Source organism: Gordonia sp. NPDC003422, assembly GCF_053588675.1.
The window spans coordinates 1-57671 of the sequence record NZ_JBSFQL010000013.1 but is presented as its reverse complement, the minus strand read 5'-3'; the positions used below and the strand labels follow the sequence as shown (position 1 = coordinate 57671).

The 57671-nt window shown below is 66.7% G+C and carries 46 protein-coding genes and 2 pseudogenes (1 of these 48 running past the window's edge); 26 read left to right on the top strand and 22 right to left on the bottom strand.

The window, feature by feature from the left end:
• On the top strand, nucleotides 1-303 hold the 3' portion of the coding sequence (locus tag ACWDTF_RS12805) for a VOC family protein (protein ID WP_240854981.1). The gene continues 114 nt to the left of window position 1, outside the view; 303 of the gene's 417 nt are visible here — the last part of the coding sequence; its start codon lies beyond the left edge, outside the window; its stop codon occupies nucleotides 301-303.
• A 37-nt stretch (nucleotides 304-340) separates the two neighbouring features.
• Here ACWDTF_RS12805 and ACWDTF_RS12800 read toward each other — a convergent pair whose 3' ends face one another.
• Nucleotides 341-1387, bottom strand: coding sequence for a sigma-70 family RNA polymerase sigma factor (locus ACWDTF_RS12800; RefSeq protein ID WP_240854977.1), 1047 nt, complete (start codon nucleotides 1385-1387; stop codon nucleotides 341-343).
• Between the two features lie 674 nt (nucleotides 1388-2061).
• On the opposite strand from ACWDTF_RS12800, the gene ACWDTF_RS12795 reads away from it, so the two are divergent.
• Complete coding sequence (locus ACWDTF_RS12795) at nucleotides 2062-3240, top strand: ROK family protein (protein ID WP_433259665.1); 1179 nt, start codon at nucleotides 2062-2064, stop codon at nucleotides 3238-3240.
• A 204-nt stretch (nucleotides 3241-3444) separates the two neighbouring features.
• Here the strand turns inward: ACWDTF_RS12795 and ACWDTF_RS12790 are convergent, their stop codons facing one another.
• Together ACWDTF_RS12790 and ACWDTF_RS12785 are read right to left on the bottom strand one after the other, a co-directional pair.
• On the bottom strand, nucleotides 3445-4290 hold the full coding sequence (locus ACWDTF_RS12790) for an ABC transporter permease (RefSeq protein WP_276614449.1): 846 nt from the start codon (nucleotides 4288-4290) through the stop codon (nucleotides 3445-3447).
• Entirely contained in the window at nucleotides 4287-5318 is a 1032-nt protein-coding gene (locus tag ACWDTF_RS12785) for an ATP-binding cassette domain-containing protein (RefSeq protein WP_449754461.1), read from the bottom strand. Before ACWDTF_RS12785 ends, ACWDTF_RS12790 begins: the two co-directional genes overlap by 4 nt.
• Before the next feature lie 297 nt (nucleotides 5319-5615).
• Here ACWDTF_RS12785 and ACWDTF_RS12780 point away from each other — a divergent pair, with 297 nt between their 5' ends.
• From ACWDTF_RS12780 to ACWDTF_RS12765, 4 genes are read left to right on the top strand one after another with little or no spacing between them, the layout of a single operon-like run.
• Entirely contained in the window at nucleotides 5616-6017 is a 402-nt protein-coding gene (locus ACWDTF_RS12780) for a TOBE domain-containing protein (protein WP_240854974.1), read from the top strand.
• A complete protein-coding gene (gene modA / locus ACWDTF_RS12775; protein WP_240854973.1) occupies nucleotides 6017-6781 on the top strand; it encodes a molybdate ABC transporter substrate-binding protein in 765 nt (254 codons plus the stop codon). The genes ACWDTF_RS12780 and modA overlap by 1 nt, the downstream gene beginning before the upstream one ends.
• 29 nt (nucleotides 6782-6810) lie before the next feature.
• Complete coding sequence (locus ACWDTF_RS12770; protein WP_355277058.1) at nucleotides 6811-7599, top strand: ABC transporter permease; 789 nt, start codon at nucleotides 6811-6813, stop codon at nucleotides 7597-7599.
• Nucleotides 7596-8690 (top strand): sulfate/molybdate ABC transporter ATP-binding protein, encoded by a 1095-nt coding sequence (locus tag ACWDTF_RS12765; RefSeq protein WP_449754460.1) that lies wholly within the window; start codon nucleotides 7596-7598, stop codon nucleotides 8688-8690. The genes ACWDTF_RS12770 and ACWDTF_RS12765 overlap by 4 nt, the downstream gene beginning before the upstream one ends.
• On the opposite strand, the gene ACWDTF_RS12760 is transcribed toward ACWDTF_RS12765, so the two are convergent.
• The 5 genes from ACWDTF_RS12760 to ACWDTF_RS12740 all read right to left on the bottom strand — a co-directional run bounded on the left by ACWDTF_RS12760 (nucleotide 8654) and on the right by ACWDTF_RS12740 (nucleotide 13115).
• Nucleotides 8654-8884: a hypothetical protein gene (locus tag ACWDTF_RS12760; RefSeq protein ID WP_240854960.1), complete on the bottom strand. Its 231-nt coding sequence runs from the start codon at nucleotides 8882-8884 to the stop codon at nucleotides 8654-8656. The genes ACWDTF_RS12765 and ACWDTF_RS12760 overlap by 37 nt on opposite strands.
• 550 nt (nucleotides 8885-9434) lie before the next feature.
• Nucleotides 9435-9896 carry an Hsp20/alpha crystallin family protein gene (locus ACWDTF_RS12755; RefSeq protein ID WP_240854959.1) on the bottom strand — a complete coding sequence of 154 codons (462 nt, stop codon included), beginning with the start codon at nucleotides 9894-9896 and terminating at the stop codon, nucleotides 9435-9437.
• A 184-nt stretch (nucleotides 9897-10080) separates the two neighbouring features.
• Entirely contained in the window at nucleotides 10081-10608 is a 528-nt protein-coding gene (locus ACWDTF_RS12750) for a hypothetical protein (RefSeq protein ID WP_449754459.1), read from the bottom strand.
• 361 nt (nucleotides 10609-10969) lie between these two features.
• Entirely contained in the window at nucleotides 10970-11944 is a 975-nt protein-coding gene (locus ACWDTF_RS12745) for an adenylate/guanylate cyclase domain-containing protein (protein ID WP_240854957.1), read from the bottom strand.
• Complete coding sequence (locus tag ACWDTF_RS12740; protein ID WP_240854955.1) at nucleotides 11937-13115, bottom strand: TetR/AcrR family transcriptional regulator; 1179 nt, start codon at nucleotides 13113-13115, stop codon at nucleotides 11937-11939. Before ACWDTF_RS12740 ends, ACWDTF_RS12745 begins: the two co-directional genes overlap by 8 nt.
• A gap of 130 nt (nucleotides 13116-13245) precedes the next feature.
• Between ACWDTF_RS12740 and ACWDTF_RS12735 the strand changes: the two genes are divergently transcribed.
• Nucleotides 13246-14457 (top strand): acetyl-CoA C-acetyltransferase, encoded by a 1212-nt coding sequence (locus tag ACWDTF_RS12735; protein ID WP_240854953.1) that lies wholly within the window; start codon nucleotides 13246-13248, stop codon nucleotides 14455-14457.
• 38 nt (nucleotides 14458-14495) lie between these two features.
• Entirely contained in the window at nucleotides 14496-16670 is a 2175-nt protein-coding gene (locus tag ACWDTF_RS12730) for a 3-hydroxyacyl-CoA dehydrogenase NAD-binding domain-containing protein (protein ID WP_240854951.1), read from the top strand.
• Between the two features lie 222 nt (nucleotides 16671-16892).
• Here the strand turns inward: ACWDTF_RS12730 and ACWDTF_RS12725 are convergent, their stop codons facing one another.
• Nucleotides 16893-18656: a transposase gene (locus tag ACWDTF_RS12725; protein WP_449754458.1), complete on the bottom strand. Its 1764-nt coding sequence runs from the start codon at nucleotides 18654-18656 to the stop codon at nucleotides 16893-16895.
• Between the two features lie 630 nt (nucleotides 18657-19286).
• On the opposite strand from ACWDTF_RS12725, the gene ACWDTF_RS12720 reads away from it, so the two are divergent.
• Complete coding sequence (locus ACWDTF_RS12720) at nucleotides 19287-19970, top strand: slipin family protein (protein WP_240854949.1); 684 nt, start codon at nucleotides 19287-19289, stop codon at nucleotides 19968-19970.
• Nucleotides 19971-20159: 189 nt separating this feature from the next.
• Here ACWDTF_RS12720 and ACWDTF_RS12715 read toward each other — a convergent pair whose 3' ends face one another.
• The 3 genes from ACWDTF_RS12715 to ACWDTF_RS12705 form a co-directional block, all read right to left on the bottom strand.
• Entirely contained in the window at nucleotides 20160-21017 is an 858-nt protein-coding gene (locus ACWDTF_RS12715; protein ID WP_355277284.1) for an alpha/beta fold hydrolase, read from the bottom strand.
• Between the two features lie 397 nt (nucleotides 21018-21414).
• On the bottom strand, nucleotides 21415-22371 hold the full coding sequence (locus ACWDTF_RS12710) for a R2-like ligand-binding oxidase (protein WP_240854946.1): 957 nt from the start codon (nucleotides 22369-22371) through the stop codon (nucleotides 21415-21417).
• Nucleotides 22372-22500: 129 nt separating this feature from the next.
• Nucleotides 22501-24615, bottom strand: coding sequence for an MMPL family transporter (locus ACWDTF_RS12705; RefSeq protein ID WP_449754457.1), 2115 nt, complete (start codon nucleotides 24613-24615; stop codon nucleotides 22501-22503).
• A 202-nt stretch (nucleotides 24616-24817) separates the two neighbouring features.
• Here ACWDTF_RS12705 and ACWDTF_RS12700 point away from each other — a divergent pair, with 202 nt between their 5' ends.
• Entirely contained in the window at nucleotides 24818-25945 is a 1128-nt protein-coding gene (locus tag ACWDTF_RS12700; protein ID WP_240854942.1) for an NDMA-dependent alcohol dehydrogenase, read from the top strand.
• A gap of 224 nt (nucleotides 25946-26169) precedes the next feature.
• Here ACWDTF_RS12700 and ACWDTF_RS12695 read toward each other — a convergent pair whose 3' ends face one another.
• Nucleotides 26170-26763: a potassium channel family protein gene (locus tag ACWDTF_RS12695; RefSeq protein ID WP_374245699.1), complete on the bottom strand. Its 594-nt coding sequence runs from the start codon at nucleotides 26761-26763 to the stop codon at nucleotides 26170-26172.
• A complete protein-coding gene (locus tag ACWDTF_RS12690; RefSeq protein WP_433259663.1) occupies nucleotides 26760-28766 on the bottom strand; it encodes a M13-type metalloendopeptidase in 2007 nt (668 codons plus the stop codon). The genes ACWDTF_RS12695 and ACWDTF_RS12690 overlap by 4 nt, the downstream gene beginning before the upstream one ends.
• Nucleotides 28767-28827: 61 nt before the next feature.
• Here ACWDTF_RS12690 and ACWDTF_RS12685 point away from each other — a divergent pair, with 61 nt between their 5' ends.
• From ACWDTF_RS12685 to ACWDTF_RS12670, 4 genes and pseudogenes are all read left to right on the top strand, one after another.
• Nucleotides 28828-30303 carry a dihydrolipoyl dehydrogenase family protein gene (locus ACWDTF_RS12685; protein WP_240854938.1) on the top strand — a complete coding sequence of 492 codons (1476 nt, stop codon included), beginning with the start codon at nucleotides 28828-28830 and terminating at the stop codon, nucleotides 30301-30303.
• Nucleotides 30304-30359: 56 nt separating this feature from the next.
• Nucleotides 30360-31088 carry a FadR/GntR family transcriptional regulator gene (locus tag ACWDTF_RS12680; RefSeq protein WP_355277278.1) on the top strand — a complete coding sequence of 243 codons (729 nt, stop codon included), beginning with the start codon at nucleotides 30360-30362 and terminating at the stop codon, nucleotides 31086-31088.
• Nucleotides 31085-31789, top strand: a complete 705-nt coding sequence (locus ACWDTF_RS12675) for a sterol desaturase family protein (protein WP_355277275.1) — start codon at nucleotides 31085-31087, stop codon at nucleotides 31787-31789. The genes ACWDTF_RS12680 and ACWDTF_RS12675 overlap by 4 nt, the downstream gene beginning before the upstream one ends.
• 75 nt (nucleotides 31790-31864) lie before the next feature.
• Nucleotides 31865-33091, top strand: a pseudogene (locus tag ACWDTF_RS12670) (alpha/beta hydrolase family protein).
• Between the two features lie 113 nt (nucleotides 33092-33204).
• On the opposite strand, the gene ACWDTF_RS12665 reads toward ACWDTF_RS12670, so the two are convergent.
• The gene (locus tag ACWDTF_RS12665; RefSeq protein WP_240854934.1) at nucleotides 33205-33942 is read right to left on the bottom strand and encodes a pirin family protein; all 738 of its coding nucleotides are present in this window, start codon (nucleotides 33940-33942) and stop codon (nucleotides 33205-33207) included.
• A 195-nt stretch (nucleotides 33943-34137) separates the two neighbouring features.
• Between ACWDTF_RS12665 and ACWDTF_RS12660 the strand changes: the two genes are divergently transcribed.
• A complete protein-coding gene (locus ACWDTF_RS12660; protein ID WP_240854933.1) occupies nucleotides 34138-35772 on the top strand; it encodes an NTF2-like N-terminal transpeptidase domain-containing protein in 1635 nt (544 codons plus the stop codon).
• A 6-nt stretch (nucleotides 35773-35778) separates the two neighbouring features.
• On the opposite strand, the gene ACWDTF_RS12655 is transcribed toward ACWDTF_RS12660, so the two are convergent.
• Nucleotides 35779-36231: a DUF3054 domain-containing protein gene (locus tag ACWDTF_RS12655; protein ID WP_240854932.1), complete on the bottom strand. Its 453-nt coding sequence runs from the start codon at nucleotides 36229-36231 to the stop codon at nucleotides 35779-35781.
• A gap of 51 nt (nucleotides 36232-36282) precedes the next feature.
• Nucleotides 36283-37455, bottom strand: coding sequence for a lysylphosphatidylglycerol synthase transmembrane domain-containing protein (locus tag ACWDTF_RS12650; RefSeq protein WP_240854931.1), 1173 nt, complete (start codon nucleotides 37453-37455; stop codon nucleotides 36283-36285).
• 167 nt (nucleotides 37456-37622) lie between these two features.
• On the opposite strand from ACWDTF_RS12650, the gene ACWDTF_RS12645 reads away from it, so the two are divergent.
• Nucleotides 37623-38879, top strand: a complete 1257-nt coding sequence (locus ACWDTF_RS12645) for an AI-2E family transporter (protein ID WP_240854929.1) — start codon at nucleotides 37623-37625, stop codon at nucleotides 38877-38879.
• On the opposite strand, the gene ACWDTF_RS12640 is transcribed toward ACWDTF_RS12645, so the two are convergent.
• From ACWDTF_RS12640 to trmB, 3 genes are all read right to left on the bottom strand, one after another.
• On the bottom strand, nucleotides 38876-42127 hold the full coding sequence (locus ACWDTF_RS12640; RefSeq protein WP_355277265.1) for an MMPL family transporter: 3252 nt from the start codon (nucleotides 42125-42127) through the stop codon (nucleotides 38876-38878). The genes ACWDTF_RS12645 and ACWDTF_RS12640 overlap by 4 nt on opposite strands.
• A 129-nt stretch (nucleotides 42128-42256) precedes the next feature.
• Nucleotides 42257-42934 carry an NYN domain-containing protein gene (locus ACWDTF_RS12635; RefSeq protein WP_449754456.1) on the bottom strand — a complete coding sequence of 226 codons (678 nt, stop codon included), beginning with the start codon at nucleotides 42932-42934 and terminating at the stop codon, nucleotides 42257-42259.
• Entirely contained in the window at nucleotides 42931-43710 is a 780-nt protein-coding gene (gene trmB / locus ACWDTF_RS12630) for a tRNA (guanosine(46)-N7)-methyltransferase TrmB (RefSeq protein ID WP_240854923.1), read from the bottom strand. Before trmB ends, ACWDTF_RS12635 begins: the two co-directional genes overlap by 4 nt.
• Before the next feature lie 89 nt (nucleotides 43711-43799).
• On the opposite strand from trmB, the gene ACWDTF_RS12625 reads away from it, so the two are divergent.
• The 8 genes from ACWDTF_RS12625 (at nucleotide 43800) to ACWDTF_RS12590 (ending at nucleotide 54039) form a co-directional block, all read left to right on the top strand.
• The gene (locus ACWDTF_RS12625) at nucleotides 43800-44687 is read left to right on the top strand and encodes a hypothetical protein (protein ID WP_240854921.1); all 888 of its coding nucleotides are present in this window, start codon (nucleotides 43800-43802) and stop codon (nucleotides 44685-44687) included.
• On the top strand, nucleotides 44684-46234 hold the full coding sequence (locus tag ACWDTF_RS12620) for a GTPase domain-containing protein (RefSeq protein ID WP_449754455.1): 1551 nt from the start codon (nucleotides 44684-44686) through the stop codon (nucleotides 46232-46234). Before ACWDTF_RS12625 ends, ACWDTF_RS12620 begins: the two co-directional genes overlap by 4 nt.
• Nucleotides 46215-46592 (top strand): DUF6802 family protein, encoded by a 378-nt coding sequence (locus ACWDTF_RS12615; protein ID WP_449754454.1) that lies wholly within the window; start codon nucleotides 46215-46217, stop codon nucleotides 46590-46592. Before ACWDTF_RS12620 ends, ACWDTF_RS12615 begins: the two co-directional genes overlap by 20 nt.
• A 209-nt stretch (nucleotides 46593-46801) precedes the next feature.
• Entirely contained in the window at nucleotides 46802-48628 is a 1827-nt protein-coding gene (locus ACWDTF_RS12610; RefSeq protein WP_433256790.1) for a phosphoenolpyruvate carboxykinase (GTP), read from the top strand.
• A 56-nt stretch (nucleotides 48629-48684) separates the two neighbouring features.
• Nucleotides 48685-49695, top strand: coding sequence for an esterase-like activity of phytase family protein (locus ACWDTF_RS12605; protein ID WP_355277258.1), 1011 nt, complete (start codon nucleotides 48685-48687; stop codon nucleotides 49693-49695).
• Between the two features lie 76 nt (nucleotides 49696-49771).
• Complete coding sequence (locus ACWDTF_RS12600) at nucleotides 49772-50659, top strand: ABC transporter ATP-binding protein (RefSeq protein ID WP_355277255.1); 888 nt, start codon at nucleotides 49772-49774, stop codon at nucleotides 50657-50659.
• Nucleotides 50660-50676: 17 nt separating this feature from the next.
• Nucleotides 50677-53235, top strand: coding sequence for an ABC transporter permease (locus tag ACWDTF_RS12595; RefSeq protein ID WP_240855537.1), 2559 nt, complete (start codon nucleotides 50677-50679; stop codon nucleotides 53233-53235).
• 39 nt (nucleotides 53236-53274) lie between these two features.
• Entirely contained in the window at nucleotides 53275-54039 is a 765-nt protein-coding gene (locus ACWDTF_RS12590) for a hypothetical protein (RefSeq protein ID WP_433256788.1), read from the top strand.
• A 7-nt stretch (nucleotides 54040-54046) separates the two neighbouring features.
• Here ACWDTF_RS12590 and ACWDTF_RS12585 read toward each other — a convergent pair whose 3' ends face one another.
• Nucleotides 54047-54787: a methyltransferase domain-containing protein gene (locus ACWDTF_RS12585; protein ID WP_433259660.1), complete on the bottom strand. Its 741-nt coding sequence runs from the start codon at nucleotides 54785-54787 to the stop codon at nucleotides 54047-54049.
• Between the two features lie 209 nt (nucleotides 54788-54996).
• Here ACWDTF_RS12585 and ACWDTF_RS12580 point away from each other — a divergent pair, with 209 nt between their 5' ends.
• The gene (locus ACWDTF_RS12580) at nucleotides 54997-56133 is read left to right on the top strand and encodes a glycosyltransferase family 4 protein (protein ID WP_240854907.1); all 1137 of its coding nucleotides are present in this window, start codon (nucleotides 54997-54999) and stop codon (nucleotides 56131-56133) included.
• The gene (locus ACWDTF_RS12575; protein WP_449754453.1) at nucleotides 56130-57149 is read left to right on the top strand and encodes an isopenicillin N synthase family dioxygenase; all 1020 of its coding nucleotides are present in this window, start codon (nucleotides 56130-56132) and stop codon (nucleotides 57147-57149) included. The genes ACWDTF_RS12580 and ACWDTF_RS12575 overlap by 4 nt, the downstream gene beginning before the upstream one ends.
• A gap of 345 nt (nucleotides 57150-57494) precedes the next feature.
• Here ACWDTF_RS12575 and ACWDTF_RS12570 read toward each other — a convergent pair.
• A pseudogene (locus tag ACWDTF_RS12570) lies at nucleotides 57495-57671 on the bottom strand (HNH endonuclease); the annotation flags it as partial.

The window sequence follows — 57671 nt, the reverse complement described above, 5'->3', positions numbered from 1 at the left end:
TGCATGATCGTCAACGACGCGACCATGGTGATGCTGCACGAGCGGGGTCGGTTCGCCGGCTATGCCGCCGGGCGGGTGGCCGATCCGACGACCGGTCGCGAGGCGCTGCTGGCGATCTCCGCCGATTCACGCAGCGAGGTCGACCGGTTCGCCGACGCCGCCCTCGCCGGTGGAGGATCGTTCTTGCGCGACGCCGACGACCTCGGCTTCATGTACTGCCGCAGCTTCTGCGATCCCGACGGTCACGCCTGGGAAATCGTGTTCATGGATCCGGCGTCGATCCCGCAGAACCCGGATTCGTAGCAATAGTGCGTGCCCAGCACACACTATTGCTACGAAATCAGTGCCAGGGGCTGGGCGCGGTCCGGGCCGGTGCGTCGTACGGTGCGGCCGGGAGGCCGAACCGCGCGAAGTCCTCTTCCATCGTGTCGCTGAAGAAGGCCACGACGTAGGAGACCTTCCCCGACTCGTCCAACTCGAGTACATGCAACTGGAAGGGGCGGTGGACGCCGTCCGGTTCGCGCATGTACAGCCCGAATGCGGGTTGGCTGTTGGCGACGGTCGGCAGCAGGATCTGATCGCCGGGCCCCTCGGCGGGACAGTTGCCGCGGATGAGGATGCCGATCGCCTCTGGGCCCTGGTACCAACCGGTGAACGGGGGCATCTCCCAGATCGCCTTGTCGGTGAACAGGTCGACGATGGCGTCGACGTCGTAGCGCTCGAATGCCGACACGTACTTCGCCAGCAGTTCACGCTTGGCGTCGTCGTCGAGCGTCCCGGGCGATTCCTGCACCGGCCGAGCGTTCTTCAGCTGTTCGCGGGCGCGTTGCAGCAGGCTGTTGACGGTCGCGGTGGTGACCCCGATGGTGTCGGCGACCTCGGCCGCCTTCCACTGCAGCACGTCGCGCAGGATCAGCACGGCGCGTTGCCGTTCGGGCAGGTGCTGCAGCGCTGCGATGAACGCCAGCCGCACCGATTCGCGGGCCCCGACCACGTACGCGGGATCGGCGTCGTCTCCGGGTGAGATGTCGTCGACGGTGCCCGCGAACGGCTCCAGCCACGGGACCTCGTGATCCTGGAGGAGGTCGTCGGCGGGGTCGAACGCGTCACCACCGAGACCGGACGGGAGCGGACGACGCTGCTTGCTGCCGAGCGCGGTGAGGCAGGTGTTGGTGGCGATCTTGTGCAGCCACGTACGCACCGACGATCGATGGTCGAACTTCGGATATCCCCGCCAGGCGCGCAGGTAGGTCTCCTGGGTGAGGTCTTCGGCGTCGTGGTGCGACCCCATCATCCGGTAGCAGTGCGCGATGATCTCACGCCGGAAGGGCTCGGTGACCTGCAGGAATTCGGCGTCGGAATCGGTGGTGGACGCGGTTGTGGTCATGCTCACAATCTACTCGCTGGTACCGACAACCTCGACCGCTCGCCGACGATCGTCGTGGCTTCGCCGAGGTCGATGCCGAGGTCGACGCATCACGCAGCCCCCGATTTGGGATCATCATGAACCTAACCGGCGTCACGGGCCCCGGATCGACCTATTCTCGCCGGTGAACGAGTGTGCGCTCTCTCCGAAAACCGGCTCGGACCTGCACCGGGTGCTTGCCAGATGTCTCGGGCCGTTGCTAGCTTGATCGCCATGACGAACGCCCGCAGCAGCCTCTTGGCGGTCACCTATGTGACGACCGCTCTCGGCTGTCGGCTGCCGTTCGCCCGTGTGCTCTGTTGTTGTCGAATGCGCTGATTCCCGACCCCTTCTCCCGGGTCGACTGTCTCGAACTCCTTTCAGCCCCCGCCCGTCCGTCGTGGACGTGGCGCTTTCGACGAGGACACTCAATGACCACCACGCTCGGCCCCCAAACTGCGACCTCCGCCACCCCGACCGTCCGCACCACCCCGCTTCCGACGCGTCGCGGTGCCAGTCCCACCCGCCAGCCCGTACCGTTGGCCTACGGTTCACGTTCGCTGGAACGGCAGCGCCTCGCCGACACGCGTCGTCGTGAACAGGCACAGCGACCGCGGCCCACGCAGCGGCCACGGGCGGCGAAGGGAGATGCGGGAGTGCATGTCGCGACGCCGCATCTGGAGCTGTCCACCAAGCCGGCCGCACTGGTGCTGCGGGCCGCACGCCTGTCGGGCCCGCTCTTCCGCGACGACGCAGCCGAACGGACCGGACTGTCGATCTCGACGGTGAACCGTCAGGTCGGCGCACTGTTGCGGGCCGGGCTCATTCGTGAGCGTGCCGACCTGGCGCCGGCCGGCGCCATCGGGCGTCCGCGCCTGCCGTTCGAGATCAACGTCACCGACTTCCTGACCGTCGGCATCCACATCGGCTACAAGGTCACCTCGATCACCACGCACGATCTGCTGCACCGCGTCGTCGGCGCCATCCAGATCCCCACCCCGGTGGCCGAATCGCCGGAGGCCACGCTAGCCGCCATCGGGGCAAGCGCCCGCCGGTTCTCGGCGCGCTGGACCGGTCGTCGGGTGCTGTGGGCCGGTGTGGCCATCGGTGGTCGCGTGGGGACCGGAGGCGTCGTCGACCATCCGCGGCTCGGTTGGCAGGCCGCACCCGTGGGTCGGGTCATCGCCGAAAGCCTCGGCCTGCCGGTGTCGGTGGCTTCCCATGTCGAGGCCATGGCTGCCGCCGAACTCGTGGTCAATCCCGACGATGCGAAGTCGGCCGAGGAGAAGTCGAGCTTTCTGTACTTCTATGCGCGCGAGATGGTCGGCGTGGCGTTCAGTGTTGGCGGAACGGTGCACACCCCGACCGCGGGCCCGCCGGTCATCGGTCACTTCCCGACCGGCACCACCGAGCACTTGGACCCGGCGCGTACCGGGGAACTCGAAGCGACGGTCAGCGACACCGGCATCGTCGAGGCCGCGCAGGCCGCTGGTCTGCCGGTGACGGAGATCGAGGACGTGCACGTCCTGGCGCGCGACGGTGACGTGATTGCGCGCGAGATCCTCGAAGAACGTGCTCGCGTGCTGGGCCGCACCATCGGCCTGGTCGCCGACATCTTCAACCCCGACCACATCATCCTGGGTGGTCAGGCGTTCACCGATTATCCGGCGACCCTCCCGGTGGTGGCCAAGGCGGTGCGCGAGACCTCGGTATCCCCGAGACGCGATGTGCGCGTGTCACATTCGGGTGCGACCGTGCAGCAGCAGGCTGCCGGCGCGGTGTCGCTCGACGCGATCTACAACGATCCGCTGGAGGCCGTGAACCTCACGGCGTAGACCTTGGTGACGCGAAGAGTCCCTCCCGCTGGCTGAGGTGCGAGCCTGCGAGCCTCGAAGCCCCTGGCGCGATGACATTGTCGTCTCACCTGGCCTTCGAGGCTCGTCGCTAGCGCTCCTCGCTCCTCAGGCAGCGGTAGGAGGCTCGTCGCTTGCGGTCCTCGCACCTCAGGGAGTGGGAGGGCCGGGTGCGCGAGGCTCAGCTCAATCCGAGGTGCGCTTGTAGTAGGCGCGCAGTGCGAACGGGGCGAAGATGACGGTCAGCGCCACCGACCAGATCAGCGTCGCGGCCACCGGGTGCTGCATCGGCCACGCAGCTTCGGGGCCGTAGGCGGGCCCGTTGCCCCACAGCACGCGCATGGCTTGCACGAGCGACGACATCGGGTTCCACTCGGCGATCGTCTGTAGCCAGTCGGGCATCGGGTCGGTGGGGACAAAGGCGTTGGACAGGAACGTGATCGGGAACAGCACCGAGAACATGAAGCCGTTGACCGCCTCCACCGAGCGCAGCCACGAGCCGATCAGGATGCCGAACCAGATCATCGCGAACCCGAACAGGATCAGCAGGGCGAAGGCGAGCACGGCGTCGACGAAGGAGCCGCGGATACGCCAGCCGATGGCGAGTCCGGTGATGGCCATCACCACGATGCCGATGGACGAATGCAACAGGCTCGCGATACTGCGACCGATCAGCACCGACGACCGGTGGATGGGCAACGACCGGAAGCGGTCGATGATGCCCTTCTCCAGGTCGGCGGTGATGCCGGTGGAGACGATGAAAGCGGTGAACACGATGGTCTGCCCCATGATGCCGGGCAGCAGGAATTCCTTGTACGACGCGCTCTCGGTCTGGATCGAGGCGCCGAACACGTAGGCGAACAGCAGCACGAACATGATCGGCTGGATCGTCACGTCGGACAGCATCTCGGGCATCCGCTTGGTGTGGATCATGTTGCGTTTCACCATGATCCAGGCCTGCTGAGCAATGTTGGTCTGATGGGTGGCCGGCATCTCCGTTACCGCCGACCCGGGTGTCACGGTGGTGGTCATCGGTCGTTCTCCTCGTCGGTGGAATCGGAGTTCTCGTCGGCGTCTTCGGCGCGGTGACCGGTGAGCGACAGGAAGACGTCGTCGAGGCTGGGGCGTGCGAGCCCGAGGTCGTCGACGGCGATGCCGCTTTCGTCGAACCAGGCGACCACGCGATTGAGGTCGGCGAGTCCGCTTGCGGCGGTGGTGAGTCGGCGGGCGCCCTCGTCGACGAAGACCTCCGCGCCGGTCTTGGCGAGCAGTGCCTGCGCCTGTGGGAGGTCGTCGGCGTTGGAGACGGTCAGCACCAGACTGGCCGCGCCCGCTTGTTGTTTGAGCTGCATCGGCGTGCCGTGCGCGATGATCTTGCCCTTGTCGATGACGACGATGTCGTCGGCGAGTTGATCGGCCTCTTCGAGATACTGAGTGGTCAGCAGTAGCGTGGTTCCCTGAGAGACCAAGCCGCGCAGCACGTCCCACAGCTCCGAGCGACTCCGTGGATCGAGGCCGGTGGTCGGTTCGTCGAGGAACAGCACCGGTGGTGCTGCGAGGAGGCTGACGGCCAGGTCGAGCCGGCGGCGCATACCGCCCGAATACGACTTGACCTGTTTGTTGGCCGCCTCGGTCAGCGAGAACTGTTCGAGCAGTTGATCGCCCCGACGAGCCAGATCGCGTCGGCCGATCCCGTAGAGCCCGCCGATCATGCGCAGATTCTCGCGGCCGGTGAGGATCTCGTCGACGGTAGCCGCCTGCCCGGTCAGACCCATGCTCCGGCGGACGGCGTCAGGTTCGGCGGCCACGTCGTGTCCGGCGACCCGGGCGGTGCCGCTGGTGGGTGGGGACAGCGTGGTCATCATCCGGACGGTGGTGGTCTTGCCTGCACCGTTGGGTCCGAGCAGGCCGAGCACGGATCCGCGGGGGACGGTGAAGGTCACGCCGTCGACGGCGGTGAAGTCGCCGAATCGCTTCACGAGGTCGATGGCTTCGATGGCGACGTCGGCGTCGGGGGCGGTGCGCGTTGTCATCGGTGCCGGGGCTGTGGGTGAGGTCATGTTTCTCCACGCTATCGAGGTGGTCGGACAATGGCGAAGGGTTTTTCCGCTCGCCTGCGACAGGCGAACACAGGGGCAGACCCACGCCGATCCGGAAACTCATCGGTGTGTGCTGCCACCTGCAAAAACGGACAAATCAGATGCACTGGTGTCGATGGTACGGGCGTGGTCTGACAGACCCGCGTCATTGTTCGGTGGGATGAGTCGCACCGTCGGGGAGCGGGCTTCGCGACCGTGCAATTCGTATGCGCGGACACTTCCAGCCTATTTCTCCGCAGATGCGGATATCATCTCCCCGTGGGTGCCATACGAGTACGCGATGCGTCGGTCCTCCTCGGCGTCAGCGACGACACCGTGCGCCGTTGGATCAGCGCGGGTGAGCTGTCGGCGATCGACGACGGCGGGGTGCAGGCCGTCGACGGGGTCGAACTGGCCGCCCTGGCACAGCGTCGCGCCGGAACGGCACCCGACGACGACTCCGGGGTGCTGCGGTCGGCGCGCAATCGCTTCACCGGACTCGTGACCGAAGCGGTCATCGACGGGGTGATGGCGCAGGTGACGATGCAGTGCGGGCCGTTCGAGGTCACGTCGCTGATGAGCGCCGACGCGGCGCGGGAACTGGGCCTGGAACCGGGCGTGGTGGCAACGGCGGTCGTCAAGGCGACGACCGTGATCGTGGAGAAGAAGCGGGAGAGCTGATGAGACGGATTCTGGCTGCGCTGTCGGTGGCGGGACTGTTGCTGGCGGTCGCCGGCTGTTCGTCGGACGACGACAGTTCGACGCCCGCGAGCGCCACCCCGACGACGCTGAACGTGTCGGCCGCGGCATCGCTCAAGAAGACGTTCACGGCCATCGCCGACGAGTTCCAGAAGCAGCACGCGGGGGTCACCGTCAAGTTGTCCTTCGACGGGTCGTCGACGCTGGTCAATCAGATCAAGCAGGGTGCGCCCGCCGACGTGTTCGCCAGTGCCGACGAGAAGAACATGGACAAGCTCGGCGATCAGGCCGTGGACCCCAAGATCTTCGCCACCAACACCCTCGTCATCGTTACCGCACCCGGAAACCCCAAGGGCATCAACTCGTTTGCCGATCTCAACAAGCCCGGCGTGACCACTGTGGTCTGCCAGTCCGCGCAGCCGTGCGGTAACGCCACCGACACCGTCGAGAAGAACACCGGCGTCACCGTTAATGCCGCCTCGGAGGAGCAGTCGGTGACCGCCGTGCTCACCAAGGTGACGACGGGTCAGGCCGATGCCGGAGTGGTGTACGTGACCGACGCCAAGGCCGCCGGTGACAAGGTCGCCACCGTCACCGACCCGGCGTTCGCCGCTGTGGTCAACAAGTACCCGATCGCAACCGTGCAGGGCGCTCCCGGTGATGCGCTCGGCAAGGAGTTCATCGAACTCGTGCTGGGACCGCAGGGGCAGCAGATCCTGGCGGACGCCGGATTCGGTAAACCTTGACCCGACTCCGCATCGGCAGCCGATCGGGAATGTCGGCACTGCCGCTGTGGGTGTTCGCTCTCGCCGCGCTCGGGGTCGCGCTGATCGTCGTACCGCCGTTGGCGCTGCTAGCACAGACGCCGTGGGAGACCTTTGTCGAGGATGTGACGTCGGAGTCCTCGCTTGACGCACTAAGACTTTCACTGATCACGGCGACGGCGAGCACAGTGATGTGCTTGCTACTCGGGGTGCCGATGGCGGTGATCTTCGCCCGCTACGACAACCTGTTCGTCCGCGTGCTGCGCTCACTTGTGCTGCTGCCCTTGGTGCTTCCGCCGGTGGTCGGCGGTCTGGCGCTGCTGTACACGTTCGGCCGACTCGGCGTCATCGGCAAGCATCTCCATGCTGCCGGTATCGACATCGCGTTCACCACCACTGCCGTGGTGCTCGCGCAGACCTTTGTCGCGCTGCCGTTCCTGGTGATCAGTGTGGAAGGTGCTGTGCGCGTTGTCGGTACGCGCTACGAGGAAGTCGCCGCAACGCTCGGTGCGGGCCCGACGCGGACGCTGTGGCGCGTCACCCTCCCACTGGTCGTTCCGTCCCTCGTGGCGGGTATGGTTCTGGCGTTCGCCCGGGCGCTCGGTGAGTTCGGCGCCACCATCACGTTCGCGGGCAACGCGCCCGGCGTCACCCAGACCGCGCCACTGGCCATCTATGTGGCATCGATCGACGATCCGAAAGCGGCGATCCCGTTGTCGCTCATCCTGGTTCTCCTCTCACTGATCGTCGTGGTCGGAGTACACAGCCGTCGTCGCCGAGGCGTGGTCGGGGCGCTGTGAACGAGACAGATCTTTCGGTGTCGATTGCCAACGAAATACCGAGCCTGCATCTCACGCACCGATTCCCGGCGGGACGCACCACGGCCGTTGTGGGACCCAACGGTGCGGGGAAGACCACCATGCTCCGGATGATCGCGGGCCTGCTCGTGGGCGATTCGGGGACTCGGATCACGCTCGGTGACAACGTGTTCCGCGATGGCCGCACCTCCCTTCCGCCGCATCGCCGCCCGGTGGCGCTGCTGTCGCAGGAGGCGCGGCTCTTTCCGCACCTGAGTGTCGCGTCGAACATCGCGTTCGCACCGTCGGCTCAGCGTCTGCCCCGCGCCGAGGTGCGGGACCGGGTGCGCCGCTGGATGGCGGCCACCGAGGTCACCGACCTCGCCGACCGCAAACCCGATCAACTCTCCGGCGGTCAGGCGCAACGCGTCGCCATTGCGCGGGCGTTCGCTGCCGAACCGCGAATCCTACTGCTGGACGAGCCATTCCGAGCGCTCGACGTCGACGTCGCCAGTCGCCTGCGCGGCCTTCTGCGGACGCTGTTGGCAGATCACGAACGCACCACCATCATGGTCACCCACGATGTGCTCGACGCCGTGGGCCTGGCCGACGAGATCGTGGTGCTCGACGGGGGACGACTCGTCGAATCCGGTTCCACAAGAGCGGTTCTCGCCGGACCGACGAGCCGGTTCGCCGCGTCGCTGTCGGGACTGAACCTTTTTCTCGGCACGATGGACACGTCCGGCGGGGTGATGGACGCCGACGGCAACCGTGTCGTGGGTATGGCCGCCGAGACGCTTGACCCCGGTACGGCGGCCGCAGCCGCTTTCTCGCCGCGGGCGGTCGCGGTGTATCTGCAAGCGCCACAAGGGAGCCCACGTACCACGCTGCGTGGCGTCATCCGAGAACTCGAGCCCCGCGGTGACCACGCACTTCTGAACGCCGACGTCGAAGACCAGACGGTTGCGGCCGAGGTGACCTGGGCGGCGGTGGCCGATCTGGGACTCGAGATCGGGCTCGACGTCGACCTGGTGGTGAAAGCGAACGAGGTGAAGATCTACGGTGCCGCGTCTCCGGTCTCCTCTGACCACTGAGATCTCGGATCGTCGGAGTCGTCGAGTGTCACCGGTATGGCTTGTTCGGCGATATCGGCCTCATCGGCTTCGAGGCCCAGCACCTCGACTGGTTGCTGGACGGCGTCGTGATCATCGGGATCGACGGGCAGGGATTGTTCCACCGCATCCGCCTCGTCGGCATTCATCGAGACGCGTGGTTGGTCGGTTGTCATTCGATGCCTCCGCTCAGCCCAGGGAAACCGTCTTCTCGGGAATAGTGCTGCGACAGGGAGGGGTTCGCGGTAGGAGCACCGCAAACCCCTCCCTGGACGACCCGACGACAGCCCTCGTGCGTGGGAGAGAGACTACTTCTGAGCGTTCGTCGGGCGACGAGTTCATCACCTCCTTCGTTGGCTTTGGCTCTATACACAGACCTGTCGATCGCGCCGACGATCGCAGGCGGCGCGCGTTGTCGGCCGCCTCTCGACGGCGAGACCCAACCCCGGACTGGTTCGCGATGGCTGCCCGACCCCTCGCACCGTCTACGAGGTCGGAGTTCGCAAGCCGTGGTCACGCCGCCTGCGACGACAGCGTGACGCAGAGATGCGGCCGCGAAGAGCGCGTCGATTTCGGCAGCCAACCAGAGCTCGTCAGGATCGATCACCTCGAGGTGACCCGCGGTCGGGGCGGTGTCGGTGCAGACCATCATTCTCGTCACCCTCCGTTTCGCGCTGGGTGGTCAAGCGTCTCGCACGGGTGGTTAACTATTGCGACTCAATGGGATCAGCCGGCCGCCGAGTTCGTCGTCGCGGCCCTGATCTCCTGTTGCCTCGCACCGGCGTGGCCGATCTCGATCTTGCGGGGCTTGGCCTGCTCGGCGACCGGGATGGTCACGGTCAGCACTCCGTTATCATAGGAGGCCGAGATCCTCGCCGGATCCACACCATCGCCGAGCGTGACCTGGCGACGGTAGGTGCCGGAGAAACGTTCACTGGCCAGCCACTGCACACCGTCATCGGTTGGCGCACTGCGGTGCGCGGACAGTGTGAGCACACCGTTGTCGACATCGAGGTCGATCGAACCAGGATCCGCACCTGGTAGGTCCGCGACGAGCGAATAGTGGTCATCGACCTTGTACACGTCGATGGGCATGAACCGCGGAGTGCGGCCCACAGTGCCGGACCCACCGGCAAGGAGCGCCTTGGCCCAGTCATCGACAGCAGCAAAGGGATCTACACGCAGCACAGCAAACACCTCCTTCTTCAGGGGTGCCGCCCCAATGACGGCACCTCACTTACCATCACTGCGTAACCTGAGATTAGCACTCTCCTCTGGCGAGTGCCAACACTTTTTCACAATTGTCCGAGTCGAAGTACGGACGCGCGCAACATGACTCGACGATTTGGGTCATCCGCGGTCGGGGTGGCCTCTACGTGAGGCAGCCGGTGCGCTGGGTCTCGGCGAACACCGGCACGCGGGTCACCAGGAGGCATTGAGAGTTATCGGGACGATCGTTGTAGCTGCCGCCCAACACGTATACGGTCGGAGCCTTGATCGCGTCCGCAAGAGCGTCGTACTCGGCCTCGGGGATCGTCCACTTGATCAAGTTTGTGCCGCGCGCGGTCAATTCCATCGTCTGGTCGATGCCGAGTGTGCCGGAGAGTTGCGGTGGTCCGCCTTGCTCGGAGATGTCGGTGGCAGCGAGGAACATTGGCATGTTCGTCAGCGTGCACCAAGCCGCCTCCACCGCATCGTCGTTTGTGGAGAAGCCGAAATCGGTTCGCGCATCCCGGCTTCCGCACAGGGAGGTGCTTCTTGTCCATGCCGGTTGGAAGCTGAGTTTGTCTGGGAACGGGGCATTGCGGGCGAGGGTGGTGTTCGTCAGACGCGCCGTCACCACGAATTCCCACGTCAGGTCGGTGCGGCCAGGCTTGGAGTTGGCGGTGTCGTTGGTCACCGTGATCGTGGGCTCGGTGACCTCCACCTGATAGCTGTACCCATCCTCGTCTTTCCAACTGTGCTGCAAGACGATCTTCTGTGGGGTGCCCTCTGCTGACGGCGTGGTGCGCAGGCCAGACTCGAGCGACCGCGATGTCGTGGTCCCTTGCGACGTGATCGTGCCGTTCTCGGTGGTGCTCTGATCCGAGGACGACCCGCAAGCAGCGAGAACCGCTACGAAAACGGCAGATAGCGCCACACAGAGTCGGTTGCGGTTGCGGTGATGGAGGGATGAACCCAGACGTGACAGCACGCAACGGACTAGACCCGAAAAGTGCATATCGAGTCAATCGGACAGCGGGATTCACTCGATCGGACGATCAGCGCTCCGAGTCGTCCGACGTGGCCGGCAGTTCGGGGATTTCGAGCTCGTCTTCGTCTGCGCGACGGTCGACTTCGAGTGCGAAGGCGCGCAGACGCTTGTAACCCCGGACGCTCAGCGTCGGGATCTGCTTGAGGTAGAAGCGGTTGTCCGACCGGAGAGCGTTCGACACCGACTCGTCGACCAATGTTGTTCCCGGCCGCGCGGATCCGCACAGGCGGGCCGCGATGTTCACCGGCTCACCGAACACGTCGCCGAGCCGGGTCAGCACCTCACCCCGCGCGAGTCCGGCTCGCAGTTCGGGGATGGGCTGCGACTCGCTGAGACGGTGTATCCCGACGGCGGCCATCGCTGCGGCGGCCGGCTCGTGGAAGGTGAACATGACCGCATCGCCGAGCGTCTTGACCACCGATCCGTCGAGTTCGGTGATGATCTCGTAGGTGCGCTCTTCGAAGGCGTCGAGAAGCGACTGCAGTTCGGCCAGACCGATGCGCCGGGACAGACTGGTGTAGCCGACGATGTCGGCGAATCCCACGACAGAGTGCAGGCTTTCACTCGCCTCGCTCGCGGTGCGGCGTTCGAGGGCAAGCATCAGATGGCGGCGCCACACGAACTGCTGGATCTTCTCGAGGGCGTCGGCCATCTGTGGCACCGACCACGGGACGTCTGGGTCCGCGTCGAGCTCGACGAGCTGATCGGCCTGCCATTCCGCGAGGCGCGCCATGGACTGACCGATGCTCCGGGCGGTGGACACCTGGGCGGCCATCTCCATGACGTCTTCGCTGCCGCTGAAGATTCGCAGCGCCTCGAGGTCCTTGCGGGAGAAGATCTTCGTGTCGATGCGCCTGCGTGGAAAACCGAAGGCATTCCATATCTTCTCGGCATGCTCGCTGGGGATTCCCAGATTCGCGATGAGTTCGTCGCGGGTGTACTCCGCGGTGTCTTCCGACTGACCCTCGGTGGGTTCAGACATCAAGCACGCCCTTCATGAAGTACGCCATCCGCGCCCCGAACTCCGGCCGCGCCGTTCCGCGCCGCATCCGTACCGCGTCGTTGACGATGCTCAACGCGGCGTGGACCGCGACGGCTGCCGCGTCCCGCTTGAGGTCGGGGTCGACTGCAACCAGCAGGTCGATCCACCGTGCCACGTAGCGGCGCTGTACGTCCAGCAATGCGGCCGCCGGTGGCTGGCCCGCCAGGACTCCGGAACTGTTGAACGCCACCGACAGGTCGGGGGTGCTGGTGATGACCGTGACGTAGGAGTCGACGAGCAGACCGAGTAGTTTCGCCGGGTCGGAGGTGGCCGAGAAGGCGGCGATCACCCCGGCTTCGAGGCGCATGGCGCTGCGCTCCCCGATGCCGACCAAGATCGCCAGCTTCGACGAGAAGTGTTTGTACACACTGGGACCCGTGATTCCGACCGCCGCACCGATCTCGTCGACCCCCACGTCGGTGTAGCCGCGGTCGGCGAAGAGCGCGGCAGCGGCGTCGAGGATCTCGTCGCGTCGATTCGCGGTGACGTTGGTGACCGGCGACGGCGGGGTGAGTGGTGGCGCTGCACCGGGCGTGAGCACGATCAGCCGCCGCACCAGGGTGCCGAGTTCCACGCGCGCCCGGACGTCGGACATGCGGGTGTGATGCACCGACAGGCTGCCGCACACGCTGAGTACCGCCCAGGCCAGCTGAACCGTCTCGCGTTCGGTGAGTTCCGGTCGGCTCTGGGCCAACGTCGCCGCCCATCGGCCGAGGATTCCCCGGGTGCGCTGGGCGACCTGGATGTTCTGCTCCTCGGTCAGGTAGTTGCTGGTCCAGCGCCACAGCGCGGCCGAGCCCGGATGCGCCACCGCGAGCGTGCACGCGGCGTCGACGAGTTCGTCCACGGTCGGCTGTACTGCACCGGCGAACGCACGGTCGGTGCAGGCCTCCAGATCGTCGACGCCCGCCATCACCGCGGCGGCCAGCAGCGCCTGCTTGTCGTCGAAGTGCCGGTACAGCGACGGGGCGGTGACACCGGCACTCCGTGCGATGTCGGCAAGGGAGACCTGCGCATACCCGCGCCGCAGGAACAGCTCGGCGGCGTGGCTGACGAGCTGTCGTTTGCGGTCGGTGCCGCGCGTGCGGGCGGTGGGCTTACGGTCTGGCATGGTGAACCGACCATAGCGCACATTTGAGATCCGACGACGGTGTCTGATCACCAGGTATAGCCAAATTAGTTATTCCGCGTTAGCCTCGTAGAGTAACCACAAATGGTTCATGCGAAAGGAACACTCAATCGTGGCTGATCAAGCATTCATCTACGAGGCGATCCGTACGCCCCGTGGCAAGCAGCGCGGCGGCGCGCTGCACAGCGTCAAGCCGGTCGATCTGGCCAGCGGCGTCATCAATGAGGTCCTGGCCCGTCATGGCAGCCTCGACCCGTCCGAGATCAACGACGTCATCCTCGGCGTCGTCTCGCCGGTCGGCGAGCAGGGCGGCGTCATCGCACGTACCGCAGCTCTGAACAGCGGTCTGCCCGAGAATGTCCCCGGAACCCAGATCGACCGCTTCTGCGCGTCGGGCCTGGAGGCCACCAACCTCGCCGCGGCCAAGGTCGCGTCGGGCTTCGACGATCTGGTCCTCGCCGGCGGTGTCGAGTCGATGTCGCGCGTGCCGATGGGCAGCGACGGCGGTGCGCTCTTCACCGACCCGACCACCGCGTACGACAACTACATCGTCCCGCAGGGCATCGGCGCCGACCTGATCGCCACCATCGAGGGCTTCTCCCGTGAGGACGTCGACGCCTTCGCCGCCGAGTCGCAGGCTCGTGCTGAGAAGGCCTGGACCAGTGGCTACTTCGCCAAGTCCGTGGTCCCCGTCCGCGACATCAACGGTGTCATCGTGCTCGACCACGACGAGCACCGTCGTCCGGGCAGTACCGCCGAGAGCCTCGGCAAGCTCAAGCCCGCCTTCGCGGGTCTGGCCGAGATGGCCGGCTTCGACGACGTCATCCTGCAGCGCTACCCGGAGGTGGAGCGCGTCAACCACGTGCACACCGGTGGTAACAGCTCCGGCATCGTCGACGGTGCGGCTGCCGTCCTGATCGGTAGCGAGGAGGCGGGCAAGCGCAACGGCCTGACCCCGCGCGGCCGTTTCGTGTCGTTCGCGCAGGTCGGCTCGGAGCCGTCCATCATGCTCACCGGCCCCACCCCGGCCACCGAGCTCGCGCTGAAGCGTGCCGGCCTGACCGTCGACGACATCGACGTCTTCGAGCTGAACGAGGCGTTCGCGTCGGTCGTCATGAAGTGGATGAAGGACCTCAAGGTTCCGCACGAGAAGACCAACGTCAACGGTGGCGCGATCGCGATGGGTCACCCGCTCGGCGCGACCGGCGCGATGATCCTCGGCACCTGCCTCGACGAGCTCGAGCGCACCGGTGGCCGCTACGGCCTCATCACGCTGTGCATCGGCGGCGGCATGGGCATCGCAACCGTCATCGAGCGCGTCTGACGCCGGCGTCCCCTCTACCAAAGGAACTTTGAAAACACATGAGTGACAACCTTTTCAACTGGGAGAAGGACGCCGACGGCGTCGTCATCCTGACCATGGACGACCCCAACCAGGGCGCCAACACCATGAACGAACTGTTCATGACCTCGCTGCCGGTCATCGTCGAGCGTCTCGAGGCGGAGAAGGACGACATCACCGGTGTCGTCATCACCTCGGCCAAGAAGACCTTCTTCGCCGGTGGCGACCTGAAGGACATGACCAGCGGCCGCGGCGACGCGAGCAAGGAAGAGATCGCGACCGCGATCACGGAGCGCACCAACGGCATGAAGAAGGTGCTGCGTCGTCTGGAGACCCTGGGCAAGCCCGTCGTCGCCGCCATCAATGGCGCCGCACTCGGCGGTGGCCTGGAGATCGCGCTGCACACGCACTACCGCATCGCGGCCGACGTGAAGGGCGTGCAGATCGGTCTGCCCGAGGTCACCCTCGGCCTGCTCCCCGGCGGCGGTGGCGTGGTTCGTACCGTGCGCCTCCTGGGCATCCAGAACGCTCTGATGGGAGTCCTGCTGCAGGGCAACCGGTTCAACCCGACCAAGGCCAAGGAAACCGGCATCATCGACGAGGTCGTCGGTTCCATCGAGGAACTGATCCCCGCCGCCAAGGCCTGGATCGCCGCGAACCCCGAGGCAGCGCAGCCGTGGGACAAGAAGGGCTACAAGATGCCCGGCGGCTCGGTCACCAACCCGGCCTTCGCCGCGAACCTGCCCGCGCTGCCGTCGTTGCTGCGCAAGCAGATCAAGGGCGCCAACATGCCGGCCCCGCGCGCCATCCTGGCCGCGGCCGTCGAGGGTGCCTACGTCGACGTCGACACCGCCGACATCATCGAGACCCGCTACTTCGTCTCGCTGGTCACCGGTCAGGTCGCCCAGAACATGATCAAGGCGTTCTTCTTCGACCTGCAGCACATCAACAACGGTGGCTCGCGCCCCGAGGGCATCGAGAAGTACACCGCCAAGAAGGTCGGCGTCATCGGTGCCGGAATGATGGGCGCCGCAATCGCTTACGTCTCCGCCAAGGCGGGCATCGAGGTCGTCCTGAAGGACATCGACCTCGACGCCGCCAAGCGGGGCAAGGGCTACTCGGAGAAGCTCGAGGCCAAGGCTCTCTCGCGCGGCAAGACCACGCAAGAGCGCTCCGACGCGCTGCTGGCCCGCATCACCCCGACCATCGATCCCGAGGATTTCAAGGGTGTCGACCTCGTCATCGAGGCCGCCTTCGAGTCGGTTGAGGTGAAGCACAAGGTCTTCCAGGAGATCGAGGACATCGTCGAGCCGAACGCGATCCTGGGTTCGAACACCTCGACGCTGCCGATCACCATCCTCGCGCAGGGTGTGAAGCGTCAGGAAGACTTCATCGGTATCCACTTCTTCTCGCCCGTCGACAAGATGCCGCTGGTGGAGATCATCCGCGGTGAGAAGACCTCGGATGAGGTGCTGGCCAAGGTCATCGACTACACGCTGCAGATCCGCAAGACCCCGATCGTCGTCAACGACAGTCGCGGGTTCTTCACCAGCCGCGTGATCGGCACCTTCGTCAACGAGGCCATCGCGGCCGTCGGCGAGGGCGTCGAGCCGGCGTTCATCGAGCACGCGGGCACCCAGGCGGGCTACCCGGCCGCGCCGCTGCAGCTGATGGACGAGCTGACCCTGACCCTGCCGCAGAAGATCCGCAAGGAGTCCGAGGCGGCTGCCAAGGAAGCCGGCATCGACTTCCCGACGCACCCGTCGTTCGCCGTGGTCGACTGGATGGTCGACAATGGCCGCACCGCCCGCAAGGACGGCAAGGGCTTCTACGACTACGACGCCGAGGGCAAGCGCACCCAGCTGTGGCCGGGTCTGCGCGAGCAGTTCAAGTCGGGCAGCACCAAGATCCCGCTCGAGGACATGAAGGAGCGCATGCTCTTCGCCGAGGCACTCGAGACCGTGAAGTGCTTCGACGAGGGTGTGCTCACCTCCGTCGAGGACGCCAACATCGGCTCGATCTTCGGCATCGGCTTCCCGGCATGGACCGGTGGTGTCATCCAGTACATCAACCAGTACGAGGGTGGCCTGCAGGGCTTCGTCGACCGTGCCAAGGACCTCGCGTCCAAGTACGGTTCGCACTTCGAGCCGCCGGCCTCGCTGGTCGAGAAGGCTGCCCGTGGAGAGAAGTTCTAGGGGCGAGAAGTTCTGATCTGCTGATCTGAAACCCGCAGGGCCCCGGCCGGATTCGTTCCGGTCGGGGCTTTGTGCTGTTGGGGACCGTCGGGAATCTGTACCTCCCAGACCGACCAAATGCACTGTCGGGCTGTCGCGGAATTCTGATGGCTTGGTGGGGTCGTGAAATTCTGGTGTGGTGGGGCTGCCTGGCTGGGGGTTGGGTGGTGTTCCTGGTGGCGTTTAGATCGTTGCCAGGGTCAGTTTCTTGGTGTTGATGGCTTTGGTGATGTTGTTGACCATGGCGTGGAAGGCGAATTCTGCTGTGGCTCTTGCGAGTCCGCAGCTGGTGAATTGTCGGAATCCGAGGTTGTGTTTCGCGTGTCCGAAGGGTGTTTCCGCGATGTGGCTGCGCCTGCGGTAGAGGTCGTGTCCTTCGGGGGTGGCCAGCCGGTGGGCCATCGCTTCGATCGGGGTGGCGTCTGCGGGTGGTGCTCCGCTGGTGGGGTGGTCACGGGCGGCGTGTTTGAGGGCCCGTGATTTCCCGGTCGCGATGAGTCGGTCGGGTCCGTCGGCGGTGAGGTTGGCTTCCGACAGGTATCCGGCATCGGCCAGCAGCACCCCGACCTCGGCGGGCAGGTCCGGGCTGGTGGTGCCGGGTGGGCGGTGGTCGTTGAGCGTTTTGGCAGCGGCCACGGTCTTGGTGAGCATGGGGGCAAAAGCGACCACGTCAGCGGGGTTGTTGTTCACGCCGGTCGCGATGATCAGCCCGTCGCTGCTGGTGACGGCCTGGCAGTTGAAGCCCTGAACCCAGCCACCACCGCGCAGCGGCATCATCCGCGACTCCGGGTCGGTGATGTTGCGTTGGGGCTCGGAAAACCCGCGGGCATCGGTGGCGGCTTTGTCCTTCTTCGCCTGCGCGGCCCGCGCCGCCTCCTCGGCGAGCTGCTCTTTGACTGCCGCCGCGATCTCGCGGTCACGCTGACGGGCCTCGGTCCGATCCAACGCATCCTGAGCACGCTGAACCCGGAAACTGTCCTGCACCGACTTGGGCCGAGGGCCACGCTGGCCTGGCCGGTAGCGGTCGATCTTGGCTTGCTGGGCGGCCACCGCACGATCACGCGACGCGGTGAGCACCTCGACTTCGATCTCGACCGGTATGGTGCCTTTACCCACACCCGACGTACCGTCGTTACGGCGTTCTCTCGCCTTCTCGACTATCTCGTTGCGCGCTTCACGGGCCCGCTCAGCGACCTGTTCACGCTGACGTTGGTCACCCTCAGCAGCCGGCGCCACCTGGTCGGACTGCTCAGCGTCGGACTGTTCGGCGTCGGACTGTTCGGCGGTCGTGCGGAATTCGGCGATCGCCTGTTCGATCCGGGCCCGCCGCGTGGACGGATCACTCAACTCCTGGGGCAGGTGACCGCCATGATCATCGCCATGCAACTGGTTCTCGGCGGTGTCGGTGGCGGTGTGTTCGGCCGACGCGCGGGCAGCCTCGGCAGCCAACGCCTCCCGCAACCCTTCCTCGGTGCGGTTGGCACTCTTGGAGGCATTCGAGGCGATCTTGACCCCATCGAGGGCCACCACCCCCACCTGGCCCATCCCGAGCCGGGCACACAACGCCAACACCTCGGCGAACAGGTCTTCGACCACCTCGGCGCACTGGGCGCGGAACCGGGAAATCGTCGCATGATCCGGGGCGTCACCAGCACAGATGATGCGGTAGGCGACATCACGCTTACACAGCATTTCCAGTTTGCGTGAGGACCGTTGACCCTGTGCCCACCCCCAGATCAGCAACGTCAACAACATGTCCGGGTGATAGCCGGCCCGCCCCGCACCACCGACACTGCGCTGGGCATGCAACTTCGAGGTATCCAACGCGGCCACCGTCTCGATCACCAACCACACGGGATCCTCAGGCGGCAACCACAACCGCATATTCGGCGGCATCAGAAACTCTTGATCACGCTGCACCGGACGATAACCCTTGGCCACCAACACATTATCAACCAGAACGACTCAAGAAACCGGGTCTGACATGCCCAAACAGCCGAAATCATCGACACCCGCCCGGCCGCGCCACCCCGACCACCAATCGCGCACACAGGGCACTGGACACGCCCGTTGCCCCTCGACAGCCGAACCCGGAACTAGTTAGTCCAGCTAAGCACTGGCCCGGGGCCATTTTGCAACAGCCCGCTGTGCACTTGATTCGGCTGTCAGGTACAGATTTCCGACGGCCAGCCAACTGCTTCTAGATCAGGCGAATAATCCGTTGCGGCCAGGTCGCCGACGTGGCAGAGTCTCTCGTCGGGCGTGAGAGCAGCCGAACGGAGGGTACTCCGATCATGTTCTGCGCGTTAGGCTTACGTCCTCTTCCACTGGTAACGGATCTGGCATCCCTGGGGTTCGAGTCCCCTCTGTGGCACCACCCCCGGGGTGAACGGGAACGTTCGGTCCTGCGGCGCTCGTCGAGCACGATGACGGGTGACCCCACCGACTGTCTCGCCCGCGGGTGGTGTCCGGGGCGAGCGAAGCGACGGGAAATACTGCCGGCCTGGCCATGGCGGGAGCACAACAACTTCAGAACGCGACGACATGTCATGCGACGCAACGGAAAGGAGGCACGTCATGTCACTCTTCAGTCGAATCACCGTAGTTCCCGGGTACGTCACCCTGGAATACCGGGAAGGAAAGCTCACCCGGACGCTGCAGCCCGGCTCGCATTCGCGGCGTGGCGATGCCACCTACGTCACCGTCGACCTGCGTGAGCGGCTGATTCCGGTTGCGCCGCAGGAAATCCTGACGTCCGACGTGATGTCGGTGCGGGTGACCATGGCGCTGCGTCTGACCGTGGTCGACGCGGTCGCCTTCACCGAGCGGGCCGTCGACCCGATCGCGACGATCTACCTCGCCGCGCAGATCGCATTGCGTCAGGTGTGCGCCGCCTTGGCGTCCGACGACGTGATCCGCCGCGGTGATGCGGTCGACACCGCGCCTGTGCTCGTGGCAGCGCGTGCGGCCGGCGCCGGGGTGGGCGTCGAGGTCGCCGACGTGGTGATCAAGGACGTCATCGTGCCGCACGAGGTGCGGTCGGCGGCGCTCGAGGTGATCACGGCACGTTCACGCGGCCTCGCGAAGCTGGAGGAAGCACGCGCGGAGACCGCGTCGCTGCGAGCGCTGGCAAACGCAGGCAAGCTGCTCGACGCGCACCCGGCGCTGGCGCAGCTCCGGCTGGTACAGGCCGCCCCGTACGGATCGCGAGTGGTGCTCGCGGTGGGCGGGGCGGACTCCGAGGCGCGCGCCGACGACTGATCGCGGGCCTGGTGCCGGGTGTGTCGGTGCGGTTGTTGCCGACACACTCGGCTCACCGGGGTTTCGACACGCGTCGGACTCGCTGCGCTCGCTCGTCGCTGCTCAACCAGCAAGGGGTCGGACTCGATGGCGGCTCGACCGGCGGGTGGGGGCTGCGGAGCGGGAGGGGGAGCGGGGTCAGCCCGGAGCTCAGCGCGCGAGGAACGCGGCGACGGTCGCCTCGAATGCCTCCTTGGCCTCGATCATCACCCAGTGTCCGCACTTGGGGAAGACGTGGAGTTCCGCGTCGGGGATCAGGCGCATCGGGACCATCGCCATGTCGGGTGGGCTGACGCGGTCGTCGCGGCCCCAGGTGAGCAGGGTGGGGCACTTGATCTTGTGCATCATCGACCAGTAGGGCGGGATGTCGGCGTCGGCGAGGAACTTCTGCTGCATCTCGAAGGCGGCCGAGCCGTACATCGCCCGGCCGGTGGCGAGGGCGTCGGCGTTCATCGCGGCTTCCCAGCGCTCCTCGATCAGCTCCTCGGTGACGAGCGCGCGGTCGTAGACCATGGCGGTGAGCCAGCGGATCAGCTTGTCCTTGTCGGGGTCGTCGGCGAACTCTTGCAATAACCGCAAGCCCTCGCTGGGGCTGGGGCTGTACACGTTGGGTCCCACGCCCCCGATGGTCACCAGCTTCGCCACCCGGTCGGGCTTCTTCATCGCGAGGTTCACACCCACGACGCCGCCCATCGAGTTGCCGATCATCGGCGCGGAATCGATGCCGAGGGCGTTCATGAACGCGATCACCGACTTGCCCGCGGTCAGGACCGGCATGCCCTCCCACGGATCGCTCACCCCGAAGCCGGGAAACTCGAGCACGAAGCATCGATGCGTCTGCGCGAAGAACCCCAGATTGCCGCGATAGTTGCGCCAGCCCGTGACGCCGGGGCCCGAACCGTGCAGCAGGATCAGCGGCGGAGCATCGGGCGCGCCGGCCTCGTGATAGCGCAGCGTGCCCTGCTCGGTGGTCAGTTCCCGTTTGGTTGCGTCATAGGTGACATCCACGAACCAAGACTAGAACGTGTTCTATTCCGCTGTCACGCGGGTGAGTGACTATCCGTTGACGTCGTCGGCGATCGTGGAGGCGGGAAGAGGGCAGGACCGGCGGCCAGGATCGGGCCCCTGACGTTGGTCATCCGGGCATCTCCCGGAAGCGGACACTGACGGCCCGATCTCAGTCACCGGCTGTCGGTCATCGCGTTCCGCCGAACGCGACGCCACGAACACGCGCCCACAAAAGTAGGGGAAGAAACTTCTTCCCCGACCCTTGGTGTCTTCCCCCAGAAAATTCTCGCGGACGACTACGAACCCCGGGGAAGAAGTTCTTCCCCTAGATTTTGCGGGCACGACGCCGTCGTGTTTCCCCAGTTCAGAAGCCTGGTTGCTGAACTCGTCGAGTCAGTCAGGCACCCAGTGCGGCGTCGTCCTCGTTGCCGAACGTGTCCTCGAGCGCCTCGGGGGAATAGTCGACGTCGATCTCGGCGACCGGGCGCCCGCGCGCGGCGGCGATCGCGTCGAGTCGACGGCTCGCTCGGTCGGCGGCGTGGGCGATGAACTGGGCGTTGTCTAGGCCGAAGGGTGGTGTCTCGAACTGCTCGTCGACCCAGTTGATCATGCCGAGCGCCAGCGGCGTCAGCTCGCCCAGGCGCGTGAGGGCGACATCCCAGAGGGCGTCGTCGTCGGCGATCAGTCGACGACACGTGTACGAACTCCACGCCACATGCCGGCGTTCGTCAGCGTTGACGAAGCGGATCACCCGCCGCAACCCGGGCAGGATGCCGTGTGTCGAGCAGATCCGCTGCACCATGTGGTGGCCGGTCAGGGCGAGCGACCCGACGACAACCTGGTGATAGGTGACCAACGCGCGGATCTCGTTCACAGGGGACGGGTCGTCGTCCAGTGCGGCGAGCGCGGTCGGGAGCTCGTCACCGAAGATCTGCCGATAGAACGGGTTGGCCTCCACGTAGGGCGTGAGGTCGTCGGACAGTCCGACGGCGTCGGACCACAACGCGAACACCTCGGCATGCTTGGACTTCTCGAAGGCAACCTGCGACAGGTACATCTCGTCGCCGAGTCGACGGCCCGCGACGGCTGACCGAAGGAAGGGCTGGATGTGCCGGGTGACCGCCTCCTCGCCGGCGCAGAACTGTGCGATGAGGTAGGTCGCGGCTCGTCGTCGCCCGTCGTCGATCTCCCGCCAATCCACGGCGTCCGCCGAGAAGTCGATCGCGGACGGGTCCCAGAATCGGGCGTTGCCCGTCATGAAGAGGTGGGTGGGAAAGCTGTCCCATTCCACGCCGGCACGAGGCAGGGGCGAAAGTTCTTCGCCCCCGTTCGTGTTGTGCTCGACGAGACTCAAGGCGACACCAGCTAACGATCATTCGACGGTTGTCCGTTGACGCTAACCCTTTACTGGCGCGAACGTTATCAGATTGACCGAACTCTCAGGTTTGGTTGAGGGTGTGTGGTCGGCGAATCAATTGTGTTGTCAGTCAGTCGATTTCGACCTATCGCGAGACAGTGTGCTCGGCCACCAGACACGGCGGCCGATGTCGATCGTCAGGGCAGGGACGAGCAGTGTGCGCACCACGAGAGCGTCGACGAGGACTCCGAAGGCCACCAGAAATGCGACCTGCGCGAGGAACAGCAGGGGAATCACCGCGAGCGCGGCGAAGGTCGCCGCCAGCACCACACCGGCCGACGTGATGACACCACCGGTCGCGGTGAGGCCGCGGATCATGCCGTCGCGGGTGCCATGAATTCGTGACTCCTCACGCACGCGGGTCATCAAGAAGATGTTGTAGTCGATGCCGAGCGCGACCAGGAACACGAAGGCGAACAGTGGCACCACCGGGTCGGCGCCGGGGAAGCCGAAGGGGCCGTCGAAGAGCAGGCTCGAGACGCCGATCGTGGCCGCGAACGACACCACCGTGGTGGCCAGCAGCAATACCGGCGCGACGACGCTGCGCAGCAGGAGGATCAGGATCGCCAGCACCACCAGCAGCACGACCGGGATGATCAGGTTGCGGTCGTGGATTGCGGTGGTCCGCGTGTCCAGATCGACGGCCGACGTGCCGCCGACCAGGGCGTCGGCTCCCGGGGTCGGGTGCACGACGTCGCGGATCCGTTCCACCGTGTCTTGTGCCGCCAGCGACTCGGCGTTGTCGGTGAGTGTCACCTCGACGGCCACCTTGCCGTCGCGCACCACCGGCGTCCCGCCCTGCTGGAGAACCTGCGCGTTGGCTACGCCGTCGACCCCGCGCACCGCGTCGGTGACGGCGGCCGCGGACTGTTGGTCGGTGATGATCCAGGTCGGTGAACCGCTCCCGGCGTCGAAGTGTCTGGCCTGGATGTCGGCGCCCTGAACGGATTCGACGGTGCCCAGGAAGTAGTCGGTCGACGCGACACCGTCGGCGCGGAAGGTCGGCGCGAATGCGGCGCCGACCAGCAGAATGATCAGGGTGCCGATCCAAATGGTGCGCGGGCGGGCGGCCACGGCGTCGGCGATCCGACGCCAGAACCGGTGCGTGCTGCCGCCCTCGACATCGGCGTCGGGAGTGAATCGGGGACGCATCGGCCAGAACGCCGCGCGGCCGAGGAGTGCGAGGGCGGCGGGAAGGAACGTCATCGACGCCAGGAACGACGCCGCGATTCCGAGTGCCGCGACCGGGCCCAGACTTCGATTGGAATTGAGGTCGCTCAACAACAGGCACAGCACGCCGGCGATGACCGTTCCCGCCGACGCCGCGACCGGTTCGATCGTCGACCGCCAGGCGATGCGCAGCGCATCGTAAGTGTCACCGGTGGTGATGAGCTCCTCGCGGAATCGGGACACGAGGAGCAGTGCGTAGTCGGTCGCGGCGCCGAACACCAGGATGAACAGGATGCCCTGACTCTGGCCGTTGAGTTCGAGGGCGCCCTGCTTGGTCAGGAAGTACACGGCGCCGGACGCGAGCGACAACGCGAACACGGCCGAGATGACCACCACGAACGGGAGGATCGGGCTGCGGTAGACGACGATCAGGATCGCGATCACGACCGTCCCCGCGACCAGGAGCAGTAGGCCGTCGATCCCACCGAACGCCTCGCCGAGGTCGGCGACCTGTCCGGCCGGTCCGGTCACCGTGACGGTGAGCCCGTCGGGTGGGTTGGCGAGCGCGTCGCGCAGCTTCTCCGTGGTGTCGGCCGGTTCTCCGTCGGTGGAGATCGGGACGATCAGCTGAGCGGCCTGGCCGTCGTCGGAGCGGATCGGTGGTGAGAACTGCGGACCGAAGCCCTCGGTCCCGGCCAGTGGTGCGGTGGCCTGGCTGAGAGAGGCGAGGTCTTGAGGGGTGATGCCCGAGGTGCGCTCCGCGATGACGATCGCGGGCAGGAAGTCGGTGTCCTCGAAGTCGGAGAGCAGATCGTTGACCCGCGTCGACTCGGCCGACGCAGGCAAGAACGCAGAGTTCGAGTTCGTCGACACCGACGAGAGCTTGCCCGCAAACGGTCCGGCGACACCGCCGATGACGAGCCACCCGAGCAGGACGAGCGCGGGAATGAGCCAACGCAACGTCGTTGTACGGCCGGTGCCGCGGGCCACTTCATCTGGCTTCGTCGCCATGGGCTCATCTTTACATGTCTCGGTGTTCGGCAATCTCGGGCGCACGGTCCCTATTCGGAGCCGCGGCGGCGGTCGGATCGGTGTCTGAGAGATCCCTGAAACCGGCGCGGGAAAACGTTCCTTTGGGCAGGATGTGACGTGCGTCGCATAAGTCGATCGCCATAGTTTTTCCCCGCGTGGGATGGGACAAGAAGGAGCACGTATGAAGACCAAGGGCGCCATCCTCCGCGGAGTCGGACAGCCATGGCAGATCGAAGAATTCGAACTCGGCGATCCGGCCGCCGGCGAGGTGCAGGTCAAACTGGTCAGCTCCGGACTGTGTCACTCCGATCATCACCTGCGCACCGGCGACAGCCCGATTCCGATGCCCGTGCTCGGTGGCCACGAGGGTGCCGGTGTGGTGCACAAGGTCGGCCCCGGTGTCACCAACCTCAAAGAAGGTGACCACGTCGTCACCGCCTTCATTCCGGCGTGCGGAGTGTGCGAACCGTGTTCGCGCGGCGATCAGAACTTCTGCGACGAGGGCGCGCGATTGCTGTCGGGTCTGGCGATCTCCGACGACACGCACCGGGCGCACACCTCCGACGGCACCGGCCTGACCCAGATGTGCCTCCTGGGGACCTTCGCGCCCTACATCACCGTCAACCAGGCATCCCTGGTGAAGATCGAGGACGACATCCCACTCAAGGAAGCAGCACTGCTGGGTTGCGGTGTGGCCACCGGATGGGGTTCGGCCGTCGAGATCGGGGCAACCCACGCCGGTGACGTGGTCGTGGTGGTCGGCATCGGTGGCGTCGGGATCAACTCGGTCCAGGGTGCCGCCGCCGCAGGCGCGCGGATCGTGGCTGCAGTCGATCCAGTGCCATTCAAGCGGCAGATGGCCGAGAAGCTGGGTGCCACACACACTTTCGAGTCGATGGAAGACGCACTTCCGGTCATCGGCGAGATCAGCTGGGGCAAGATGGCGAATACGACGATCCTCACCGTCGGCGAGATCGACGGTTCGATGATCCAGCCGGCACTGAGCCTGACCGGCAAGGGTGGCCAGGTGATCGTCACCGGTATGGGCAACTTCGGTGCGATGGACGCCCAGATGAACCTCTTCGAACTGACCCTGCTGCAGAAGCGCGTGCAAGGCGCGATCTTCGGTGGAGCCAGCCCGCGTACGCAGGTCCCCACCTTGCTCAACGAGTACCGCGCGGGCAAGCTCAACCTCAGCGACCTGGTGACCAACACCTACCGCCTGGATCAGATCAACGAGGCCTACGACGACATGTTGGAGGGCAACAACATTCGCGGCATGATCGTCTACGGAGACGACGACTACTGAGTGGTCGGCTTCCTGCCCACCCCGCTCCCCCTCGCTGGCTGAGGTGCGAGCCTGCGAGCCTCCACCCCGCTCCCTGAGGTGCGAGCGAAGCGAGCCTCGAAGGGCCTGGTGAGTTGACAATGTCAACTCACCAGGGCCTCGAGGCTCTCGGCTAGCGCCTCGAGCACCTCAGGCAGCGGAAGGGTGCTGAGCCAGCGGGAGGGTGCTGAGCCAGCGGGAGGTTCTCAGCCAGCGGAGGGGGACTCTTCGCTTGAGTTCCCCACGTCGCGCTGTCGGAAGGTGATGAGCACGTTGAGGCAGCGGATACCGAGGCCGAGCAGGATGAGAGTGCTGGCCATCTGAATCGACACCGCGATGCGTGCGGGCTCGGAATCGGGTGCGATGTCGCCGAAACCCGTTGTGGTGAAAACGGTCAGGCAGAAATACAGCGCGTCGATCTTGGTCAGCTTCTCGTTGAAACTCCCGTGCGAGTAGTCCGAGAACAAGAAGTACGTGGTCGCGAACACCACGATGTAGAAGCTGGCCAGCGCGACCAGCATCTCCATCGCGGTGGCGACCGGCCGGGTGGATCGCGCGAATCTGCGTACCTCCCATACGCAAAAGGCGGAGAGCAGGATCGCCCCGACCAGTAAGCCGAGGTAGTTGACGTCGCTGTCCTTGTTGATCGGCAGCACGAAGTATCCGGTGAGCAAGACCACCGCAGCGCCGAGTGGCCGCAACAGGGCTTCGGTGACGTCGCGTCGGGCAATGCCGGTGAGCGGGTGCGGCTGCTCGGCCGGCCCGGATTCGCCCCCGCGCGCTCCGGAGTCGTCGGTCACCAGATCCTGACCCGGTCGGATTCGTCGAGATACAGTGCGTCGCCGGGCTTCACGTCGAAGGCGTCGTAGAACGCGTCGATGTTGCGGACCACACCGTTGCACCGGAACTCCGGCGGCGAATGCGGGTCGACCGACAGCCGTTTGATTGCTTCGGCGTCGCGGGTCTTGGTACGCCAGATCTCGGCCCAGCTGAAGAACACACGCTGTTCGCCGGACAGGCCGTCGATCTCCGGGGGTGTCGTGCCTTCGGTCGCGAGGCCGTAGGCGACCAGCGCGATCGACAAGCCGCCGAGGTCGCCGATGTTCTCGCCGATGGTGAAGGCGCCGTTGACCTTGTACTTGGGATCGAGGCCGTCCGGGGTGAACTCGCCGTACTGATCGATGAGTTTGCCGGTACGAGCCGAGAACTCGTTGCGGTCGGCGTCGGTCCACCAGTTCACCAGGTTGCCGTCGCCGTCGTACTTGGCGCCCTGATCGTCGAAGCCGTGGCCGATCTCGTGCCCGATCACCGCACCGATGCCGCCGTAGTTGGCCGCGTCGTCGGCGTCCGGATCGAAGAACGGCGGCTGCAGAATCGCTGCCGGGAAGACGATCTCGTTCATGCCGGGGTTGTAGTAGGCGTTCACCGTCTGCGGTGTCATGAACCATTCGTCGTGGTCGACGGGTGATCCGATCTTCGCAAATTCGCGCTCCTGCTCGAATGATGAAGCGCGCGCGACATTTCCGATGAGATCGCCGCGGTCGACGATGAGTGCGCCGTAGTCGCGCCAGGACGCGGGGTAGCCGATCTTGGGGGTGAACTTGTCGAGTTTGACGAGCGCCTTGGTGCGGGTCTCCGGCGTCATCCATTCGAGGTCGGAGATGTTGCGGCGGTAGGCGGCCACCAGATTCGCGATCAACTCGTCCATCCGCGCCTTGGCCTCGGGGCCGAAGTGCTTGTCCACGTACAACTTCCCGACCGCGAAGCCCATCGCGCCCTCCACGAAGGACACGCCGCGCTTCCAGCGGTCGCGGTTGGTCTCCGCTCCCGACAGCGTCCGCCCGTAGAAGTCGAAGTTCTCGTCGACGAAGTCCGACGACAGGTACGGTGCCGCCGAACGCAGCAGACGCCAGGTGAGCCAGGTCTTCCAGTCCTCGAGTGGCCGCTGCGCGACCAACCGGGCCGCGCTGGTGACGAAGGACGGTTGCCCGACGACGACTTCCGCGAAGGTGGCATCGCCGACCGTCCCGAGGCCGCCGAACCACTCGCCGAGGTCGAAACCGTCTGCCGCGGACTCCAATTCGTCCAGGGACAGCAGGTTGTAGGTCTTCTCGGCGTCGCGTCGGGCCACGACATCCCAATGGTCTTGGGCCAGAGCGGTTTCCAGATCGAGGATCGTCGCCGCGCGATCGGCGGCGTCGTCGAATCCGGCGAGGGTGAACATGCGCTCCACGTGCGCGACATACGCGGTGCGGGTGTCGGCGTGATTGTCGTTGCCGTCGGCGTCGGGGTGATAGTACGACTCGTCGGGCAACCCGAGGCCGGACTGCACGATGTGCACGAGGTAGCGGTCGGACGCCCGCGCGTCGGTGTCGACGTAGAAGCCGAACAGGCCGCCGACGCCGTGCCGGGTGAGGCGACCCATCCGACGGCAGAGCGCGGCAACCGAGTCGATCGCGGCGATCTTCTCGATCTCGCCGGCGATGGGTCCGATGCCGAGGGCATCGACGTGGTCGGTGTCCATGAACGACGCGAACAGGTCACCGATCTTCAGCGCGTCGGAGCCGCTCGGTGGGCTCGACTCGGCGCATTCGGTGATGATGTCGCGGACGTTCTCCTCGGCGCGATCGCGCAGCACGTGGAACGCCCCGTCGATGGCACGGTCCTCGGGGATCACGTGGGATTCCAGCCACTTGCCGTTCACGTGGGCAAACAGGTCGTCTTGGACGCGAACGGAATCGTCGACCCACTCGAGGTCGAGTCCGGACGCGAGGGTGGTGTCGGAAGAAGTCACGCGCTCCATCCTGTCACCGCGATCGCGATCCGTCAGCCGCGTCGGCCGACGCGGGCCTACCGTGGATGTCATGACGGCCCCTGATCTCGAGTCAACCCAGGTGCGTACCTACGACGTGGTGGTGGTCGGGGGTGGTCCGGTCGGCGAGAACGTCGCCGACTACGCGATCCGGGGGTCCGATCGGACGGCGGCGATCGTCGAACACCAGCTGCTCGGCGGTGAGTGTTCGTATTGGGCGTGTATGCCGAGCAAGGCGTTGCTGGGTGCGGGTGCGGCACTCGCCGCCGCGCGTGCCTTGCCGGGGTCCGCTCCCCGGGTCGTCGATGACCGGCCGGAACCGGACGCGCTGCTCGGGTGGCGCGACACGGTGAACCATTCTCGCGATGACGCGTCGCAGGTGGCGTGGGCGCGTGGTGCGGGCATCGAGGTCGTCCGCGGGCATGGGCGGATCGTCGCGGATCGGCTGGTGGTCGTCGAATCGGCTGACGGCGGGCGCTTGACTCTGCACGCGCGGCATGCGGTGGTCATCGCCACGGGCAGCGTTGCCTCGATCCCACCGATCCCCGGGTTGCGCGAGGCCCTGCCCTGGACGTCGCGCGATGCGACCAACTTGGTGGAGGTGCCGGACCGGATCGCGATCCTCGGCGGTGGTGTGGTCGCATGCGAGGCCGCCACGTGGTTGGCCGACCTGGGTGCCGCGGTGACCATGGTGATCCGCGGCGACCGTGTGCTTCCCAAAGCAGAACCCTTTGCGTCCGAACGGATTGTCGGCGGACTGCGCAAGCTGGGAGTGGACGTGCGATTCGGCACGACGATCGCCTCGGTGGACCGTCCTGGTGTCGCCGATACCGGGTATGGCCGGCTGCACGGCGAGCCGGCACGTGTCGTTCTGTCCAGCGGTGACACCGACGAGGACATCACGGTCGACGAGATCCTCGTGGCTGCCGGAAGAACGCCGGCGACAACGGATCTCGGGCTCGATTCGATCGGTCTCGAGGCGCACGGCCCGGTGGCCGTCGACGATCACATGACTGTCGACGGCCATCCGTGGTTGTACGCCGTGGGCGACGTGAACGGCCGAGTTGCGTTGACCCACATGGGTAAATACCAAGCGCGGGTTGCCGGCGACGTCATCGCTGCTCGTGCGCAGCGTCGCGAGTTGGACAACCCCCGGTACGCCGCGTCGGCCGACCGCGACGCCATCCCGCAGGTCGTGTTCACCCGCCCCGAGATGGCCTCGGTGGGGCTGACCGAGGCGCAGGTCCGAGAGCGGGGCATCGAGGTGCAGATCGCCGAGACCGACATCGCGGTCGCCGGCTCATACCTGGCCGGACCGGACTACTCCGGGCGCGCCAAGCTCGTCATCGACCGCGACCGTGGCGTACTCATCGGCGCGACGTTTGTCGGTGCGGGCATCGCGGAGCTGGTGCACTCGGCAACGGTGGCGGTGGTCGGGGAGGTGTCGCTCGATCGCCTCTGGCACGCGGTTCCGTCGTATCCGACGATCAGCGAGGTGTGGCTGCGGCTGTTGGAGCAGTTGCACTAGAGTCATATTGGTCTGACCACTTGACCACCTGTGCCCTGGTGGCTACCGTCACACCCATGCCGTTCGAACCCATCTCGCCGCGCAGCGTGCCCGAGGACGTCTATGAGCAGATCGTCGACGGCGTGCTGTCCGGCGAACTGCCCGCGGGCGAGTCGTTGCCGAGTGAGCGTGAACTGGCGCGTGTGCTCGGGGTGTCGCGCCCCGCGGTGCGTGAGGCATTGAAGCGGGTCGCTGCGGCAGGGCTGGTCACTATCCGGCAGGGCGGGAGCACGCGGGTGCTCGATCCGGCGTCGAGCGGCGGACTGGATCTGCTGCCGAGACTCCTTGTCCGACAGGGTGACCTCGACCCTCGAGTCGCTCGCTCGGTGGTCGAGGCGCGGGCTCTGATCGGACCGAAGGTTGCCGAGCTCGCTGCGCTCCGTGCTGCCGATGGGGTTGCAGCACAACTGGAGTCGTCGCTCACCGATCTGGAGAACGAATCCGATCCAGTCGGACAGCAGGTCGTCGCGCTCGAGTTCTGGAGTCGCGTCATCGACGCCGCCGACTCGATGGCGTTCCGGCTGATGTACAACTCGCTGCGAGCCGCCTACGAACCGGTATTGCCCGAGCTGGCGACGGTTCTCGAACCCGAGGTCGGCAACCTCGGCGGCTATCGGACGGTGGTCGAGGCGATCGCGTCGCACGATCCGATCCGCGCCCGAGCCGCCGCCGAGGCATTGCTCGCGCCGGCAACCCAAGCGCTGCTTGCGATGTGCGAAGGACTGATGGGAGTGGAATCCACATGAAAACCCCGGATCAGGCGCGGCGTCGCGTCGAGAGCGACGAGCGTCGTCTGCGGGCGTCGCGGCGAAACGTGACCCTCGCGTCGGCCTTGGCCGAATTCGTGAAACATCCGTCGCCCTGGATGATTTCGGCATTCCTGGTCGCGTCGGTGATCGCTCGGGTCTGGGTCGGCGGCTGGGGTGTCGCGGATCTTGTCGTACCCGTCGTGATGGTCGCGGTGTTCCCGATCGCCGAGTGGCTGATCCATGTCTTCATCCTGCACTGGCGGCCCAAGCGGCTCGGGCCGGTCACCCTCGACACCCTGCTCGCGCGCAAACACCGTGAGCACCATCAGGATCCGCGCGACATCCCGCTCATCTTCATCCCGTGGCGGGCGTTGATACCGGTGCTGGTGGCGGCGCTCGTGGTCGGGCTGGTGCTCTTTCGCAGCGTCGAACGTGGGCTCACCTTCATGGTGGTTCTCGGACTTCTGGGCATCGTGTACGAGTGGACGCACTACCTGATCCACACGGACTACAAACCCAAGACCCGCCTCTACCGGGCGACCTGGCGCAATCATCGCTTCCATCACTACCGCAACGAGCACTACTGGTTCACGGTCACCACGTCGGGAACCGCCGACCGTCTACTGCAGACCTATCCCGACCCCGAGTCGGTGGAGAAGTCGCCGACCGCGAAGAACCTTCACGCGCTCACCGATTGACGGTCGACGTCTGGCGGCGAAATCTGCGTCAGTTGACGGATGTGTTGCCATCGGCCGCGCTGCAGAGTCGAAGGCATGCAACTACCTCACGCAACACATACCGCTTACGACACCGGCTTCTATTCCGACGAGGGCCGCGACTACTCCGTCCGTTGCCTGCTCGGCACCTCCAACGCCGGCGGCGCCGACGTTGGCGAGGTTCTCGCCACCATCAGCGGACTCAAGGGCGGCGGACAGGCCTGGTTCGACGCCTGGCTCCGACTCGGCCGGCGCGTGCGCCACGAGGCCGACGCCAGCGCCGCAGGCGGCCACCGGGTCAGCGCGGCATGGGCGTACCTACGTGCGGCGAACTATCTTTCGATGGCGGTCGACGCGGTCGACGAGTTGCCCACCGCCGAACAGCGGCTGCCGGTGTTCCGGGAGCATCGCGCCGCATGGGAATCGTTCATCGACCACGGCCCGTTCGATGCTCATCGACTCACGATCCCGTACGAGGACACGACGTTGCCGGGCTGGTTTCTCGCACCGCTGCACCCTGATGGCGGCCGGCCCACGCTGGTCATGATCAACGGCAGCGACGGCGCGGTGTCCGGTCAGTGGAGTGCCGCCGCACGCGGCGCGCTCGAACGCGGGTACAACGTCGTCATGTTCGACGGGCCCGGTCAGCAATCCATGCTGTTCGAACACCAGATACCGTTCCGGCCCGACTGGGAAGCGGTGCTGACGCCGGTCACCGATGTCGTACTGCAACAACCCGGCGTCGACTCGGATCGTCTCGCGCTGTAAGGAATCTCGCAGGCAGGCTACTGGGTGCCGCGCTCGCTTGCCTTCGAGCACCGGTATCGTGCGGCCATCGCCGATCCCGGCGTCGTCGACGTCGCAACGAGTTGGATGGACAAGCTGCCGAGCCCACTGCGCACGGAACTCGCTGCGGGCAAGCGTGACTCATTCGACCGCGACATGGGTATCGGAATGAAGCTCAGCTCGGCAACGAAGCGTGAATTCGATTGGCGGGCAAGGCCTTATGGTGCCACTGGATACTTCGAAACCTATGTGGCGGTCCAGGAGTACCGGCTCACCGACGAACTCGCCGCCCAGATCAGAACCCCGATGCTGGTCACTGCTCCGGAACACGAACAGTTCTGGCCCGGACAGTCGGCTCGGCTCGTCGGCATGGTCGGAGGAGGAGCGGAACTGATGGAGTTCACCGCCGCCGATGGGGCGAGTTGGCATTGCCAGCCGATGGCCCGCGCAATGACCGACCAGCGCATGTTCGACTGGCTCGACGTCAAGCTGGCCTGACCGAGAGGGACACGACTCGCGACAACCGGTGCCGAATCGGAGAACGCGAGTGCTGCAGCACTCGCGTTCTCCAACTCGACTCGATTTCCTGGCCGGGCGAGTCGGTCGGGGCGCTACTCGCCGAGTCGCTTGTTCATCGCCCAGACGAGGACCTCGGCGTCGGAGGTCGCCGTGATGGCCAGCCCGTCGGCGTCGTCGGCGCGCAGGGCGTCGCCGTCGCCAAGCCGATCGTCGCCGATCACGACCTCGCCGGCGGTCACGAACACGTGGGTGAAGCGTGCCGGCGGAACCTCGACACACTGCCCCGGTGTCAGGCGCGCCGCGTAGAGGGTCGCGCCGGCGTTGGCGATACGGATCGCGGAGTCGACACCGTCCTCGCCGGAGGCGACCGGCACGAGTTTGCCCGGACGAAGCAGGTCGGAGACGTTAGCCTGTTCGTACGACGGCTCGAGACCGTGGTTGTCGGGCATCACCCACATCTGGATGTAGCGCACCGGCGAGCGGCCGGAATCGGAGAGGTCGGGCCAGGGGTCGTTGCGTTCGGAATGCCGGACGCCCGAACCCGCACTCATCCGCTGTGCGAGGCCGGGATAGAGGACCCCGCAGTGCCCCGCGGAATCGCGGTGAACCAGCGTGCCCTCGACTACCCAAGTGACGATCTCGGTCTCCTGGTGAGCATGTGAATCGAACCCGTGGCCCGGCGACACCAAATCGTCGTTAATGGCCAACAGCACTCCGTAGTGGGTGTTGTATGGGTCGTAGTGGTCTCCGAAGGAGAAGCTATGGCGGGACACCAGCCACTCGGTGGCCGTCACCGCGCGCTCGGGTCCTCGGATCAGGGAAACCGTCATGATCCATTATGGACAGCCGGTGAGCGCGCTCTGGCGACCAGGGCAGATACGCGAGTTCCGCACGGCCCACGCCATTCCCGGCCGGCCGTCACCCCCGCACGAACAGCGCCGCGAGACACGATTGTGACCGCTCCGATCCCCGAATGGAAGCTCAAGGGATCGAAATCGCGTGTGACAAGAGTGAAAATTGTGAACATGAAGATCTGGGTCAAGTGCGCGATCCTCGCGACTTGTGCCGCGCTCGGAATCGCTGTCGCTGTGTCCTCGTGTGGAATCACCGGAACAGACGACACCGGGGCCGCAGCCGCGATGAGAGGCTATGCGTCCGCGTTGAACAAACAGGATGCCGGTGGTGCCGCGCAGTTCACCACCGCACCTGGTCAGGCCGGGGAGGCGCTCACCGCGACCCTTCAGGCGATGCGGGCCAACAGCGTGCACGTCGAGGTGCGCAACCCCGTCGAATACAGCGACGGCACGGCGTCGTTCGCCCTCAAGACCACCTACACCTGGGACAAGGGCCGGAAGTTCGAGACCACCAGCAACGGCACCGCCCGACACCTCTCGACCGGGTGGAAGGTGACGTGGGAACCGTCGATCATCTATCCGGGTCTGCCCGCGGGCGGAATGCTGCGCGAGATCCGCACCGACGCGACCCCGGCACCGTCCGTTCGCAGCCGTACCGGCAAGGCGTTCATGGTCTTGCAGCCGGTCAACGAGCTCATCCTCGACCCGGCCCGCACCCGGAACCCGGACAACTCCGCCCGCGCGCTGGCACGCGCCATCGCCCCGATCGCCCCGCTCGTCACCGCGCAGATCATCACCAACAAGCTCGACGAGGCGGCCGGCAGGCCGGTCACGGCAGTGGTGCTGCGCGACTCCGACATGGGCGTACTCGCCGGCAACCCGGCTCGTATCCCCGGGGTCACCGTCAACAAGGCGGGCGCCCTCGTGATGGCCGACCGTCGACTCATGTCGCCGCTCGAGTCGGGGCTGACCAACTACTGGCAGGCCATCCGCGACGCGACCGCCGGCTGGCAGGTACAGATGGTCGGTCCGGGCATCAAGCCGCGCAAGCTCGTCGGCGAGCAGGGTCCGGCCGGGCCGAGCGTGTTCACCACCGTCGATCAGTCACTGCAGCTCACCCTCGGTGACGCCGCGGTGGAGGTCGGACAGCCCGCCACCATCCTCGCGCTCGACGCCGTCACCGGCGGCATCCTGGGGATGGCCCAGAACACCTATGCGGCTCAACGCAACATCAACGTCGACCAGGCCTTCCCGGTGGGCACCACGCTCAATCCGGTGTTCGACGCGGTCGGACGCGCGGCAGCGGCCAACCAGGAGTCCAGCGAGGCCATCCTCGACCGGCTCGGGCTCGGCGTCCAGCTGACGGTGCCGGGTGCCAGTGCGCCGATGCCAGGGCAGCCCGGCGTGACGACCGTCGACTTCCAGCACGGTCAGACCGTGTCGATGATGAACATGGCAGCCCTCGGTGTGGCGCTCGCACGCGGCGGCGCCGGACAGTTCACGTCCACGGCGCCCTTCGTCATCAAGGGCGTCCCCACCAAGGTGGTCGGCGGTTCGCTCGGCGAACTGGATCCGGCGCTGATCAACCAGATCCAGCGTGCGATGGTGCTGACCGCGAAGAAGGGCGACGCGAGTGACCTGACCCGTGCGCCCGGCCTGCGTGCACTGGTCGGCACCAACGGCCCGCAGGGCCCCGGATGGTTCGTGGGCTTGCAGGGCGGCAAGGTGATCGTCGTCTACACCGAGGGACCGAAGTCGGGAACGGCGGCACTCCAGGTGGCGCAGAAGTACTTCACCATCAAGTAGCGCGAGTCAGGAACTGCGCTGAGCGCGTCGCGCGAGTGCCGCGAACGCAAGGCGCCATCCCAGCAGGAACAGCGCGAGGAAGGTTGCCGCCACGACGACGAACGCGACTTCCACGCCTTGGTGCAGGATGTAGCGCACGATCATCCCGACGGTGACCGTGCAGAACCAGATCACCAGACCGACCGGAACCACCCGGTCGGGGCGGAAATCGTGGCCGAAGAAGTCGCTCGACCGGACATGCGAGTACACATAGGTCACCGACCAGCCGGCGGCGCAGCCGACGAGGAACGGCCACAACGTCTGCACGACGCCGATCAACGACAGGGCCTCTTCGTGGCTGGCCCGCCCGATGAGGGCGAAAACGGTGATGGCTGCGGCGTCGATGAGAGCGGCGACCGGTGCCGACGCCACCCCGCGCATCGGGGCGAGCGTGTGCTCTACGGTGTCCGAACTCGCCATGGTGGATTACGGTAGCGTCTCGGCGCTGCGCTTGGCACGTCAGGATCGCGCTCAGCGGTCATCGGTCGTTCGATCGGGGGATGACTCGGGGGATGGCGGGGCGTCCCACGGTGGGTCGGGATCGTCGGATTCGTCCTGAACGCGATCGTCGGGGTCGGCGACCTCGTCGCGGGTGATCTCTTCTTCGAGTGTGTCGACGGTCTTGATGCGGTGCCGGAACATCACCATGATCACGACCCAGCCGATCGCCGCGACCAGCACATAGCTGATCATCCGGTAGACGAGGACGGCGGTCAGCGCGTCGGTCGCCGGCATTCCCGCGCTGGTCAGGGCCGGGACGAGCACCGCGTCGACCACGCCGATGCCGCCCGGGAGCAGCGGGACCGCCGTTCCGACCGCCTTGCCCGCGGCGTAGGCGACCATCAAACCCGAGATGCTCGGATGGGCGCCCACCGCCCAGCACGCGAACATCAGGCAGGCGACGTCGGCAACCCAGTTGAACAGGCTCCACCCGAACGCGATCGAGGTGTCGCGCTTGGTGAGCTGCACCGCGCGCAGCTGCTCGAGGGTCTCCAACAGCTTGTCGATGCCATGGTTGTCCGGCTTGCTGCGCAGCTGGTTGACCCAGCCCAGCACCCGGATACCCGTCGACCGCAACGACTCGGGATGACTGGCCAAGAACTGCAGGACGAGTGCCACGGCGAGGAACCCGGCCACCGAGAAGAACACGGAGAATGGACTGGTCTTTGCCCCGGCGAGCACCGCGCCACCGAGTCCGAGGACCGCGAGGCCGATGCCGGCGAGCAACCCCGACATCACCACCTGCCACGACGCCACCACCGGCGTCGCCCCCCATTTGCGGGTCTCCCGATAGGTGAAGGCAGGGGCGAGGACCTGGCCACCCGGCATCGTCTGGCTGACCGAGTTCGCGGCGAGGATCAGCGACAACGACTGCCACTGCTTGACGACCACGCCGGCGGACCGCAGAAGTGCGCGCTGGACCTGGGCAAAGCTGTCCATCGACAGCAGCGCCGCAAGAATCGACGCGAGAATCCACGGCCATTTGAGGTCGTCGATCCGCCACCAGGTCTCTTCGAGCTTCGGCCAGATGAGATAGATCTCGACCGCGAGCACGGTCACGACGATCGCCAGCAGGGTCCAGCGCACCCACCAGAAGCGTGGCCGCGCCGGGGCGCTGCGGGGTGCAGCTTCCTCCGACGACATAGTGGACACCCTAGGGCATGCCCCCGACCCCGCCGACGGGCCTACGCTGGCTGTCTTGACCGATGGCCGAGATCGGACACACGTTTGGTCGACGGGCCTACGCTGGCTGTCTTGACCGATGGCCGAGATCGGACACACGTTTGGTCGACGGGCCTACGCTGGCTAGAGTGACGGACTCCGATTCCACACGTGACCCGGCGGTGTTCGATCGGTCCCGCGTGCACCCGCTTGTTCGTGCGACCGCCGAGTGGAGCTGGCGGCTGCTCGTCATCGCGGCGGCCGCCTACGTGCTGTTGCTGATCTTCTCCGAGTTCGAGCAGGTGCTGGTCCCGGTGGCGCTGGCCGTGCTGGGCGCGGCCATGCTGGTGCCGGTGGTCGACGCCCTCGATCGGCGCGGGGTGCCCCGATCGTTGGCGGTGCTGGGTGTCATCGTCGTCGCGCTGGGTCTGCTCGCCGCCGTCCTCACCTTTGTCATCCGCGAATTCGTCCGGGGCGTACCCGAACTCGCCGACCAGGTGCGGCTGACCGTCGACCGCACCAAGCAGTGGCTGATCGACGGCCCCCTGCACATCAACGCCGATCAGGTGGGCAACGCCGGAACCGACGTCCTCGACGTCGTGCAACACAACCAGGACAAGGTGACCTCGGGGGCGCTCGCCACCGCGACCACAGCCGGTGAGATCGTGACCGGCGCCCTGCTCACCGTCTTCCTGCTGATCTTCTTTCTCTATGGGGGAGGCCAGATCTGGCGGTTTCTCGTCGGAGTGGTCCCCGCGGCCAGCCGCCGCCGAGTGTGGGGCGCCGGGATCGCCGGGTTCGGAACCCTCATCGGCTATGTCCGGGCAACGGTGGTGGTCGCGCTCGTCGACGCGTTGGGAATCGGTGTGGGACTGGCGATCCTGCAGGTTCCGTTGGCCTTGCCGCTCGCGTCGCTGGTGTTTCTGGGCGCGTTCATCCCGATCGTCGGCGCGTTGGTGAGCGGTACGCTGGCCGTCATCGTCGCCCTGGTGACCAACGGCTGGATCGCCGCGGTGATCACCCTCGCCATCGTGATCGGCGTGATGCAGCTGGAAAGCCATGTGCTGCAACCATTTCTCCTCGGCCGTTCGGTTCGGTTGCATCCGGTTGCGGTGGTGCTGGCGATCGCGGCCGGCATCGTGTCGGCGGGCATCATCGGCGGTCTGCTCGCGGTGCCGTTGATCGCCTTCCTCAACACCGCCGTGCGCCACCTGGCCAGCACACGACCCTCGCCCGACGACGGGCGGTTGTCGTCGGACGATCGCATGTACGTGGCCGAACCCGACAAACCGATGTGGGACGAAACCGGCGGGATCGGACCGAGCGGGGACGCACCGACGTGGGCCGAATACGCCGACGGCATCGCCGTCCTACCCGACGACGACCCGCCGGAACCGCGATCCTAGGAGTCGGACTTGCTGCGCCGCAACAGATCCTGAACGCTGATCTGTCCGCCGTCCTCGGAGCGCGCATGCCGGTCGGTGCGGGAGCGCCGTGACACCGGCGCGTCGGAATCGGCGGTCTCGCGACTCTGCGCCGAATTCGTCGGAGCCGACGGCACGGCATCGGGCGACAAACCGCGGTCCATCCGGTCGCCGGTTCCGCGCGGTTGCTGCGGCGGTGGCGAGGTTCGCTCGGGCGACAGCGACGCCGCCAACGGGCGTTTGCCGGTGTCGTTGAGGGTCGGCCGACGCCGCAGTGGTGAGTCCGGCGGGGGTGAAGTCGGCGGGGCGCCCACCGGACCCGGCCCCACCGGACTCGGCCCAGCCGGGCCGGCGGTCGGCGCGGGTGCCGTGCGCGGCGCGGGCCCCTGCGGCGCGGGTCCCTGGGTAGGCGCCGCTGGGGGTCCGGGCGGTTGAGGTGCCTGCGATGTCGCCGGCTGGGGATCGCCGAGACGTATTCCGCCGTCCCCGAGTCGCCAGCCACCGGTGTCCGGGCCGGAATTCCGACCGGTCGTCGGCCGCCGATACGGCGTCGGCCGGCGCGGTGGGTTCCCAGGCGGCGGTCCAGCCGGTCCACCCCGGGTGGGGGCAGCGGCCGGCACGGAAGTGGTGGGGGCAGCCATCGGTGCCGCAGTGGTGGGAGCTGCAGTGGTGGGAGCTGGGGTGGTCGGTCGGGCCGGTCCAGGGGCCCCGACCGCCCGCCCGCGTACGGGGCGGCTGGTCGCGACCGTCGCCGGCTCGGGCTGTTCGCGCCGGATGCGTCCGGACGGTCCGCGGCCCGGCGGCGGACCCATGGCTGCGGGGCGTGCGACCCGCGGGCGCTCCATGACCGAGGTCGGGGCTTCGGCGGCGAGTGTGCCCGCGCTCATCGTGCGGGCGGCCGCGGCACTGTCGCGCATCTCGTCGGGCTCATCGTCGAGGACGGTCTCGCCGAGACCGATCTTCTGCTGCATGACGCGCATCCAGCGTGGCGCCCACCAGCAGTCGTCGCCGAGCAGCTTCATCACCGACGGCACCAGCAGCATGCGGATGACGGTGGCGTCCAGGATGAGGGCCGCGATCATGCCGTAGGCGATGTACTTCATCATCACGATGTCGGACAGACCGAACGCGCCGGTGACCACCACGAGAATGGCCGCGGCCGCCGTGATGATCCGTCCGGTGTGGGCGGTACCGACGCGCACCGCCTCGGTGGTGCTCGCGCCCTTCTGTCTCGCCTCGACCATGCGTGACAACAGGAATATCTCGTAGTCCGTGGACAGGCCGAACACGATCGCGATGATCAGCACCAAGACGGCCGCGAACAGCGGGCCGGGCGTGAAGTTGGCGATCTCGGCGCCGTGACCGTCGACGAAGATCCAGGTGAGGATGCCGAGGGTGGAGCCCAGGCCCAGCGCCGACATCAGCGCCGCCTTGATCGGCAGCACGATCGACCCGAACGCCAGGAACATCAGGAAGCCGGTCACGAGCACCAGCAGGACCGCCATCAGCGGAAGCCGGCTCATCAGTGCGTCGATCGAATCCTGCGTGAGGGCTGGGGTGCCCGCCACATACATCTGCAGGCCCTGCGTGTCGATGGCGCGCAGATCCTTGATCGCCTGCGCCGCGGTGTCGCGGTCCTCGAGACCCGCCGCCATCTGGAAGATCCACGCGTCCGAGCCCGGGTACTGCGCGGACTGCGAGTCGTTGGGCGAGGTCGAGAACTGTTTGGTGAAACCGGGGATCTTGTTCGCCTGGTCGGCGATCGACTGGAGTTTGTAGTCGTAGTCCGCGGAGTTGGGATCGTAGACGATGACCAGCTTGATCTCTTCGGTGCGCTCGGTCGGGAAGTACTCGTCGAAGTGCTCCTGCGCCAGCCTGTTCGCGTTGTCCGGCGGCAGGTACTTCTCGCTGATGCCGCCGAACTGGATGCCGCCGAACGGGATGATCAGCACCAGGAGCAGCAGGACGGTCGGGACGGCGGTCGCCACCGGATGCTGCATCACCCAACCGGACAACTTGCCCCAGAAACCGTTCTCGACATCGGCGCGGGTCTTGATGCGACCGGTGAACCGGCTGTCGATGGCGTCGGCCCGCTTGTCGCCGAAGATCTTGCGCGTCACCGGGATCACAGTCCAGCCCATCAGGGTGCGGATCGACAGCGCGTCGATGCGCGGCCCGAGGATGCTGAGGATGGCCGGCAGCACCGTGATCGACAACAGCGCCGCGAGTGACACCGACGCGATGGCGCCGTAGGCAACCGATTTGAGGAAGCCCTGCGGCATGATCAGCAGACACGCGAGAGCAGCGACGATGATCGTCGCCGAGAACACGACGGTCTGTCCGGCCGTCATCACCGTTCTTCGGACCGCGGCCTTGGTGGAATAGCCTTCGGCCAGCTCCTCGCGGAACCGGGACACGATGAACAGGCCGTAGTCGATCGCGATACCCAGCCCGATCAGCGTCACCACCGACTGGGCGAAGATGTTGAGTTCGGTGGTCAGCGCCAAGACCTTCATGATGCCGAGCGACCCGGCGATGGTCAGACCACCGATCAGGACCGGGAGGCAGGCGGCCACCACGCCGCCGAAGATGAAGAACAGCATGATCGCGACGATCGGCAGCGCGATCACCTCGGCGCGCCGGATGTCCTCGTCCATGCCGTCGGCCATGCTGCCCGCGACCGGTTGCAGACCCGCCAGTTCGAAGGTGGTGCCCTGCAGGCCGAACCGCTCGGCGATGTCGTCGAAGAACGGTTCGATCGTCTTGTAGTTGTTCAGCACCGTGGTGTCGTCGTTGCCGGCCACGCCGATGCTGATGAATGCGTGCCGTTTGTCGTCGGTGAACGCGCGTTCCTGGATGGCGGGCTGGATCGCCTGCTGCAGGAACGGGTCGATGATGCCGGGGTCCTGCCGGTTGACGATATCGGGATGCGCCGCGATCAGGTCGTTGACGAAGTCCTCGACCTTGGCCCCGAACTCCGGGTTGTCGACGGTGGTGCCCTCGGGCGGCGTGATCAGCAGGATGATGTCGGAGCGGTGATCGCGCCCGAGCGCAGCGTCGGCGTACTGCGAACCCTTCACCGATTCCGACGTCGGATCGAACCAGCCGCTCTGACTCAGATGCTTACCCAGATCGAGGCCGTAGAGTCCCAGGCCGGCCATCAGTGCGATCATCACCGCGATGACGGCGAAGCGCATCCGGTAGACGAATGTGCCGATGGCTCCGAACACGCTGGTTCTCCTTTCGATGCCCGATGGGTCTGATAGGTCGGGGTCTGAGCGCTAGCGCCGAATTCTCGCAGCGCCGCCTGAGGTATGGCTGAGCGATAGGGCGATAGGGGGTGTTGGGACGGGGTCGCCTCAGCGCAACAGTGCACTCAACGGGCGGAACGGCGTCAGCCAGGCACCCTCGTCGGGGAGCGAGTCGAGGCCGATGCGTGGCAGCGGCTCACGAAAGACGCCGGGGATGTCCTCGAGGTCGATGAACTCCAAGTCGTCGGCGGTCAGGGCCCAGCTGGCGTGTTCGCGGAATCCGATGACGGTGACCGGCACCCCGTCGGCGGCCACATCGGACAGCGGTTCGCGGAAGGCCTGGCCATCCGCGGACGCCACGATCACCCCAGCTAACCCAACAGTCTGCCTGCGAAGTGCGATGTGGTCGAGCATGTCGGGATCCACGTCGCTGTCGTCGGACAGCTTGGGCTTGGCGAACACCGAGTAGCCGACGTTGCGCAGCGCATCTACCCAGGGCCGCACAACATCGGCGCTACCAGGCACGATGTTGGTGAAAACGGTTGCCTCGGGCTCCACGGCAGCGCCGTCGGGCAGGCTCGCCGACACGTCGGCGGTGCGTTGCAGCAACCAGCGGCCCAGCGCGTCGAATCGCGCACGATGTGCCGCCGTGGGCCGGCCACCGAGGATGGCGCCGAGCCCCATGTCCATGTTGGGGGCGTCCCAGACCAACAGCATTCTCCGGGTCTGGCTCGCGCCCGCGATGGTCTCGGCGAACCCGGTCGCGTTCTTGTTCGGTTCGGTCATGACTGCTCCTCGCCGGCGGTGCCGGTCTGCCGTGGCACCGGCCGCGTGTAGACGAACTCGTTGACGTCGCGTCCCTCACGCTCGGCGCGTCCCTCGAACTTGGTGGTCGGCCGCTCCAGTGAGATCGGTGTCTCCCCGGTGAGTTGCACCACATGGGGGCGATTCGGGTCCTGGGTGGCGAGTTCCTCGGCGATCCACTCGGCATATCCGGCGTGATCGGTCGCGATGTGCAGGACACCGCCGGGGACGAGTCGGTCAGCCATCAACTCGAGCGTGCCCGACTGGACGAAGCGTCGCTTGTGATGACGCGATTTGGGCCACGGGTCGGGAAAGAAGAGTCGGATCCCGGTCAGGCTGCTCGGCGCGATCAGTTCGGTCAGGACGATGGCCGCGTCACCACGGATCATCCGCACATTGGTGAGCCCGCCACGATCGATGAGCCCGAGCAACTGTGCGAGACCGGGTCGGTAGACCTCGACCGCCAGGACATCGACGTCGGGTTCGACCGCTGCCATCGCCGCGGTCGACACCCCGGTGCCGCTACCGATCTCGAGGACGGTCGGCGCCTGCCGGCCGAACAGCGTGGGCAGATCCAGGACCGGCTCGGGGATGCGGTCGGTCCCGATGGCCAGATCCCGGCCGAGCACCGGCCACAGGGTGTCCCAATTGCGCTGCTGGCCGGGTGTCAGGGTGCCCCGCCGGAACCGGAAGCTGGTGACCCGCGGGTACAGGCGGGCACGTTCGGCGCTGTTGTTCACCAGCCCATCGTTGCGCATGACGCCGGGCTTGTGGAGGTCCGGGCGTCGGCGCGGCGCCGTAGCGGTTACCCTGCCAGCACTGTGGCCGAGAGGGCGGGGGTGGCGCGATGGGACCGACGGTGACGTCTGGGCCACCTGGTCACGCCCCCGATGTGCTCACCCGCGCGGCCGACGCCGGGCGGCTGGAGTCACTCGTCGAGGCGGGTTCACCGCTGCGGTCGACGCTGGAGATTGCCGGGCGGCGCTACCTTGCCCCGCTGCATGTGCAGGTTCTCGGACGAGACGGCGTGGGTCGCGACACCATGGCCCGTGCCCTGCGGGAACGCTTGTCGCTCAGCGTGATCGGGCCGGGAGAGAACGACTCAGCCGCCGACGCGGATCTGTGGCTGTATGTGTTGGCCGGGCTGCCGCGCCGCGCGGATGTCGGGGCGGTGCGCCGGTTGCCGGCCGACCGCCGGATCGTGGTGCTGGGAAAGGCCGACACCCACGGCGACTGGGACACCGCGGTACAGATCGCAGCGAAAGCTGCCGACGTGCTGCGCACCCGGGTCTTCACCGTGTCGGCACTGCTCGCCTGCGCCGATCTCGACGACGACGAATTCGCGCAGCTGCGCGCCTGGGTCGCCGACGGCGTCGAGATGCCGTCGATGGCCGGCCGGTTCCTGTCCGGTCCGCCCGGCTCGGCCGCGCGCCAGATGCGTGTCGGTCTCCTGCGCCGCCTCGATCAGTTCGGCATCGACCTGGCTTTGGCGCTGATCGGCTCCGGGTCGCCGGCGGCCGCCGACGTCGAGGCGCTGAATCGTTCGTTGCAGGCGGCGAGCGGTATCGCCGACCTCGTCGAACCCATCCGCGGGCACATCGGCGTGGTGCGAGGGTGGCGGCAGATCGAACTCCGTGCCGCGGTGGAACGGGCGGCCGCGGCCGGGCTGGATCGCGACACCGCCGAAGCGCTGCTCGCCGGCGGCCACATCACCACCGCGGAGGTGGCCTCATGACGACGACCGCCGCGGATGCCGCCGGGAGCGAAGCGAGCGGGGCAGATCTCGATGCCGCCGGGAGCGAAGCGAGCGGGGCAGATCCAGACAGTGTCGGCACGATGCTCGGCCGGACCACCGAACTCACCGGCTTCGACCCGACACGGGTCGACGGGACGGGAACCACGGTGGTAGTGGCCGGCACGCCGGGTGTCGGCGTCCGGGTCCTCATCGATGCCTGCCGGTCGATCGCCCCCGACCTGGACCTCGTCGAGCGCACGCCCACCGCCGCGGCGGGTCTCGCGGTGCTCGTCGTCGACCCCTCGTCATCGGTGGCCGACGAGGAACTGCAGCTCCTCGACGACCTGCGCGCCGCCTACGGGGTGGTCGGGCTGGTGTGCACCAAGATCGACGCGTTCTGGGAATGGCCGCGCGTCCTGCGCAGCCACCGTAGGACGCTCGATCCGTACGAGTCCCTGCCGCTGTTCGCGGTGTCGGGGGTGGCCGCGATGTCCGGCGGGCTCGATGAGTCGGGTGTCGTGGCTCTGGTCGAGTGGCTGCGCGAACAAATGTCGGCACCCGTCGAGATACGCCGTCACCGGGCGAGGCTGGCGGCCGCACAGGGTGCCGTCGAACATCTGCTGGACGAACTCGACGCCACCGAACCCGACCGACTCGACGAGTTGATGCGACGTCGGCACCGCCTGGTCGAATCCCGCGACCGCGGACGAACCGATCGGCTGACGGCTGTGCGCGCGGGCTTGCACCGGGTGCGTGCGGAATCGTCGTCGCAGGTGCAGGCCGGTTTGCGATCGATCGGCTCGGACCTGGCCGGTCTGGACATCGGGCCCGCCGAGCGGCGTAGGGCACTGAGTGCCCGGCTCGATGACCTTGCCGCGGCGGTGTCGAGCGCCACCGACGAGCGGATCGAGGAGGTGTCGGCGGGTGCGTTGATCGGCCTCGACACCGATACCGAGCCGGCCGACGAGGAGTCTTGGCGCGTCGAGGTCGGGCCCATCCGGGACACCACCGACGCCCGGCGAGGTGCCGAGGATGCGCTCGTCGTGCTGATCGGGGCCTCTACCGGCCTCGGTGTTGGTCGGCTGGTGGTCACCCCGATGGCGTCGGTGCAGACCTTGCAGTGGATCAGCATGCCCCTCACGCTGGTGTTGGGCGTGGCGGTCGCCGTGTGGGTGATCAGGATGCGACGTGGCGCAACCGCACGCGCGGCGGCCCGTGGCTGGGTGTCTGAGGTGCTGGCCGAGGTCCGCTCCCGCGTCGACCACCAGATCGGCCAACGAGTCGCCGGTGCCGAGACCCGGATCGCGGGTCAGATCGCGCGTTCCTACGATCGCCGGACCCGACTGGTCGCGGCCGAGGTCGCAGCTCTCGACGAGCGTGCGCGTGGCCTGCGCGACTCGGAGGTCGAGGTCCGACGCCGGCGTGAGGTGGCACGTGCGATGCGGCAGGTGCTGGTGGACGCGCAATCGGCGCTCGCCGAGTCGGTGCGCGGCCGGAAAGCAGGAATGGTGAAGGAAGGAGTATCCGATGGATCCGATCTTCGGTGAGCCGATCTTTGGTGAGTCCGCCTTTGGTGAGTCACTGCCGGGAGAGCAGCCGGGCGGTGCACATGACGCGTCGGCCGGTGACCTCACCCCGGCAGATGATCTCGACTCACACCTGTGGATGCAGGACGAGGGCCGGATCTGGGACCTCGGACCGGCCGAGGTCGACACCGACAACGACGGTGTCAACGACTCACTGACCCGCAACGGACCCGACGGATTCACCGTCTACACCGACAGCGACCGGGACGGTCAGGTCGACAAGATCACCGAGATCAACGCCAACGGCGACTTCCGATCGGCGGTGCTGAATCCGGAGACCGGCACCTGGGTTCCGACCGAGTCGGGACGGCTCAACTGACCGGCGAGACAGGTTTACGGATTGAATGAATCATCAAACTCGCAGCCCAACCAGGGTAAAACGTCCTGATGGCTCTGAATGTGGCATATCCCGCATCTGCGTACCCTGGCACCTAGCGCCCGTTCGGTCGTCGTATCCTTGAGCTACGACGACATCACCCCTTGGCGATCAGTCGAGCCGGTCGCCAGCTCCCAGGAGGCACCACAGCTATGACCGCAGCGACAATTCCCGGATTGGATCCCGACAGCGCACCGACCAAACACGCAGGTCTGCTGGCCTGGATCGCCGAGGTCGCCGAACTGACCCAGCCCGACCGCGTCGTCTGGTCGGATGGCAGTGACGAGGAGTGGAACCGCCTCACCGAGCATCTGGTCTCGGCGGGCACCCTGGTCAAGCTGAACGAGGAGAAGAAACCCAACTCGTTCCTGGCCAAGTCCGACCCCGCCGATGTCGCCCGTGTGGAGTCCCGCACCTACATCTGCTCGGAGAGCGAAGCCGATGCCGGACCCACCAACAACTGGGTGGCACCGGACGAGATGCGCGCCACCATGACCGAGCTGTACCGCGGATCGATGCGCGGCCGCACGATGTTCGTCATCCCCTTCTGCATGGGCCCGCTCGGCTCCGACGACCCGAAGCTCGGTGTGGAACTCACCGACTCCGAGTACGTCGTCCTGTCGATGAAGATCATGGCCCGCGTCGGCCAGCAGGTGCTCGACCTCCTGGGCGAGGACGGCTTCTTCGTGAAGGCGCTGCATTCGGTGGGCGCGCCGCTCGAACCGGGTCAGGCCGACGTGGCGTGGCCGTGCAACACCGAGAAGTACATCACCCACTTCCCGGAGACCCGCGAGATCTGGTCGTTCGGCTCCGGCTACGGCGGCAACGCCCTCCTCGGCAAGAAGTGCTACGCGCTGCGCATCGCCTCGGTGATGGCGCGCGACGAGGGCTGGATGGCCGAGCACATGCTGATCCTGAAGCTGACCAGCCCGGAGCAGAAGGTCTACTACGTGGCCGCTGCCTTCCCGAGCGCCTGCGGCAAGACCAACCTCGCGATGATCCAGCCCACGATTCCCGGCTGGAAGGCCGAGACCGTCGGCGACGACATCGCCTGGATGCGGTTCGGCGACGACGGCCGCCTGTACGCGATCAACCCGGAGTTCGGGTTCTTCGGCGTCGCACCCGGCACCAGCGACGACTCCAACCCGAACGCGATGCGCACCATCGAGGCGGGCAACACGCTCTACACCAACGTCGCACTCACCGACGACGGCGACATCTGGTGGGAGGGCATCGGTGGTGACACCCCCGATCACCTCACCGACTGGCTGGGCAACGACTGGACGCCCCAGTCCGATCACAAGGCGGCCCATCCCAACTCGCGCTACTGCACCCCGATCTCGCAGTGCCCGTCGCTGGCCGACGAGTGGGACGACCCGCGTGGCGTGCCGATCTCGGCGATCCTGTTCGGTGGCCGCCGCAAGACCACGGTGCCTCTCGTGACCGAGGCACACGACTGGCAGACCGGCGTCTTCATGGGCGCCACGGTGGGCTCCGAGCAGACCGCCGCCGCCGAGGGCAAGGTCGGCACCGTGCGTCGCGACCCGATGGCGATGCTGCCGTTCATCGGCTACCACGTCGGCGACTACCTGCAGCACTGGGTGGACCTCGGCAAGAACGCCGACGCGACCAAACTGCCGAAGGTTTTCTACGTCAATTGGTTCCGTCGCGGCGACGACGGCCGCTTCCTGTGGCCCGGATTCGGCGAGAACAGCCGTGTGCTGAAGTGGATCATCGGCCGGATCGAGGGCGAGAACGAAGGCACCGAGACACCGATCGGTATCGTCGCGAAGCCCGAGGAGATCGACGTCACCGGCCTGGACACACCGGCCGACGACGTGAGGGCCGCACTCACCTTCGACGCCGACGAATGGCGCCGCGAGCTGCCGCTGATCGAGGAGCTCTTCGACTTCGTCGGTGACAAGCTGCCGACGACCCTGCGCGACGAGCTCGACGGTCTCAAGCAGCGGCTCAGCTGATCGAGTCGAGGTTTGGACCGGGGCGCCCTCAGGTTGCTGAGGTATCGTCTCCCCCTATGAGATTCCGCTTGTGGGGGGCGGCGATGGTCGTCGTCGGCATCGTGGCCCTGATGATCACGCCGGTGGCGGCCGCGCCGGCGCACAGCGCCCCGGCACCCCGGGTCACCTCGTTCTATCTGAGTTCCACGGGTTTCACCCCGGTCCCGACGCTCGGTGGGATCACCGGAATCGATCGCAAACCCGACGGCGAGTACATCATGATCGCCTCGGCGGGTCTCGGCCGCTACTTCGACGCCCGGATTCCGTTCTTCTCGTCGACCGGAGCCTTCGGCCGCGCGACCGTGTCGCTCGCCGGCCGTCCGATCCTGGGACCGGGCTTCATGCCGATGATGCCGGGTGCAGCGCAGTTCGAAGGTGTGCGCAGCCGCGGCAACGGATTTGTCGTCGCCAGCGGCGGCGCACATCAGTTCGTCCGGCTCCTCGGCCCGTTCGGCAACCAGGTGCGTGATCTGCCGTTGCCGCAGGCCTACCGCAAGGCCAAGAACACCGGACTCGACCCGCGGCGCGGACTCATCGGTGTCGCCGTCGCACCCGGCTCGGGAATGATCAGCACCCTCACCGCCGGTGGGCTGAAACAGGATCCGGCTCATTCGGCGCGCCTGCTCATCTGGCCTGGCCGCGGCACCACCGAGTTCGTGTATCGCACCGACGGCGACAAGTTGGCCGCCGACGTTGTCGCGGTCAACAAGACCGACTATCTGGTGCTCGAACGCGGGAAGGGCCGGGCAACACGGATCTTCTGGACCACCACGCGCGGCGCACAGCCGGTGACCGGTAAAGCGCGCCTGAGTGGCCGCGAGGTCGCGATGCCCAAGGTTCCGATCTTCTCCACCGCACCGCTGCCCGGACTGCGTGCGGGCAACATGTCGGGTCTGGGTTGGGGCAACTGGCTGCCGGACCGGCCGTGGCTGAAGTACCGGGCGCGAGTGCTGTTCGTCGTGACCAACGACGGCCTGGGCGTCCCGCCGCGGGTACACGCACTCGAGGTCCGATTCCCGAAGCGCTGAGCGCAATGACCGCCGGGGGTGGACTCAGGGTGATCACGGATGGCCAACCCGTCGAGGATTTGGCACCGTGGTACCCATGACCTCAAGTCAACCGCCCTCCAGCGACCCGCCCAGTGGAGGATTCGTCACCTCCGCTCCGACCATCGCGGCCGGTGCCGAGAACCTCGTCAAGCGTTTCGGTTCCGGCGACACCGCCGTGGAAGCGCTTCGCGGTGTGACGATCTCGTTCCGGGCCGGCGAGTTCACCGCCATCATGGGCCCGTCCGGCTCGGGTAAGTCGACGCTGATGCACTGCCTCGCCGGACTCGACGTCGCGAGCGGGGGCCGGGTGCAGATCGGCGACGTCGACCTGACGAGGTTGTCGGACAAGGCGATGACGATGCTCCGGCGCGACCGTATCGGTTTCGTCTTCCAGTCCTTCAACCTGGTGCCCACGCTGACCGCCGCGGAGAACATCACACTGCCCGTCGACATCGCCGGCCGCGAGGTCGACAAGGAGTGGTTCGACGCCGTCGTCGAACGACTGGGGATCACCGACCGGCTCGGCCATCTGCCCAGCGAGTTGTCGGGCGGGCAGCAGCAGCGCGTCGCCTGTGCCCGCGCGTTGATCGGCAAGCCGGCGATCATCTTCGGCGACGAGCCGACCGGCAACCTCGATTCCCGTTCCTCGGGTGAGGTGTTGAGCATTCTGCGCGCCGCCACCGACGAGTTCGGCCAGACGGTGGTGATCGTGACCCACGATCCGCGCGCCGCGTCGTATGCCGATCGTGTGGTGTTCCTCGCCGACGGTCAGATCGTCCGGGAGTTGTCCCGCCCGAGTGCCGACGACGTGTTCGAGGTGATGCGTCACCTCGACGACGTGCCCGCCACCGCGGCCGATACAAGTGCCACCGAAGCCGCCGCCCAACCCGTCGTCTCCGGAGGCGGCAAACACGAGGCTCCCGACCTCGACGAGGCGCGCTGAACGTGGCCACCTCGGTGATGCGCCGGGTTTCCCTGCGAAACCTGCGGGCGCACAAGCTTCGTCTGTTTCTGACGGTGTTCTCGATCGTCCTCGGCACGTCCTTCGTGGCCGGCACGATCGTCTTCACCACCACCATCTCCAACGCGTTCACCAACATCTTCGACAACGCGGCGCAGGGCGTCGCAGTGGAGATCACCCCGTCTGATCCGCAGTCGGCGGGTGTGCCGTTGACGGTGGTGGACCAGCTCCGCCAACGTTCGGCCGAGCTCGGCATCGACAAGCTCGTCGTCAACAACAGCGGTCTGGTGACCATCGCCAATTCGGAGGGCAAGGCGCTGCAGACCGGTGGCGCCCCCAGCGTGGGTACCGCCTACATTCCGCCCGCAGAGGCGATTTCGGCTGCCGATTCGCGGATCATGACCGGTGGTCGGGCGCCGATGAATGCCGGCGAGATCGCGTTGAACGAGACCGCCGCCGACGCCGGCGACTTGAAGGTCGGCTCGAAGACCAAGATCGTCGTGGGCCAGGGCAATGCGCCACCGCGCGAGGTCACGGTGGTCGGCCTGATCGACCTGCCGACCTCGACCGGCGGATACGTCAATGTCCAGTTCGACGCGGCGACCGCGTCGATGCTCTTCTCGGACGGCAAACACGCTGCGCTGGTGGATATGTCGGCGGTCGACGGGGTGACGCCCGAGCAGCTCGTGGAGCGGGTGCGGACCGCGCTGGGACCGGCCGCGGACCGGCTCGAGATCCGGACCGGCGATCAGGTCCGACAGGATCAGAAGGATCAGGTCAACCAGTTCCTCGACATCTTCCAGTACATTCTGCTGGCGTTCGCCGCCATCGGCCTGATCGTCGGCACGTTCATCATCTACAACACCTTCTCGATGCTTGTCGCACAACGCAATCGGGAGTTCGCACTGTTGCGGGCGGTTGGCGCCAGCCGGCGGCAGGTGTCGCGGTCGGTCCTGTTCGAGGCCTTCATCGTCGGCATCATCGGCGGCCTGATCGGACTCGCGATCGGGATCGGTCTGGCCGCGGGACTGAAAGCCCTGGTCACCTCGAGTTCGGGGTTGCCCGCGGGCTCCCTGGAAGTGACCATCCCCGCGGTCGTCGCCACCATTGCGGTGGGTGTCGTCGTCACCATGGTCAGCGCATGGGTGCCGGCGGCCCGGGCATCCCGGGTGCCTCCGGTGGAAGCGATGCGCGCAAGTGCCACAGAGGGTTCGGCGTCCCTGCGAACCCGCACGATCATCGGTGCGGTCGTGGGTGTGGCCGGCGTGGTCGCCCTGGTCGTCGGTGCGACCGGCGAGGGACTCGGACCGGTGCTGACGGTCGCCGCGGGTGCCGGCGCGATCATCCTTGCCACGGTGCTCGCCGGACCTGCCCTCTCGCAGCCGTTCGTCGGGGCTCTCGGCCGGGTGGTCGGTGCGCCGTTCGGCACGATCGGCCGGTTGGCCCGCACCAACGCCGTGCGCAATCCGCGCCGTTCCGCCGCAACGGCTTTCGCATTGACCCTCGGCCTGATGCTGGTCGCGGTGATCGGGATTCTCGGCGAATCCTTCAAGGGAACGGTCGACGACGCCGTCGACACCGGGGTCACCGCCGACTACATCATCGCCGGCACCAACCAGGCGCCTCTCCCTGCCGCAATTGCCGATGCGGTGAAAAATGTTGACGGAGTCCAGGATTGGGTTTCCTTCGGGATTGTCCAGGCCCAGGTCGAGGAGGCCGGCGGCGAGCGGTCGGTGACCGGCTATTCGCCCCTCGGCTCTCCGGTGGCGAGCGTGGCATCGGTGGACATGGTCGACGGATCGTCGGATGTCCTTGCGCCCGAAGGGTTGTTCGTCAGCGAACGCAGCCGTGATTCGCTCGGCTGGCGGCTCGGGGACGTCGTCACGTTCGTCGGGTCGGACGGCACCAAGATCCCGGTCACCGTTTCGGGGGTGTACGCCGACAACGAATCGCTGCAACCGTGGATGCTCGGTGCGGCGGTGTACGAGAAGCTGGTGCCGCCGCCGGCCCGGGCCAGTGTCGCCATCTTCGTGAAGGCAACGCCTGGAACGGATCTCGACACCCTGCGCACCAATCTGGAGAATGCCACCGATTCGTTCCTGATCGCTCAGGTGCAGGATCGCGAGCAGTTCAAGAGCACCATCACCAAGCAGATCGATCAGATGCTGATCACGCTGTACGCGATGCTCGGGCTGGCGCTGCTGATCGCGGTGCTCGGGATCATCAACACGCTCGCGTTGTCGGTGATCGAGCGCAAGCGCGAGATCGGGATGTTGCGGGCCATCGGCATGGTGCGTTCCCAGGTTCAGCTCGGCATCTACGTCGAGTCGGTGCTGATATCTGTCTTCGGCGCTGTGATGGGTGTGATCCTCGGTGGTGCGATCGGCTGGGCGCTGGTTCGGACCCTGGCGAAGTGGGGATTGGGTGCGCCCCAGGTCCCGTGGATCCTGATCGTGGTGACGCTGGTGGGCGGGGCCGTGGTGGGCGTCCTGGCCGCGGTGTGGCCCGCGGTGCGTGCCGCGCGGACCGGACCGTTGGAGGCCATCGCCGATCCGTAGTGCAGTCGGTGGATCGAGGCGCCTGGCACAATCGTCCGCATGACGCGACCACCCGAGGACGATCCACGCGATCCCCGGCAGCAGCCGCCGCCACCGTCGAATACACCGCAACATCCCGAGACACGCCAGTTCGGACCGAACACCGACCCGGCGGCGATCGGGGACCCGGTACCGCCCCAGCCCGACCCGATGACAGCTCCCACCGACCAGTACGGCCAGTTCGCCGAACCGGCCCCGCCGTCACAGGCCTACACGAACGCCGGACCCTCGGGTGGCTACCCGCCCACCGGTTACGGCGCCGACCCGCAGCCGTCCAAGAACACCGGGCGCACCGTGGGGCTCGTGCTCGCGGTCGTCGCGGCGCTCGTGGTGATCGGGATCGTCGCGTTCCTGATCCTGCGAGGTGGTGGCGACGAGTCGACGACGGCAGGAGCGTCGTCGACGACGAGCAGCGCACCGTCGAGCAAATCGAGCTCAACGACGACGACCACAACCACCACGACGACTCGGACAACCTCGTCGCCCACCTCGACAGCACCGTCGGATCAGGTCACCTACCAGCTGACCGGTGGCGGTAGCGTCATCACGCTGAGCTACGAGGCCTCCGGTCGGCGCGGGTTCGTGGCGAGCACCGGCACGCCGTGGTCGTTGTCGGTACGTGTGGGCGGCGACAACGCCGAGCTCACGGCGATCGTCGTTCAGGGCACGGTGACGTGCACGATCATGCGCAACGGTGAGCAACTTTCGTCGGCGACCAGCGGTCCGTCACCGCTCCCGCTGCGGTGTGCGGCGCCGCTGCAGTAGCCCGGCGTCAGCGCTTGCGCAGAACGAGGACCAGGTTGGTGCCCAGCACCTCACGCAGCACCGGCACCCGCATGACCCACCACATCCACCTGGGCAGATAGCGCGGGAAGGCGGCGACGAGGTCGGCGTTGTCCCGCGCGGTGGCGGCCCAGCGCAAACCCTGGGCGGCGGTTACGGGAAACAGCGAGGTGCCGAAGAGATTCTTCGGTGGATGACCGTGGCGTCGCGTGTACCACCGCGCCGCGCGGTGGCCGCCGAGATAGTGCGTGAGCCCCATTTCGTGGCCGCCGAACGGCCCCCACCACAGGGTGTAGCTGACGATGGTCAGGCCGCCCGGGCGCGTCACTCGCAGCATCTCGTCGCACATCTCCCAGGGTCGCGACGTGTGTTCGACCACGTTCGACGACAGGCAGATGTCCATCGAATCGTCCGCGAAGGGCAGATTCTGTCCAGAGCCACGCACGGTTCCCCGGTGTTCGAGTCCGCCCGCATGCATCTCGGCGGGGTCCGGTTCCAGAGCGAGGTAATGGGCTCCGACCTCCCGAAACGCGTCCGCGAAGTACCCCGGACCACCGCCGACGTCGAGGATGACCGCCCCGGAGAGCCCGGTGTCTTCGGTGGCGAAGGCGGCAACCATGTCGCGGGTGTCGCGAGCCAGTGCGCCGTAGAAGCGGGCCGGGTCCGACTGCTCGAAGCGGAAGTCGTTGAGGAGTCCTACCGCCCGTCGCAATGTCGCCAGAGCGGCCATGTCACGTGCCGGCATGGGGTGGTGTTCTGCTCCTCGACCGCGATTATGTCTACAACTTCCGTTGTAGACGCGCCAGTAACTTATCGATTAGAGTCTATCGGCATCGGGGGAGAGCAAGAAGGTTCCGGGCCGTCGCACATGGTGTGGAGGGGATGACGTGTTCGGCGCCCGGAACCACTTCTGCGACGTCGTCGGTAGGCTGACACGCAATGCATCCACCATCTGAGGTCCTGCTGCTGTGCTGGCGGGACACCGGCCACCCGCAGGGCGGCGGAAGTGAAACCTACCTGGAACGGGTCGGTGCCGAACTGGTCCGACGCGGCGTGCGCGTCACCTTTGTGACTTCTGCCTATCCGGGTGCGGCACCCAACGAGATGCGTGACGGTATCCGGTTCGTCCGCGTCGGCGGTCGAATCTCTGTCTACCCGCGGGTGGCGGCGATGATGCTGGCGGGTCGGATGGGACTCGGCCGGCTGGCCGCGACGGCACCGCAGGCCGTTGTCGACACCCAGAACGGAATCCCGTTCTTTGCCTCGATGGTGAGTCCGGCGCCGACCGTCGTCCTGGTGCATCACTGTCACCGTGAGCAGTGGCCCGTCGCGGGTCGCCTGCTCGGCCGACTGGGCTGGTTCCTGGAGTCGCGAGTGGCTCCTCGCCTGCATCGGCGCAACCGCTACGTCACGGTGTCGACCCCGTCCATGCAGGAGCTGGTCGAGTTGGGTGTCGACGCCGAGCGGATCTCCGTGGTTCGCAACGGCATCGACCCGCTTCCCGACGGCCTCGCGGCGGCTCGTTCCTCCGGCGAAGGGGTGGTGCGGTTGTGCGTGCTCTCGCGCCTGGTGCCGCACAAGCAGGTCGAGGACGCCCTTGCGGTAGCCGCGGATCTGCGACGGGGTGGCCTCGAAGTGCACCTCGACGTGATCGGCGGCGGATGGTGGGATGGCGAGTTGCGCAGCACCACAAGCCGTCTCGGGCTCGATGACGCGGTCACCTTCCACGGGCACGTCAGCGAGCGTCGCAAGCACGAGATCCTGTCCGCCGCCCGGGTGCACCTGATGCCGTCCCGCAAGGAGGGCTGGGGTCTAGCGGTGGTGGAGGCGGCGCAGCATGGTGTGCCGACGATCGGCTACCGCAGTTCCGTCGGCCTGCACGAGTCCATCGACCACGGTCGGACCGGGCTTCTGGTCGATGGAGTCGACGAGCTCCTCAGCGCCACAAGGAAACTCATCGAGGACGACGCGGAGGCCCGGCGTCTGGGCGACGCAGCCCGAGTCAAGTCGCAGGGATACTCGTGGTCGGCGACCTGCGACGGCTTCCTGGATGTCTTCGCCGAGGTGTGTCGTTGAGTACCACCGACGGATCGGCGTCGTCGCTGCCGATCTTTGACCTCGCGGTTGCGGCCGACGACCCGGACCCATTCAGGGCCGATCTGCTCGACGCCACTCACCGGCTGGGCTTCTTCTATCTCGTCGGGCACGGCATCGAACAGCGGCGGTTCGACGATCTGATCGACATTGCGCGTCGTTTCTTTTCGCTGTCGGACGCCGACAAGGACGAGATCTCACAGTTGCGAAGTCCGCAGTTTCGCGGCTATTCGCGGCTCGGTGGGGAATTGACGAACGGTGCCGTCGATTGGCGCGAGCAGATCGACATCGGCCCCGAGCGAGCGGCAATCGAAGGGGCCGAAGGCTATTGGCACCTGCAGGGTCCCAACCTGTGGCCGTCGGCGCTTCCGGAGCTGCGCCCTGCGCTCGAACAGTGGTCCGAGGATCTGGCGGCAGTCGGACGGGAATTGCTCGGCCACTGGGCGGCCGCACTGGGCGCACCGGTGACGGTTTTCGACGACGCATTCGCCGATCGCCCGGCAACCCTGATGAAGGTGGTCCGCTATCCCGGTTCCGAATCAGACCGGCAGGGTGTTGGGGCACACAAGGATTCCGGGGTCCTCACCCTCCTGCTCGTGGAACCCGATACCGCTGGTTTGCAGGTGGAGGGGCCCGACGGCGAGTGGATCGACGTGCCTCCACGCCGCGGCGCGTTCATCGTCAACATCGGCGAACTTCTCGAGGTGGCGACCGGCGGTTACCTCCGCGCCACCCGCCACCGCGTGCTCGCACCACCGCCGGGACGAGACCGGATCTCGATCCCGTACTTCCTCAATCCTGGTCTGGACGCCCAGATTCCGGTCCTCGAACTCCCGGGAGAGCTTGCCCGGCACTCGCGAGGGGTCGAACTCGACCCGGACAACCCGATCTTCAACACCTACGGCGAGAACGCCTGGAAGTCGCGGACCCGGGCGCATCCCGACGTCGCGTTGCGCCACCACGGCATTCGGCCCGCAGGCGCACCGACGTCGTACTGATCCGAATCGCTCGATGAGCGGCTCTGACATGCGGGATACACGGCGGCTCAGGGTGGCGGGTTGCGGAAAATAGAAGAGTTTCTTCCCGTCTACTCTCTTCGACGATGCGGATGCCGTTGCGTCACCGCACCAGCGTTGTCGCGCGGTCGGAGCCACCGCATCTCCCGGCAAGTGGACCTACTGATATGGCCTCGGAGGTTTCCGGGATGGGTGGCTTCGACTGCGCGGCAACGGTTTCCCGTGGCGTCGCGTTTCACGCTATGAAGTTCTCAAGGTACGGGTGCGGTCCCGACCGGGGTCGGGTGCGAAAGGTGCTACGCGGTTGGCTGGTTCAGGTTGGTGGGTTCAGGCGGCGTTGTCCAGGCGCATGGTGCGTCGGTTGTAGGCCGGTAGTGGTCTCCTTTCCGGATCAACGGAGGCCGGCGGGACCAGCCACGGGTGGCGGTCAGCCCCGAGGACGACGTCCCACCCGTTGTGGTGCACATCGGTATGGCAGGACGGGCAGAGTAGGCACCCGTTGTC

What these genes read in the sequence shown, in the direction of transcription:
- ACWDTF_RS12620 (WP_449754455.1), top strand. Translation starts at nt 44,684, where the DNA reads ATGACGACGACCGCCGCGGATGCCGCCGGGAGCGAAGCGAGCGGGGCA.
- ACWDTF_RS12745 (WP_240854957.1), bottom strand. Translation starts at nt 11,944, where the DNA reads ATGTCTGAACCCACCGAGGGTCAGTCGGAAGACACCGCGGAGTACACC.
- ACWDTF_RS12635 (WP_449754456.1), bottom strand. Translation starts at nt 42,934, where the DNA reads ATGACCGAACCGAACAAGAACGCGACCGGGTTCGCCGAGACCATCGCG.
- ACWDTF_RS12590 (WP_433256788.1), top strand. Translation starts at nt 53,275, where the DNA reads ATGACGCGACCACCCGAGGACGATCCACGCGATCCCCGGCAGCAGCCG.
- ACWDTF_RS12740 (WP_240854955.1), bottom strand. Translation starts at nt 13,115, where the DNA reads ATGCCAGACCGTAAGCCCACCGCCCGCACGCGCGGCACCGACCGCAAA.
- ACWDTF_RS12675 (WP_355277275.1), top strand. Translation starts at nt 31,085, where the DNA reads ATGAAAACCCCGGATCAGGCGCGGCGTCGCGTCGAGAGCGACGAGCGT.
- ACWDTF_RS12600 (WP_355277255.1), top strand. Translation starts at nt 49,772, where the DNA reads ATGACCTCAAGTCAACCGCCCTCCAGCGACCCGCCCAGTGGAGGATTC.
- ACWDTF_RS12650 (WP_240854931.1), bottom strand. Translation starts at nt 37,455, where the DNA reads ATGTCGTCGGAGGAAGCTGCACCCCGCAGCGCCCCGGCGCGGCCACGC.
- ACWDTF_RS12760 (WP_240854960.1), bottom strand. Translation starts at nt 8,884, where the DNA reads ATGACAACCGACCAACCACGCGTCTCGATGAATGCCGACGAGGCGGAT.
- trmB (WP_240854923.1), bottom strand. Translation starts at nt 43,710, where the DNA reads ATGCGCAACGATGGGCTGGTGAACAACAGCGCCGAACGTGCCCGCCTG.
- ACWDTF_RS12800 (WP_240854977.1), bottom strand. Translation starts at nt 1,387, where the DNA reads ATGACCACAACCGCGTCCACCACCGATTCCGACGCCGAATTCCTGCAG.
- ACWDTF_RS12790 (WP_276614449.1), bottom strand. Translation starts at nt 4,290, where the DNA reads ATGACCACCACCGTGACACCCGGGTCGGCGGTAACGGAGATGCCGGCC.
- ACWDTF_RS12785 (WP_449754461.1), bottom strand. Translation starts at nt 5,318, where the DNA reads ATGACCTCACCCACAGCCCCGGCACCGATGACAACGCGCACCGCCCCC.
- ACWDTF_RS12580 (WP_240854907.1), top strand. Translation starts at nt 54,997, where the DNA reads ATGCATCCACCATCTGAGGTCCTGCTGCTGTGCTGGCGGGACACCGGC.
- ACWDTF_RS12610 (WP_433256790.1), top strand. Translation starts at nt 46,802, where the DNA reads ATGACCGCAGCGACAATTCCCGGATTGGATCCCGACAGCGCACCGACC.
- ACWDTF_RS12655 (WP_240854932.1), bottom strand. Translation starts at nt 36,231, where the DNA reads ATGGCGAGTTCGGACACCGTAGAGCACACGCTCGCCCCGATGCGCGGG.
- ACWDTF_RS12665 (WP_240854934.1), bottom strand. Translation starts at nt 33,942, where the DNA reads ATGACGGTTTCCCTGATCCGAGGACCCGAGCGCGCGGTGACGGCCACC.
- ACWDTF_RS12705 (WP_449754457.1), bottom strand. Translation starts at nt 24,615, where the DNA reads ATGGCGACGAAGCCAGATGAAGTGGCCCGCGGCACCGGCCGTACAACG.
- ACWDTF_RS12615 (WP_449754454.1), top strand. Translation starts at nt 46,215, where the DNA reads ATGGATCCGATCTTCGGTGAGCCGATCTTTGGTGAGTCCGCCTTTGGT.
- ACWDTF_RS12770 (WP_355277058.1), top strand. Translation starts at nt 6,811, where the DNA reads ATGTCGGCACTGCCGCTGTGGGTGTTCGCTCTCGCCGCGCTCGGGGTC.
- ACWDTF_RS12720 (WP_240854949.1), top strand. Translation starts at nt 19,287, where the DNA reads ATGTCACTCTTCAGTCGAATCACCGTAGTTCCCGGGTACGTCACCCTG.
- ACWDTF_RS12690 (WP_433259663.1), bottom strand. Translation starts at nt 28,766, where the DNA reads ATGGAGCGCGTGACTTCTTCCGACACCACCCTCGCGTCCGGACTCGAC.
- ACWDTF_RS12585 (WP_433259660.1), bottom strand. Translation starts at nt 54,787, where the DNA reads ATGGCCGCTCTGGCGACATTGCGACGGGCGGTAGGACTCCTCAACGAC.
- ACWDTF_RS12730 (WP_240854951.1), top strand. Translation starts at nt 14,496, where the DNA reads ATGAGTGACAACCTTTTCAACTGGGAGAAGGACGCCGACGGCGTCGTC.
- ACWDTF_RS12685 (WP_240854938.1), top strand. Translation starts at nt 28,828, where the DNA reads ATGACGGCCCCTGATCTCGAGTCAACCCAGGTGCGTACCTACGACGTG.
- modA (WP_240854973.1), top strand. Translation starts at nt 6,017, where the DNA reads ATGAGACGGATTCTGGCTGCGCTGTCGGTGGCGGGACTGTTGCTGGCG.
- ACWDTF_RS12700 (WP_240854942.1), top strand. Translation starts at nt 24,818, where the DNA reads ATGAAGACCAAGGGCGCCATCCTCCGCGGAGTCGGACAGCCATGGCAG.
- ACWDTF_RS12625 (WP_240854921.1), top strand. Translation starts at nt 43,800, where the DNA reads ATGGGACCGACGGTGACGTCTGGGCCACCTGGTCACGCCCCCGATGTG.
- ACWDTF_RS12660 (WP_240854933.1), top strand. Translation starts at nt 34,138, where the DNA reads ATGAAGATCTGGGTCAAGTGCGCGATCCTCGCGACTTGTGCCGCGCTC.
- ACWDTF_RS12605 (WP_355277258.1), top strand. Translation starts at nt 48,685, where the DNA reads ATGAGATTCCGCTTGTGGGGGGCGGCGATGGTCGTCGTCGGCATCGTG.
- ACWDTF_RS12595 (WP_240855537.1), top strand. Translation starts at nt 50,677, where the DNA reads ATGCGCCGGGTTTCCCTGCGAAACCTGCGGGCGCACAAGCTTCGTCTG.
- ACWDTF_RS12680 (WP_355277278.1), top strand. Translation starts at nt 30,360, where the DNA reads ATGCCGTTCGAACCCATCTCGCCGCGCAGCGTGCCCGAGGACGTCTAT.